This window comes from Amycolatopsis sp. NPDC024027, assembly GCF_040638975.1.
Classification (GTDB): domain Bacteria; phylum Actinomycetota; class Actinomycetes; order Mycobacteriales; family Pseudonocardiaceae; genus Amycolatopsis.
In genome coordinates this window covers 7,135-64,805 of sequence record NZ_JBEZYY010000014.1, presented here as the reverse complement: position 1 = coordinate 64,805, position 57,671 = coordinate 7,135, and the positions used below count along the sequence as shown (strand labels likewise).

At 66.2% G+C, this 57,671-nt stretch carries 51 protein-coding genes, 1 tRNA gene and 2 pseudogenes (1 of these 54 running past the window's edge); 34 read left to right on the top strand and 20 right to left on the bottom strand.

Annotation, left to right across the window (positions count from 1 at the left end):
* From AB0F52_RS30315 to AB0F52_RS30305, 3 genes are all read left to right on the top strand, one after another.
* Window positions 1-345 carry the final stretch of an MFS transporter gene (locus AB0F52_RS30315; RefSeq protein ID WP_360178415.1) on the top strand. 1,014 nt of this gene lie to the left of the window's left edge, so the window shows 345 of its 1,359 coding nt (coding positions 1,015-1,359); its start codon lies beyond the left edge, outside the window; its stop codon occupies window positions 343-345.
* A 22-nt stretch (window positions 346-367) separates the two neighbouring features.
* Window positions 368-934, top strand: coding sequence for a carboxymuconolactone decarboxylase family protein (locus AB0F52_RS30310; protein ID WP_360178412.1), 567 nt, complete (start codon window positions 368-370; stop codon window positions 932-934).
* Window positions 935-997: 63 nt separating this feature from the next.
* Window positions 998-1,768, top strand: a complete 771-nt coding sequence (locus tag AB0F52_RS30305) for a hypothetical protein (protein WP_360178409.1) — start codon at window positions 998-1,000, stop codon at window positions 1,766-1,768.
* On the opposite strand, the gene AB0F52_RS30300 is transcribed toward AB0F52_RS30305, so the two are convergent.
* Complete coding sequence (locus AB0F52_RS30300) at window positions 1,740-2,693, bottom strand: sigma-70 family RNA polymerase sigma factor (protein WP_360178406.1); 954 nt, start codon at window positions 2,691-2,693, stop codon at window positions 1,740-1,742. The two genes, AB0F52_RS30305 and AB0F52_RS30300, sit on opposite strands and share 29 nt — an antisense overlap.
* 32 nt (window positions 2,694-2,725) lie before the next feature.
* Here AB0F52_RS30300 and dnaG point away from each other — a divergent pair, with 32 nt between their 5' ends.
* Genes dnaG through AB0F52_RS30285 form a run of 3 tightly spaced genes read left to right on the top strand, consistent with a single transcriptional unit; the run spans window position 2,726 to window position 5,978 of the window.
* Entirely contained in the window at window positions 2,726-4,639 is a 1,914-nt protein-coding gene (dnaG, locus tag AB0F52_RS30295; RefSeq protein WP_360178403.1) for a DNA primase, read from the top strand.
* Window position 4,640: 1 nt separating this feature from the next.
* The gene (locus AB0F52_RS30290) at window positions 4,641-5,162 is read left to right on the top strand and encodes a hypothetical protein (protein WP_360178400.1); all 522 of its coding nucleotides are present in this window, start codon (window positions 4,641-4,643) and stop codon (window positions 5,160-5,162) included.
* Window positions 5,163-5,210: 48 nt separating this feature from the next.
* Window positions 5,211-5,978, top strand: a complete 768-nt coding sequence (locus tag AB0F52_RS30285; RefSeq protein ID WP_360178937.1) for a trans-aconitate 2-methyltransferase — start codon at window positions 5,211-5,213, stop codon at window positions 5,976-5,978.
* Here AB0F52_RS30285 and AB0F52_RS30280 read toward each other — a convergent pair.
* Window positions 5,968-6,138: a hypothetical protein gene (locus AB0F52_RS30280; RefSeq protein WP_003097798.1), complete on the bottom strand. Its 171-nt coding sequence runs from the start codon at window positions 6,136-6,138 to the stop codon at window positions 5,968-5,970. The two genes, AB0F52_RS30285 and AB0F52_RS30280, sit on opposite strands and share 11 nt — an antisense overlap.
* Window positions 6,139-6,305: 167 nt before the next feature.
* Between AB0F52_RS30280 and AB0F52_RS30275 the strand changes: the two genes are divergently transcribed.
* Window positions 6,306-6,378: transfer RNA gene (locus AB0F52_RS30275), tRNA-Asn, on the top strand.
* A 94-nt stretch (window positions 6,379-6,472) separates the two neighbouring features.
* Here the strand turns inward: AB0F52_RS30275 and AB0F52_RS30270 are convergent.
* From AB0F52_RS30270 to AB0F52_RS30260, 3 genes are all read right to left on the bottom strand, one after another.
* Window positions 6,473-7,690, bottom strand: a complete 1,218-nt coding sequence (locus tag AB0F52_RS30270; protein WP_360178396.1) for a tyrosine-type recombinase/integrase — start codon at window positions 7,688-7,690, stop codon at window positions 6,473-6,475.
* Between the two features lie 68 nt (window positions 7,691-7,758).
* Entirely contained in the window at window positions 7,759-7,944 is a 186-nt protein-coding gene (locus AB0F52_RS30265) for a helix-turn-helix domain-containing protein (RefSeq protein WP_360178393.1), read from the bottom strand.
* 305 nt (window positions 7,945-8,249) lie between these two features.
* The gene (locus AB0F52_RS30260; RefSeq protein WP_360178390.1) at window positions 8,250-8,486 is read right to left on the bottom strand and encodes a recombinase family protein; all 237 of its coding nucleotides are present in this window, start codon (window positions 8,484-8,486) and stop codon (window positions 8,250-8,252) included.
* Between AB0F52_RS30260 and AB0F52_RS30255 the strand changes: the two genes are divergently transcribed.
* The 6 genes from AB0F52_RS30255 (at window position 8,455) to AB0F52_RS30230 (ending at window position 14,595) form a co-directional block, all read left to right on the top strand.
* On the top strand, window positions 8,455-9,021 hold the full coding sequence (locus AB0F52_RS30255; protein ID WP_360178960.1) for a hypothetical protein: 567 nt from the start codon (window positions 8,455-8,457) through the stop codon (window positions 9,019-9,021). The two genes, AB0F52_RS30260 and AB0F52_RS30255, sit on opposite strands and share 32 nt — an antisense overlap.
* Complete coding sequence (locus AB0F52_RS30250; RefSeq protein WP_360178388.1) at window positions 9,021-9,398, top strand: hypothetical protein; 378 nt, start codon at window positions 9,021-9,023, stop codon at window positions 9,396-9,398. Before AB0F52_RS30255 ends, AB0F52_RS30250 begins: the two co-directional genes overlap by 1 nt.
* An 843-nt stretch (window positions 9,399-10,241) precedes the next feature.
* Window positions 10,242-10,610: a hypothetical protein gene (locus AB0F52_RS30245; protein ID WP_360178385.1), complete on the top strand. Its 369-nt coding sequence runs from the start codon at window positions 10,242-10,244 to the stop codon at window positions 10,608-10,610.
* A 26-nt stretch (window positions 10,611-10,636) separates the two neighbouring features.
* The gene (locus AB0F52_RS30240; protein ID WP_360178383.1) at window positions 10,637-12,412 is read left to right on the top strand and encodes a hypothetical protein; all 1,776 of its coding nucleotides are present in this window, start codon (window positions 10,637-10,639) and stop codon (window positions 12,410-12,412) included.
* A 1,398-nt stretch (window positions 12,413-13,810) separates the two neighbouring features.
* The gene (locus AB0F52_RS30235) at window positions 13,811-13,981 is read left to right on the top strand and encodes a hypothetical protein (RefSeq protein ID WP_360178380.1); all 171 of its coding nucleotides are present in this window, start codon (window positions 13,811-13,813) and stop codon (window positions 13,979-13,981) included.
* A 149-nt stretch (window positions 13,982-14,130) separates the two neighbouring features.
* Window positions 14,131-14,595: a hypothetical protein gene (locus AB0F52_RS30230; protein ID WP_360178377.1), complete on the top strand. Its 465-nt coding sequence runs from the start codon at window positions 14,131-14,133 to the stop codon at window positions 14,593-14,595.
* 49 nt (window positions 14,596-14,644) lie between these two features.
* Here AB0F52_RS30230 and AB0F52_RS30225 read toward each other — a convergent pair whose 3' ends face one another.
* Window positions 14,645-15,697 (bottom strand): S8/S53 family peptidase, encoded by a 1,053-nt coding sequence (locus AB0F52_RS30225; protein WP_360178374.1) that lies wholly within the window; start codon window positions 15,695-15,697, stop codon window positions 14,645-14,647.
* A 1-nt stretch (window position 15,698) separates the two neighbouring features.
* Window positions 15,699-16,655, bottom strand: coding sequence for a hypothetical protein (locus AB0F52_RS30220; RefSeq protein ID WP_360178371.1), 957 nt, complete (start codon window positions 16,653-16,655; stop codon window positions 15,699-15,701).
* 1,117 nt (window positions 16,656-17,772) lie between these two features.
* On the opposite strand from AB0F52_RS30220, the gene AB0F52_RS30215 reads away from it, so the two are divergent.
* The 11 genes and pseudogenes from AB0F52_RS30215 to AB0F52_RS30165 all read left to right on the top strand — a co-directional run bounded on the left by AB0F52_RS30215 (window position 17,773) and on the right by AB0F52_RS30165 (window position 28,190).
* A complete protein-coding gene (locus AB0F52_RS30215) occupies window positions 17,773-18,606 on the top strand; it encodes a hypothetical protein (protein ID WP_360178368.1) in 834 nt (277 codons plus the stop codon).
* 18 nt (window positions 18,607-18,624) lie between these two features.
* Complete coding sequence (locus AB0F52_RS30210; RefSeq protein WP_360178365.1) at window positions 18,625-18,951, top strand: hypothetical protein; 327 nt, start codon at window positions 18,625-18,627, stop codon at window positions 18,949-18,951.
* Window positions 18,948-19,448, top strand: coding sequence for a hypothetical protein (locus AB0F52_RS30205; RefSeq protein WP_360178362.1), 501 nt, complete (start codon window positions 18,948-18,950; stop codon window positions 19,446-19,448). The genes AB0F52_RS30210 and AB0F52_RS30205 overlap by 4 nt, the downstream gene beginning before the upstream one ends.
* Window positions 19,441-19,992 carry a hypothetical protein gene (locus AB0F52_RS30200; protein ID WP_360178359.1) on the top strand — a complete coding sequence of 184 codons (552 nt, stop codon included), beginning with the start codon at window positions 19,441-19,443 and terminating at the stop codon, window positions 19,990-19,992. Before AB0F52_RS30205 ends, AB0F52_RS30200 begins: the two co-directional genes overlap by 8 nt.
* Before the next feature lie 6 nt (window positions 19,993-19,998).
* Entirely contained in the window at window positions 19,999-20,667 is a 669-nt protein-coding gene (locus AB0F52_RS30195; protein WP_360178356.1) for a hypothetical protein, read from the top strand.
* Between the two features lie 61 nt (window positions 20,668-20,728).
* Window positions 20,729-21,163: a hypothetical protein gene (locus AB0F52_RS30190; RefSeq protein WP_360178354.1), complete on the top strand. Its 435-nt coding sequence runs from the start codon at window positions 20,729-20,731 to the stop codon at window positions 21,161-21,163.
* Complete coding sequence (locus tag AB0F52_RS30185) at window positions 21,160-21,483, top strand: hypothetical protein (RefSeq protein WP_360178351.1); 324 nt, start codon at window positions 21,160-21,162, stop codon at window positions 21,481-21,483. Before AB0F52_RS30190 ends, AB0F52_RS30185 begins: the two co-directional genes overlap by 4 nt.
* Before the next feature lie 482 nt (window positions 21,484-21,965).
* Window positions 21,966-23,592: pseudogene (gene istA / locus AB0F52_RS30180) on the top strand (IS21 family transposase).
* A gap of 103 nt (window positions 23,593-23,695) precedes the next feature.
* Window positions 23,696-24,214, top strand: a complete 519-nt coding sequence (locus AB0F52_RS30175) for an ATP-binding protein (RefSeq protein WP_360178348.1) — start codon at window positions 23,696-23,698, stop codon at window positions 24,212-24,214.
* Window positions 24,211-24,474: an alpha/beta hydrolase gene (locus tag AB0F52_RS30170; protein ID WP_360178345.1), complete on the top strand. Its 264-nt coding sequence runs from the start codon at window positions 24,211-24,213 to the stop codon at window positions 24,472-24,474. Before AB0F52_RS30175 ends, AB0F52_RS30170 begins: the two co-directional genes overlap by 4 nt.
* A gap of 1,067 nt (window positions 24,475-25,541) precedes the next feature.
* Window positions 25,542-28,190 (top strand): DNRLRE domain-containing protein, encoded by a 2,649-nt coding sequence (locus tag AB0F52_RS30165; protein WP_360178342.1) that lies wholly within the window; start codon window positions 25,542-25,544, stop codon window positions 28,188-28,190.
* 62 nt (window positions 28,191-28,252) lie between these two features.
* On the opposite strand, the gene AB0F52_RS30160 is transcribed toward AB0F52_RS30165, so the two are convergent.
* From AB0F52_RS30160 to AB0F52_RS30145, 4 genes are all read right to left on the bottom strand, one after another.
* Window positions 28,253-28,615, bottom strand: a complete 363-nt coding sequence (locus AB0F52_RS30160; RefSeq protein ID WP_360178339.1) for a peptidoglycan-binding domain-containing protein — start codon at window positions 28,613-28,615, stop codon at window positions 28,253-28,255.
* A 347-nt stretch (window positions 28,616-28,962) separates the two neighbouring features.
* A complete protein-coding gene (locus AB0F52_RS30155) occupies window positions 28,963-32,376 on the bottom strand; it encodes a hypothetical protein (protein WP_360178934.1) in 3,414 nt (1,137 codons plus the stop codon).
* A 223-nt stretch (window positions 32,377-32,599) separates the two neighbouring features.
* Window positions 32,600-33,358, bottom strand: a complete 759-nt coding sequence (locus AB0F52_RS30150) for a hypothetical protein (protein WP_360178336.1) — start codon at window positions 33,356-33,358, stop codon at window positions 32,600-32,602.
* A 113-nt stretch (window positions 33,359-33,471) separates the two neighbouring features.
* Entirely contained in the window at window positions 33,472-33,606 is a 135-nt protein-coding gene (locus AB0F52_RS30145) for a hypothetical protein (protein ID WP_360178333.1), read from the bottom strand.
* Between the two features lie 298 nt (window positions 33,607-33,904).
* Between AB0F52_RS30145 and AB0F52_RS30140 the strand changes: the two genes are divergently transcribed.
* Together AB0F52_RS30140 and AB0F52_RS30135 are read left to right on the top strand one after the other, a co-directional pair.
* Window positions 33,905-34,225, top strand: a complete 321-nt coding sequence (locus tag AB0F52_RS30140) for a hypothetical protein (protein ID WP_360178330.1) — start codon at window positions 33,905-33,907, stop codon at window positions 34,223-34,225.
* Window positions 34,131-34,484 (top strand): hypothetical protein, encoded by a 354-nt coding sequence (locus tag AB0F52_RS30135; protein WP_360178327.1) that lies wholly within the window; start codon window positions 34,131-34,133, stop codon window positions 34,482-34,484. Before AB0F52_RS30140 ends, AB0F52_RS30135 begins: the two co-directional genes overlap by 95 nt.
* 638 nt (window positions 34,485-35,122) lie before the next feature.
* On the opposite strand, the gene AB0F52_RS30130 is transcribed toward AB0F52_RS30135, so the two are convergent.
* The gene (locus AB0F52_RS30130) at window positions 35,123-35,488 is read right to left on the bottom strand and encodes a hypothetical protein (protein WP_360178324.1); all 366 of its coding nucleotides are present in this window, start codon (window positions 35,486-35,488) and stop codon (window positions 35,123-35,125) included.
* A gap of 214 nt (window positions 35,489-35,702) precedes the next feature.
* Between AB0F52_RS30130 and AB0F52_RS30125 the strand changes: the two genes are divergently transcribed.
* Together AB0F52_RS30125 and AB0F52_RS30120 are read left to right on the top strand one after the other, a co-directional pair.
* A complete protein-coding gene (locus tag AB0F52_RS30125; protein WP_360178321.1) occupies window positions 35,703-36,704 on the top strand; it encodes an XRE family transcriptional regulator in 1,002 nt (333 codons plus the stop codon).
* Window positions 36,701-36,886, top strand: coding sequence for a hypothetical protein (locus AB0F52_RS30120; RefSeq protein ID WP_360178318.1), 186 nt, complete (start codon window positions 36,701-36,703; stop codon window positions 36,884-36,886). Before AB0F52_RS30125 ends, AB0F52_RS30120 begins: the two co-directional genes overlap by 4 nt.
* Before the next feature lie 1,856 nt (window positions 36,887-38,742).
* On the opposite strand, the gene AB0F52_RS30115 is transcribed toward AB0F52_RS30120, so the two are convergent.
* Both AB0F52_RS30115 and AB0F52_RS30110 read right to left on the bottom strand, forming a co-directional pair.
* Complete coding sequence (locus AB0F52_RS30115; protein WP_360178315.1) at window positions 38,743-38,955, bottom strand: DUF4913 domain-containing protein; 213 nt, start codon at window positions 38,953-38,955, stop codon at window positions 38,743-38,745.
* Window positions 38,945-39,079, bottom strand: a pseudogene (locus tag AB0F52_RS30110) (DUF4913 domain-containing protein); the annotation flags it as partial. The pseudogene AB0F52_RS30110 and the gene AB0F52_RS30115, both read right to left, overlap by 11 nt.
* Before the next feature lie 612 nt (window positions 39,080-39,691).
* Here AB0F52_RS30110 and AB0F52_RS30105 point away from each other — a divergent pair.
* Complete coding sequence (locus AB0F52_RS30105; RefSeq protein WP_360178312.1) at window positions 39,692-41,068, top strand: pentapeptide repeat-containing protein; 1,377 nt, start codon at window positions 39,692-39,694, stop codon at window positions 41,066-41,068.
* 87 nt (window positions 41,069-41,155) lie between these two features.
* On the opposite strand, the gene AB0F52_RS30100 is transcribed toward AB0F52_RS30105, so the two are convergent.
* The 4 genes from AB0F52_RS30100 to AB0F52_RS30085 all read right to left on the bottom strand — a co-directional run bounded on the left by AB0F52_RS30100 (window position 41,156) and on the right by AB0F52_RS30085 (window position 44,555).
* Window positions 41,156-41,605, bottom strand: a complete 450-nt coding sequence (locus AB0F52_RS30100) for an Lrp/AsnC family transcriptional regulator (RefSeq protein WP_360178931.1) — start codon at window positions 41,603-41,605, stop codon at window positions 41,156-41,158.
* Between the two features lie 329 nt (window positions 41,606-41,934).
* Window positions 41,935-42,498, bottom strand: a complete 564-nt coding sequence (locus AB0F52_RS30095) for a sigma-70 family RNA polymerase sigma factor (RefSeq protein ID WP_360178309.1) — start codon at window positions 42,496-42,498, stop codon at window positions 41,935-41,937.
* Entirely contained in the window at window positions 42,495-42,776 is a 282-nt protein-coding gene (locus tag AB0F52_RS30090) for a hypothetical protein (protein ID WP_360178306.1), read from the bottom strand. The genes AB0F52_RS30095 and AB0F52_RS30090 overlap by 4 nt, the downstream gene beginning before the upstream one ends.
* Before the next feature lie 657 nt (window positions 42,777-43,433).
* Window positions 43,434-44,555 carry a hypothetical protein gene (locus tag AB0F52_RS30085; RefSeq protein WP_360178303.1) on the bottom strand — a complete coding sequence of 374 codons (1,122 nt, stop codon included), beginning with the start codon at window positions 44,553-44,555 and terminating at the stop codon, window positions 43,434-43,436.
* Between the two features lie 233 nt (window positions 44,556-44,788).
* Here AB0F52_RS30085 and AB0F52_RS30080 point away from each other — a divergent pair, with 233 nt between their 5' ends.
* The 5 genes from AB0F52_RS30080 (at window position 44,789) to AB0F52_RS30060 (ending at window position 54,960) form a co-directional block, all read left to right on the top strand.
* On the top strand, window positions 44,789-45,229 hold the full coding sequence (locus AB0F52_RS30080) for a hypothetical protein (protein ID WP_360178300.1): 441 nt from the start codon (window positions 44,789-44,791) through the stop codon (window positions 45,227-45,229).
* A gap of 62 nt (window positions 45,230-45,291) precedes the next feature.
* Window positions 45,292-46,974, top strand: coding sequence for a ThiF family adenylyltransferase (locus AB0F52_RS30075; protein WP_360178297.1), 1,683 nt, complete (start codon window positions 45,292-45,294; stop codon window positions 46,972-46,974).
* Window positions 46,975-47,076: 102 nt separating this feature from the next.
* A complete protein-coding gene (locus AB0F52_RS30070) occupies window positions 47,077-49,605 on the top strand; it encodes an SAVED domain-containing protein (protein ID WP_360178294.1) in 2,529 nt (842 codons plus the stop codon).
* A gap of 722 nt (window positions 49,606-50,327) precedes the next feature.
* Window positions 50,328-50,816, top strand: a complete 489-nt coding sequence (locus AB0F52_RS30065) for a DUF5662 family protein (protein ID WP_360178291.1) — start codon at window positions 50,328-50,330, stop codon at window positions 50,814-50,816.
* Window positions 50,817-51,447: 631 nt separating this feature from the next.
* Window positions 51,448-54,960, top strand: coding sequence for a hypothetical protein (locus AB0F52_RS30060; RefSeq protein ID WP_360178288.1), 3,513 nt, complete (start codon window positions 51,448-51,450; stop codon window positions 54,958-54,960).
* Between the two features lie 556 nt (window positions 54,961-55,516).
* Here the strand turns inward: AB0F52_RS30060 and AB0F52_RS30055 are convergent.
* Both AB0F52_RS30055 and AB0F52_RS30050 read right to left on the bottom strand, forming a co-directional pair.
* Window positions 55,517-56,329 (bottom strand): hypothetical protein, encoded by an 813-nt coding sequence (locus AB0F52_RS30055; protein ID WP_360178285.1) that lies wholly within the window; start codon window positions 56,327-56,329, stop codon window positions 55,517-55,519.
* On the bottom strand, window positions 56,326-57,671 hold a 1,346-nt coding region (locus AB0F52_RS30050; protein ID WP_360178282.1), incomplete at its 5' end, for a tetratricopeptide repeat protein. The genes AB0F52_RS30050 and AB0F52_RS30055, both read right to left, overlap by 4 nt.

Below are 57,671 nucleotides of genomic sequence, written 5' to 3'. Positions count from 1 at the left end.
ATCGCCGTGGCGGCCGCCTCCGACGGCGCACCCTGGCTCCTCGCCCCGGGCTTGTTCGCGATCGGCGCGGCCTTCGCCGTCTGCACCGCCGCCTACACGGTCCTCGGTCAGACGCGGGCCGACCGGGCGCTGCTGGGCGTCACGCTGGGGTCGCTGACCTTCGCCCGGCAGGCCGGTGGCCTCGCCGGGGCCGCGGTGTTCGGCTGGCTCGCGCTGGCCACGACCGGTGGGCTGGGCGCACCTGGCCTCACGGTCGTGTTCGCCGCGGCGGCCGTGACGATGCTGGTGGCGTGGCTCACCTCGCCGGTCGTCACATCCGCGGACGCCGTCTCGTCCAGCTCGTAGACACCGGACGAAGGAGACCGAAATGCCGCGCATCCCCGCCAAGAAGACGTCCGAGGCCGGGCTCTTCCTCAAGCTCGTCTACCGGATCGCCGGCCGCCGCTTCGGCGCGGTGCCCGAGCCGATGGCCGTCACCGCGCACCACCCCGCCCTGCTGCGGACGTCCGTGGTGCACGAGCTGCTGGCCGAGCGCGCGTCGAAGAAGATCCCGGCGAACGTGCGGGAACTCGCCGTCTACCGGGTCGCGACGCGGATCGGCTGCTCGTGGTGCGTCGACTTCGGCACCATGCTGCAGAAGCACGACGGCCTCGACATCGAGCGGCTGAAGCAGATCGACGGCTACGCGACCTCGCCCGCCTTCAGCCACCAGGAGCGGCTGGCGCTCGCCTACGCCGACGCGATGTCCTCGGACCGGGTGACGGTGACCGACGAGCAGGTCGCCGAGCTCGAGCGCGAGTTCGGCCGCGAGGGCGTCCTCGAGCTGACCTACCAGATCGCGCTGGAGAACTCCCGGGCCCGGATGAACAGCGCGCTGGGCATCGCCGACCAGGGCTTCACCTCCGGCGACGCGTGCCGGGTCCCGCTCCCGTAGGAGGCCGGGGACCCGACCCAGGTGGGACGCGCCACCGGGGTCCGCCGCGGGACCGTTCTGCGCATGCACCTCGTCGCCAGTGAACGGATCAAGCTCTTCAGCATCGCCACGCCCTGGGTGTGCGGCGTCTTCAGCCTGGTCGCGCTGGGCTTCCCGGCCGCGATCGCCGCGCTCAGCGCCGGGGAGGCCCATCTGCCGCCCACGGTCGCGAGCACCCAGTTCGGCTACCAGCTCGCCATGGTCGCCGTGCTGGTGCTGGCCGCGCTCGCGGTGACGAGCGAGTACCACTCCGGCACGATCCACGGCACCTTCCAGGCCGTGCCGAGCCGGACACCGGTGCTGCTGGCCAAGGCCGCGCTCGTCGCCGGGTACGCCTTCCTGCTCGGCGAAGCCGCCGCGTTCACGGCCTGGCTGGTGGCCCGGGTCCTCGCCCCGGAGGCCGACCTCGCCCTCGACAGCGCCGCGGACTGGCGGATCGTCGCCGGGACCGGCCCGGTGTTCGCGCTGGCCGCCGTCTGCGGGGTCGGGGTCGGCCTGCTCGTGCGGTACACGGCCGGCGCCGTGGCCGTGCTCGTCGCCTACCCGCTCATGGCCGAGAACGTCGTCCAGCTGATCCCGCGGGCCGGCCGGGCCATCCACCGGTGGCTGCCGTTGAACGCCGTCACGAAGTTCCTCAGCGGGAACGGGGAGGCCAACATGGGCCGGGACGGCGGCAATGCCACGGTCCTGTCCGACTCGCCGCTGAGCCCGGGCTGGGCGCTGGCCTACTTCGGCGTCTTCGCCGCTGTCCTGCTCGCGGCCGGGATCACGAAGGCGTGTCGCCGGGACGCGTGATCCGGGCCAGCTTGTCCGGGTTCACGACGTCGTAGATCGCCACGATCCTCCCGTCGCGGACGGTCATCGCCTGCACGTGCTCGTCGAGAGCGAAGAAGCCGTCCTGGCCCGGCTGCGGAGCCAGGTACACCCCCAGGTCGCCGTTGACGAGCACCGGCGTGCCGCCGGTGAGCACGCCGGGCGGGTACTTGCTCGCGAGGCCCACGAAGAACCGGGCGATCTTGTCGGCGCCGACGATGAGCTGGCGCGTGGTCCGGCCCTTGCCGTTCGAGTCGCCGATGAGCACGACGTCGGGGGCCAGCAGCTCGGTGATCGCCCGGATGTCGCCGGCCTGCAGGGCGATGACGAACTTCTCGAGGATCTTTGCCTGATCCTCCAGCGGGGCGCGCGGCGCGGGGTCGGCGTCGGCGAGGGCCTTGCGGCCGCGGGAGGCGTACTGGCGCGCGGCGTCGACCGAGACACCGAGGGCGTCCGCGATCTCCGCGAACGGCACCGAAAAGGCGTCGTGCAGCACGAACGCGACGCGCTGCTCCGGCGTCAGCTTGTCGAGGACGACCAGCGCGGCCATCCGCAATCCGTCGTCGCGCACCGCGACGTCCAGGGGATCTTCGCTCACCGGCCGCCCGAACGGCGTGACCACCGGCTCCGGCAGCCAGTTGCCGACGTAGCGCTCCCGCTGCGCGGCCGCCGACTTGAGCCGGTCGAGGCAGATCCGGCCGACGACCGTGGTCAGCCAGCCCCGCAGGTCGCGGATCGCCGCGCGGCCGGCGTCGTCCAGGCCGGCCAGCCGCAGCCAGGACTCCTGCACCGCGTCCTCGGCGTCGGCGCGCGTGCCGGTCAGCCGGTAGGCCACCCCGATCAGGTGACTGCGGTGCGCGGCGAACTCCGCGGCGAGGGTGTCCTGGGCGGTGGGCGTGGAGGCCATGCCCCGAGTGTGCCGCAAGTGGCAAGACTAGAGTGGATGACGTGGCAGGACGGATTCGGGAGAGCGACATCGCGGAGGTGCGCGAGCGGAACCGGATCGACGAGGTCGTCGGGGAGTACGTGGCCCTGCGCCGCGCCGGTGGGGGCAGCCTGAAGGGGCTCTGCCCGTTCCACAACGAGAAGACCCCGTCGTTCAACGTCCGCCCGGCGCACGGCACCTTCCACTGCTTCGGCTGTGGCGAGGGCGGCGACGTGATCAAGTTCGTCCAGAAGATCGACCTGATCACGTTCGTGGAGGCCGTCGAGCGGCTGGCCGACCGGGTCGGCATCCGGCTCACCTACGAGGGTGGCGGCGCGACGATCCAGCGCGACCGCGGCAGCCGCAGCCGGCTGATCGAGGCGCACCGCGCGGCCCAGGAGTTCTACGCCGAGCAGCTGTCCACCGATGAGGCTCGCGCGGCGCGCGACTTCCTGTCCGAGCGCGGGTTCGACGCCGCCATGGCGAAGACGTTCGGCTGCGGGTACGCACCCGGCGGCTGGGACAAGCTGACGAAGTTCCTGCTCAACCGCGGTTTCGAGGTCAAGGAACTGCTCACGGCGGGGCTGTCCAAGGAGGGCCAGCGCGGCCCGATGGACCGGTTCCACCGGCGGCTGGTCTGGCCGATCCGCGACGTCGGCAACGAGGTCGTCGGCTTCGGCGCGCGGCGGCTGTTCGACGACGACCGGATCTCGGCGAAGTACCTCAACACCGCCGAGTCGCCGATCTACAAGAAGTCCCAGGTCATGTTCGGCCTCGACCTGGCCAAGCGCGAGATCGCCAAGCGGCACCAGGTGGTCGTGGTCGAGGGCTACACCGACGTCATGGCGATGCACGCGTCGGGCGTGCCGACGGCGGTCGCGTCGTCGGGCACGGCGTTCGGCGAAGACCACATGAAGGTGCTTCGCCGGCTGATGATGGACGACGACGCCTTCCGCGGCGAAGTCATCTTCACCTTCGACGGCGACGAAGCAGGCCAAAAGGCGGCGTTGAAAGCCTTCGAAGGCGACCAGACGTTCGCCGGTCAGACGTACATCGCGGTGGCGCCGGACGGCATGGACCCCTGCGAGCTGCGGCTGGCCAAGGGCGACAGCGCGGTGAAGGACCTGGTCGCGCGGCGGACGCCGCTGTTCGAGTTCGTCATCCGCAGCACGCTCAAGAACTACGACCTCGACTCGGTCGACGGGCAGGTCGCGGCGCTGCAGAAGACGGTGCCGATGGTGGCGTCGATCAAGGACCGCGCGGCCCGCGACGGGTACGCGTCGAAGCTCGCCTGGTGGGTGGGCTGGCAGGACGTGGCACAGGTGGTCAACCGCGTCCGCGGCAGCGCGGGCGCGACGGACAAGCGTGGCGGAGCGCCCCTGCGTCAGCCCGCGCGCGTCGGTGCTCCCGAGGCTCCGGCGGCCCAGGACGTCGCGCGCCCGGCCCCGAAGGACCCGCGGTTCGCCGTGCAGCGAGAGGCGCTGAAGGCCGCGCTGCAGCAGCCCGCGATCGCCGGGCCGGAGTACGACGCCCTGCCGCTGGAGGCGTTCACGCACCCGGTGTACGTCGCGGTGCACGAGGCGGTCTTGAAGGCCGGCGGCGCGGGTTCGGGCCTGACCGGCCCGGCGCTGCTGGACGCGGCCGCCCCGCACTGTCCGGAAGGGACGGTCCGGCGCGTGCTCTCGGAGCTGGCCGTGGAACCGTTGCAGGCCAAGGACGAAGTCGACTCCCGGTACATCTCGTCGATCCTCGCACGGCTGCAGGAGGGCCTCGTCGGGCGGCAGATCGCGGAGATCAAGGGCAAGCTGCAGCGGCTGTCGCCGGTGGAGGCGCCGGACGACTACCGCGCGCTGTTCGGCGACCTCGTCGCGCTGGAGCAGTACAAGAAGTCGCTGGGCGAGCAGGCGGCGGCCGGCGCGTGGGGCTGAGATGAGTTTGTTGCGCCGGCTGCTGGGCGACCGCACACCGCCGGACTTCGCGGGTTCACTGGACCCGGGTGAGGACGTCGTGGACAGCGCCCCGGTCGAGGGCGGCGGCCACGTGGTGGTGACGGCCCTGGGCCTGTGGATCCCTGCCGAGGACGGCGCTCGCCGCGTCGGCTGGCACCTCGTCGGCAAGGCGACCTGGGCGGACGGCGTCTTCACGTTGACGGAGTCGTCCGAGGTGGGCAAGGCGGGTGCGGCGGTCGTGCTGGCCGACCTCCCGCCGGTGCGCTTCCGGCTCCCGGCGCCGGGAAAGCTGCCGCGCGAGGCCTACCAGCGCGTCGAGGGCTCGATCCGCTCGCGGCACCGGCAGCAGATCGGCGCCGGGGGAGCGTGGTTCGTCCAGCGCAAGGTGCCCGGCCGCGACGGCACCGTGCTGCAGGTCCGGCCGGACCCCGGCACCGACGTCGCCCTGGTGGAGGCCATCGCCGAGCAGGCGGCCGCGAAGCTGGTCAACCCGGCGGAGTAGCAGTACGCTCGTACTCAGTACAGGCGTACTGTTATGCGGGAGGCTCTCGTGTGGGATCCGGGCAAGTACCTCGACTACGCCGACCTGCGGGCCCGGCCGTTCTACGACTTGATCTCGCGCATCGGGGCTTCGGCACCACGGCGCGTCGTCGACCTGGGCTGCGGCCCGGGCAACCTGACGGTGTCGCTGCGGGACCGCTGGCCCTCGGCGACGCTGGAGTGCGGCGACAGTTCACCCGAAATGGTGACGGCGGCCCGCGCTCGCGGCCTCGACGCGGCGTTGCTCGACGTCCGCGACTGGACGCCGGCGCCGGACACCGACGTCGTCGTGTCGAACGCCGTCCTGCAGTGGGTGCCCGACCACTTCTCGCTCCTCGGCCGATGGGCTGCCTCGCTGCCTTCGGGCGCTTACCTGGCAGTGCAGGTGCCGGGCAACTTCAACGCGCCGTCACACGTGCTGACGCGCGAACTGGCGGCGTCCCCGGCCTGGGCGTCCCGCCTGGCGGAGGTGGTCCTGCGCGAGGACGACGCGGTGTCGACCCCCCTGGGGTACGCGAACCTCCTGGCCGACGCGGGCTGCACGGTGGATGCCTGGGAGACGACGTACGTCCAGCCGTTGCACGGCCCTGCACCCGTGCTGGAGTGGATCACGGGCACAGCGCTGCGCCCGATCCGCGCGGCCCTGACCGACGCGGAGTGGGAGCGGTTCCGCGCATCGTTGGCGCCCCGCTTGGCGGCTGCCTACCCCACCCGCGCCGACGGCACCACGTGGTTCGAGTTCCGCCGGGTCTTCTTCGTGGCCCGGATCAGCGCTTGAGCTTCTCTCCGATCTTGGCCCGCGCCACCCCGGCGGCGCCTTGGACCATCGGGTGGTCGACGACCCGGCGGTAGGTGCGCACGAGCTGCTCGTACCGCCCCCGGCCTGCCTTGGCGCCCAGTACGTACCCCAGGCCTGCCCCCAGCAGGAACTTCTTCATCCGCGTCCACGCCTTCCGTCGTTAGGTCGTCCGACTGTCCATTGTCCAGGAAAACCGGCCCCGCGGGGGTGGTTGCGCTAAGTGGGGGGTGGTGTCGGAGGCGGTACGGGCATGGGCTAAAGTTCTTCTTGTCGGTCGGAGAGGCTGGCACCGGAAGTGAGCCACATTCCCCTGTAGCTCAACTGGCAGAGCATTCGGCTGTTAACCGGAGGGTTCTTGGTTCGAGTCCAAGCGGGGGAGCTTACAGACGAGAAAGCCCAGGCCAGCGGCCTGGGCTTCTCTGCGTTGTGGGGTGGTGGCGCCTGGAGGGAGGATTTAGTGATTAAAAACTTCGTCACGGCGCCGCCGCTGCGGGCATCATCGCCTCCAGTGCTTCGGCGTTCCCCCGGTTGGCTACTCGCTGCTTCCGGTAGTGGCGCTCCGCGACCGCTGGGGTGTTGCCGAGTTGGTCAGCGATCGCCGTGATCGGTAGGTCGGCTTCGTCGAGCACGGTGCCGACCGTCTTCCTGAACACGTGGCTGGTGACCCACTCGTAGCCGACCGCGGTCACTGCCTCGGTCAGGCGGTTGATCACGTTCGAGGGGTCGAGGAGTTCCCCGGTGAACGAGGCGAACAGGGCGTTGTTGCCTGCGGCTTCCTTGCGTCGTTGCCACATGGGCACCGACCACTGCGGTACCGCGAGCAGCAGGCCGCCGACGTTCCCCTTGCGGAGCTCGCGCCTCTCAAGCCCGGAGCCGGGAACACGGACGACGTGGTGAGTCACCGCGACCGTAGGCACCGTCGGCTCGACGTCAGGCCCGAGGATGGCGAGTACCTCCCCGATCCGCGCTCCGCTCGACAGCATGGCCTCCATGAGATCCGGCAGGTCCAGCCAGATCCGGCTGCGTGCCCCCAGCGACCGTCCGCGGGCGTCGACCTGCCGCGTCGGCGCGTAGGCGCGCAGCTTCGCCAGGAGGTCGGCGCGTTGCGGGGCGGACAACGTCACGACTTCCTTCTGCTTGCCCCGTGACATGCGCCCGACTGAACGAATGGGGTTCGCATCCATGCCGCCGTTGCGCACGGCATAGTCGCAGGCGCCCGACAGGGCTGCCTTGACGGTCTTGGCGGTGTCGTAGCTCGCCTTGGCGCGTGCCTTCTTGACGACCTTGTCGCATCGGGTGACGAGGACTTCGCGGCATCGAAGTTGTCCGAGCGAGGGGAGCGCCCAGTTCTTGAGGGCTCGCCGGTACAGACTCACGGTAGTGGGGGACAGGTTGCCCAGTTCCGCCTCTTGGGCAATCTCTTCGAGCCACAGTTCGACCACATGGTAAAAACGTGTGTCTTTGCTGATGTCGCCGTCTCGGGTTTCGGTTTCCAGTTCGCGCAGCGCTTCTTTCAGGCGGGTCGTTGCCTGCCCTTTCGTGGACGCCTGCCGGCGAACAAGGCGAAGCGTTCCATCCGCCATCCTGAAGTACGAGCTAGCGCGATAGCGCACCTTGCCAGCCCTGGTCGGAGGCAACTTCTCGACGTTGATGACGCCGTATGTGCCAACCGGTGTTGCTGGTCGCCCCATGATGTCGACTCCGCTGCAGGAAGGATGAGGTGATTGCGAACGATCCGCATTCGATTGCGTAATCGATGTTAGGGCAACTCTTGTGTGCGCAGAAAACGTTCTATTTCGAAATCGGGAACCAGGTAGTAGCGTCCGGCTGTAACTGCGCCGAGCTTCTTCTTGTGAATCAGGTCAAGAACGGTCTCGTAAGGAATTCCCAGCTGTGTGGCTACTTCCTTGGGTGTCCATGCTCGTCGTGGCAATGACTCGGCCATCTTCGTTGTCCCTTACGAGTTGGAATGGAGCTTCGCCGTTGGATGCCCGGCTCGCTCTTGGTGCGCCGCTGTCGACGTTTCCGGTTGCGGCGATAGGCGGTCCCGTGTGGCCGCGGCGGGCGCGCTGGCGCGGCCCCTGCGGGCCGCAGAACCCCACGCGTGCGACGGCTGCGGCGATGCCGGCGCACGACACCGATCAGCTGGTCGTTCCGATGAGGAGCATCCCCACGGTGCGCAGCAGTGTGGCGCTGGTTACAGGCACTAATCGCCTCGGGGCACGTCATCTGAGAAGTGGTTCGCGCTCGTCAGAGGCCTTGCCTTCGGTCGGATCGTGCAGCGTCGCCACCGGCGCTCCCCGCGTGCGGCATGCCGGCCCATTCAGAAGACGGGTTCGCCGCCACGAACTCCTCGTCGGTAATCAGTGGCAGATGCACCCATGCCGGTGACCACACCCAGCGTTCTGGAGACACAAGGCGACCGCGGTGGCGGCGACCCCAGACCTGGCGGCCCGTGTACTTCGGGTTGCGCAGGATCGCCCGCACCGCCGCCTCCGTCCACTGCGCCGTCACTGCCCAGACGACGTTGCATGCCGACCGGGCAAGCAGTCTCAGGACGGGTTTTGTCCTCGCTATCGCTGCCGGGGTCGCGGTGTGGACGGCGTCACCAGGCAATCCGGTGGCCGCGGTCGCGTCGGCGGTTTTGGTGTTCTTTCTGCGCTGGCTCGCCCTCCTGACAGCGTTCGTCTACGTCGCTGGCTTCCAGTTGGCGCGGCAAGTCTGGCTGGCGTTCGGTACCGAGGCCGCGGTCGTGGTGTCGCTGGGGATCGCCGGTGGCGTCGCAGCGTTGGTGTGGCTGATGTCCTCGCGCCCCAACTCGCTGGCAATGACCGCGTGGACGCAGTGGCTCGTGCTGACCCGCGTCTGGTACCCGATTACCCGTCGGCTCCCCTGGGCGCTGCTGGCGTTCCTCGCCGACGCGCACAGACGTGGCGTGCTGCACCAGGTCGGCTCCCGCTACCGGTTTCGACACCTCGAACTGCTCAACCACCTGACCCACGATGCGGAGCGGAAGAACTGATGAGAGCCCTTCTGGTTACCGGCGTGCTGTCGATCGTCATCGGCATCGCCGCCGCCGTGTTTAGTACCAACTACTACTCCATGGCTGCCGACGGCATGGAGAATTCCGATCGGAACTTGACCATTGCGAAAGAAGCACTCGACGCGGCTGGGCGCTATCCGGAGTCCGACCCCAAGCAGAACGCGGAGGTGCAGAAAGCGGCGGACTTCAAGGGCTTTGCCGAGAGTGACCTGAACTGGCACGACGAGAACATCGACGTGGCGGCTGTGCTGACCGTCGTGTCGGTCGTCGCCGTCCTGGCCGGTGCGATCGTCCTCGTGGTGCGTCGACGACGCCGGACCCGCGATCAGCGGACCGACATTCAGACAACTCCTTGATTCCCGCACAACAGCAGTGCGCGTTGTCGTAGCCCGCCGGCGCGCGGGGGCACGACGCCGATGAGGTGGCGGGCGGGTCGGTCGCGGGGGCCGCCTGCGGCGTGGGAGCGCGCCGGAGTCGGAGGGCGGTAGACCCGCTCGGGCTCGGCGTGGTCGCCGTCCCTGGACGACGGTGGCGGAGCGGGTGTGGGCGAGTCCGGAGCAGGTGCTGCGGATCGCAAACCAGGCCGGCACGCTCAGCGGATCGGTGGCACGGTTGCTGGTGTTCACTGCGGCCTGGACGGGGTGTCGGTGGGGTGAACTCGCGCCCTGCAACGGGATAACTTCGACCTCAATGCAGGCCGCTGGTCGTCGACGCCGAAGTTGGCTCTTTGCACGAGTCGCGAGGCCGGCGGTGGCTGGGTCCGCCGAAGACGCCGTCCTCGGCCCGCACCATCGTGTTGCCGCCGTTCCTGGTCCGGCTGCTGCGTCGGAACCTGAAGACACATCCGTTCGAGTTCGTGTTCACCAACGGGTGTGGCAGCGAGCTGGATCGCGACGTCGGCTGGCTGGGGGTGTCGCTAAGCCCGCCGAGACTGGTCAGGTCGGTGTCCTCGCCGAGTTCGGCGACCACAGTGGCGGTAAGCCCGGCAAGCTCGAGACGGTCGTGGAGCAACGTGACCGCTCCGCCCTGTCCACTTCGGTAGCGCAGAGTAATGGTCTGATGCGCGCGGTTACGCAGCCAGAGACCTGATCGCGTCAGACTGTGCGGACAGGACTACAGAGCCCAGCCTGACCAGGTGAGCCTGGCCAGCGGTCGCCGGTCGACCTGCCGCCTGGCTCGCGCTGCTGCTGGAGGACAGCGTGGACGGCCCGCGCCATGCCCACGGGCTGCTCGCCCAAGCGATCGAGAAGCCCACTGAACGGGCGGTTGCGAGCCTGGGCGATGGTCTTCCCTGGGGGGCCTCGTCCGGCGGTCCGCAGACGTCGCTAGACATCCACCTGCGGTGGATGTACCGGTCGCTGAAGCAGCTGCCCGAACTGGCGGATCCGGCTCAGCCGGTATTGATCGTCGGTAATGTCGCCATGGTTCTGGCCACTGTGGACGATCGGAACCGGTGCAAGCTTCTCGAGCGGATGAGCGAGACCGGCGGGACACGCGCCGGCGCCCTGGACTACGCAGGTCAGACTGGCGTCGGGAAATCCCTTCGGCCGGAAGTAACCAGACGCTAAACTGTTGCCTTCGCGGAGGAGGTAGGTTGGACGAACTGGTATCTGACGATGAACGTCCGGATGGCCGCGCATCGTCTCCCGAGACACGCCAGCTCCGCGAAGCCACACGCGCACTCCGCCTCCATCTCGACTATCTCCCTGCGGTCTTTCACTGGGGCGGCGCGGCTGACCTCTTCTTCGCTGAGCTGGCGTGGCCCTTCGCCCGGCAACGGTACGGGTGCTGCGACTCGTTGCTCGGTGCCGGATTCGGTGGCACGGTGCTCGGCGCCATAGCCCGCAGCTTGTTGATCGATGCGCTCCGTTGGCAATGGATCGGCGCAGCTCCCCGCAGGCGGCTACCATCACTCGTCGGCTGGATGCTTGAAGAACGCAGCCGAATCTGCCGGACCCTGGAGGAGCGCGACGCGAGTTGCCCCATCTTGCCACGCTGGTTTGCCCCGCTTATCGGAGTGACCGACCTGACCGGAAGTGCGCCGGAATGGCTTCATGCTCCGACAGTGCCCAGTGACGATGAGCTGCTCGATCTGTTCCTCGCCGAGCCAGCCACGCAGCCAGTTGACCCAAAGATCGGCGACACAACGCCTCAAGGTCTCCTCGCTACAGCGCGAAGCATGCTGCATGTGGCTGGCTTGCGCGGCGCGGTCCTGATGCTCGGTCACGCCGGTCACGGAAACCTGCTCGGCGCTCTCAGCAGCTTTGCCGAGGACGGCGCCCCTGACCATGACCTCCGGGCTGACCATGAAGCGTTGTTCATGCACGTCGCCGCGGTCGGTGTCACCACGACGCTGCTCGGCGTGTGGGCCACAGCCCCTGAGAGTTGGCCCCCGGAGATCGGCCAGACGTACCTCATACGCACTGTGGAGCTAACGAAGGCTGTTGTTCAGGCGGCTACCACTATTCACAAGCTCGGTACCCCCAAGCCGGTTGCAGCCGGGAGCAAGAAGCGGCGCCCACGGTCAGACGATGCGGTCCTCCACCAAGGCGCGATTCTACGGGCCGAAGACCTACTGCCCGATGTCAACCCTCTGCTGGGCCGCGTGATCAGTGCAGCAGAGTTGTACGCCCAGTATGTCCAGAGCTGGTCTCCATCACTCGGACCTTCCGACACTCAACCGCGGTTAGCGGCCATCCTGACACATGGGTTGGCCATGTCGAACTTGATAGCCGTCATGTCGACATATGACCAGGTTGGCGGCAACATCATAGCCGTATTCGCGGCCCGGATGCTCCTCGAGGAGGCCGCTCGCTACGCGTGGATGACGTCCATAACCACCGAAGAAGAGTTCATGGAGCGATCCAAGCGCTACTTCGACGAGTTTCGATTTCGCCGCAAGAAGGCCATCGACGCGTTCACAGGCAACGGTGTGGACCGAGTAAACGCCGAGAAACTCTTCGAGCTTCCTAAAAACATCAAGATCACGACCCCCATGGATATCATCGCGAAAGGCCGACAGCCACTCCCGCCGATGGCGACACTACTCCGCGAGATGGGCGCCGAATACCCGGAAACCGCGTGGCTCGATGTCGCGTACTCGCTGCTGAGCCAGGTAACGCACAGCAGTCCGATCGGCCACCTCCACACGGTGGCGCTAGAAAAAGACAATTTGCGAGCTGGAGTGATCTCGAAGGAGCTCCTCGGTTTGACACTCGATGCCGCATGCCTCGGAAGTGCTCACCTCCTCGGATGGTCGTCGCTGCTACTCACCGGCAGGCGTGAGGATGCGCGCATCTACAAGCGAACGCTTTTGCAGAAGGCCTACCACGTGCACGACGCAGCCCGGATGCTGCACGGTCTCGACTAGTGCATGTCGCGCCGAAGGCGGTGCTTGGCGAAGATGTGCTCGCCCAGCCGTAGTTGCCACCCGATCCGAGAACGTGGCCGATGACCTCCGTGGCAGGGCGGTTGCTGGCGGTGCGCCGCTCGAGCGGATACATCGTCCACAAAGTGTGTCGTTCGGGCTCGCTCTGTGGCTGCTCCCGGACTCGGGTAGGCAACTGACGGGCACATCCTTGACCAGCGAAAACAGTGCTGGTGACCCCCTCACTGCCAGTATGGGTCGGTTATGGCCCTGACCTGCGGTTATGGAGAACCTGCTGGTCGTGTGGCGCAGCTGGCTGCAGTTGAGGGCGGTCCTGTGCAGTTGGATGCGGTTGGCATCGTGGCTGTGCTCCAGGTTTGCTCCACGTTAATTAGTGAGAGATCGTCGCCGGCGGGCCTGCGCGGGCTTGTTCTGAGACTCTGCGCGTGCACTCAGCTCGGTTCGCATGTGCAGCAGGTTCATGCTCGGGAGCGTTACCCTCCCGGTGGGTTACCGCGATCATGGTGTCCATCGTGTCCCTCGGCGCTGCCGTCAGAACGTCTGTGATGCCCGCAGCTTGGCTCCCTTCCGGCTGTCGCGCCCGGCGTTCAGACAGGTGGCGTCGGGCAAGCCGGAACGTGCCAAGGTCGGGAGTCTACGGCGAGCTCCTGCTGCTGGAACGAGGCCCAGGACACCTTCGCCGGCACAACGAAGGGAGAAGGCCCGTTCAGACCGCGGTTTGCTGACGGTGCTTCGGCTGAAGCGTCAGTGTCTTGAAACCATGTCTTCGAGACCGCGCGCGGTCGTAGCAGCAGGTTGGCGTCGGCGGCCAGTTGCAGGAGCCGCGTAATGCGGCGCCGGCGTGATCACCACGGACAACGAGCTTCGAGGCCATCCGGTGTACCCCGCCGCGGATGTCCTGCATACGGAGAGTAATCACTCGGTGCACTTCGGACCGCGTGCTGACCCAAGTGCGGGACATTCCTCCCGCTCGGGCCAGAGTCGTTCTACCGTGCGGCTATGACGCCAGCGGGTTAACGCGGAAGAGGGAACGACATGCGATCGCCGGGCGGCAGAAGACCTCCGCAGGTTTAGTGCGGACGGCCGGGGATTAGGCCCCGGCCGTCCAAGCGCTCCGCTACCCGGATGGTGTGGACACCCGCCTGGCCAGGCGGTTCAGCAAGGGCTCGCAACTCTCGCTGCCTGGCCAGGCGGTCCGACCATGCCTTGGAAGGGCGCACGATGGAAACGATAGGCCCCGACGGCATGCCGTCGCCAGACATTCCACCCACCAGCCGTAATCAGTCATCACATTCCGTCACGGATCCTGCTTCTAAGCGACAGGTGACACGCCAAGTTTGGCTTCGTGTCGTCTTCCTTGGGCTAATGGTCTGCTTTGCGGTGCTGATCACCATCCTCGTGCGCGAGGGTGCCCCGCTTGCGCTGGCTCTGGCGGTGCCGCCCGCGATCATCGGTGCGGCTGCATCGGCGGTGGTCTTCCTGAGGAACCTGTCCGAAAGCCGGCAACTGAACGAGGAGAGTCGACAGGCGCCGGACGAGCCGCGCGCGTAGTCCCCGCGTTCCGGCGTCTCAAAACCATGGGTCAGGTGCGCAAGGTCGAGCAGTGTCGCTGCCGTCGACCACGGGCAGTGGCCCCCGGTCCGCATTTGCCCTGGGTCCTGGGTCATGAGCGGGCACGGAGATTGCCCCGGAGGGACTACGTGCTCACCCGCAGCACCGCGCACCGCATCGAGAACGCCCCACGGACGCCGACGAATGAAACGCGCGGTCCCTCCTCATGGATGATGAACGCCCCGAAGACGATTGTCTTCGGGGCGTTCGTGACGTCAGCCGCGGCCGACCGCAAGGATCTTGTGGAAGTGGGGCACGTCAACGGCTGGGCCGTGGCAGGCAAAAATCGCGAACCATGGGTATCGATTGACCACTTGGTCGGGCTATTGGCGTTGTCAACGTTGTCGGCGCTTACGGGTGGCCAGCCCTCGTTCGGTCATCCGTCAATGCGCGGAGACGTCGTTCTGTCCACGGACGCGGACGGCCATCAGGCCGGGGAGTTGCGCACTTTCGATCCCTACGGTCAGCCGCTCGGGCCGGACGGCGCGGTCGACGCGCAGAACATGCCGGACAACTCGCCGGGGTCGCTGGACTACGGGTGGCGTCTGACTTGAGCGGTAGCTGTGGTCGCCGGAGTCGGGGTTCCTCCGGCGTGTGCGACGGTCAAAGGAGGCTTGCGGTGACGACGGCGGCCGCGAACGAGGTGCCGAAGATGTCGTGTTGGGCTTGGTCGTGTGTGGTGATGTGGCCGAATGGCTGACCGGGCTCACCGCCGGATGCGTAGACCGAGCTTGCTGTGTCCGGGACGCTGACGTTGTATCCGGACGGGTTGCCGGACCAGTCCCAGGCCTGGACTACCAGGGCTCCGGGGAGTTTGGCGGGGTACCCAAAGCTTTGACCGGTCAGGGTGTTCCCAGCGGCGGCGACCATTGCGGGAAGCCGCACGCCATTTTGCCGACACAACCGCAAGATCATCTCGAGGCTGGTGCCCAGCATGGTGGCGCAGCCGCCGGGAGTATGCGCCGACAGGCTGACGTTCACGATGTCGAATTGTTCGGACCACAGCGCATACGCAAGCCCGCAGAGTAGCTGGTAGCTGGTGGCCAGGTCCGCGTCTACGACACGCACTGGCCAGACGTCGGCCTTCGGCGCGATGGCTCTGATCAAGGACGCGATCGCGGTTCCGTGACCGTTGAGGTCGTCGGCGTCAGCGTCGGGGATCAGTTGGCCGCCTGTGAGGTCCACCATTGTCGGCTTGTTGCCGCCGATGTCGCCGGTGTCGAGTAGCGCCACTCGGTTCCCCGTCGCCGGCGCCGGGAGCTCGCCTGTGGTGGCTGCTGCGACCATCTGCGGGTCGATCCACACCGTGGGTGCCTCGGCGCTGGCTGTGCTTCCTCCGCCTAGTGCGAAGTGGTATCCGGCTTCGCAGATGACCGGGAGGCCGCGTAGGAGCAGTTCGGCTTGTAGCTGATTGCCCACGCCTGGAGGACTGCCGTTTTCGTGGCGTATCAGGGCAACTCGCGGTGCGTGCGGGTGGCCTAATGACCGGTGCAGTCTCTCCAGCGTGGCGACCCGCAGGGTCAGCTTGGGCTTGTTGTGATATGGCCAAGCCGGGTTGAACCGGACGCTGTCCAGACTCGTCCATTGGTGTTCGACCTCGTCCAGGACTTCTTTTGTCCCGGTCAAGGTGCTGAATCCCTCGGCGACGGTGCACATCTCATGACCCCTTGCAGGTGGTGGTCGGTTGAAACTTTGTGACCTGGGCCAGCGGGAGAGTGAGGACCTCGGTGGGGCCACCCTGGATGGCCTTGATCTTGAGCTGACCGCTCACGACATCGGTGATCTCGACGCAGCGCCGCTGAACGGCTGGGCCTGTTTGTAGCGTCGTGTACTCCAGCCACGCCATCGGCGTCGGTGTTGTGGGCTGCAGCCAGAGGATGCCCAGGGAGCCCAGCAGCGTTCCAGCTGATATGGCTGCCAGCGCCACCGAGGTTCGGAGCTTTTTGCCGGCGTGTTCGGCGTGGTTCGAGGTCTCGGCAGCGAGGGCCAAGACGTCGTCGTTCGTCGTGAGATTGACCTTTCTGGGCCAGCCGTAGGCCGCACGATAAATGAGGATGGTCGCGGTCGCGGCGCATGCCAGCGCCGCGCAGACCAGCACGAATGTCACCAATCGCAGCCACCACGGCAGGGCAGTCACGGCGTCTCGCGCCACGATGATCGTGGTCAATCCAAAGAGCCCCAGCAGCGCGCTGACCCCTGGCACCCACTTCTCGGCCGCGACCGTGATGCCGGATCGGGATTCCTCGAGCTTGCTCGAGACGACGCGGGCGGCCCTGCGCAGGTCAGGATCTGTGACCTGCCGGAGGGAGAACGTCTGGCCGTTCGTCGATTGGGCTCGGACCACCCACCAGGCGCCACAGCCCGTGCGCTCGGAGGGCGGATGGCCGGAATGCGGCTCGCTACAGTTGCATTTCATTGCCTGTGGAAGGCCAATCGGGCGCGCCGGGGTCGCCATCGAGAGGGTCACCGTCGCACTCAGCGTGATCTGACCGTTTGCCTGATCCCCGCAGCGGAAGCATTTGCCCGTTGCCAGGAGGCTCGGGCCGACCTGCCAGCCTTCCAACTGCTCGGCGGTCGGGAGGACCTCAGCGTCCCGCCATGCGACCTTGGCCATGGCAACCTCCTGTGATCGGTGTCTATAAGTCGTCTTGCGACCTCCGTCGTTACAGGGCGTGCTGATCAACTCGTGGCGCTGTGGGCCGTGACGTCATGGCGTCATGCCCGTAGCCTGCTGGAATGTCGGCAGCCCTGCCTGAACTGTGGGTCCGGGGTGGCGGCGAGGCCGCCAGTCCCATCACTTATAGTGACCTTTCGCTCGGGCCAATCGGGGTCTGGGACATTGGCTGGCCACTGATCTGCGAGATGGGATCGTCGGCTGCGGTGTCATGGTGTCTGCCCGCGCGCTGCTACATCGGCGCCCCCGAGACTGGTGTACCCCCGCGAATGATCTTGTGTGCCACGGTCGAAGCGTGATCAAATCCGATGGCGAGCGCAGCAAGTTCCGATCCATTGCTTCTCGGCTGACGTGGCGGGTCGTCAAGTCTCGTTCTACATCGCCGCCGTCGCGGGTGAGAAAGCTGGGGAACATTCCGAGTTGTCTTTCCGTCGATTGGGTTGCGGCTTTGCGCGGTCAGGAACTTCTAGACTTGACATCGTTGGTTCAGTCACGAGCCACTTGCCCGGTTCCTCGCGTTGCGGAGGTGCGTGTTGGTGGTCTGGACGGACGGAGCCGGGCCGGCTGACGGTGTCCCGTGCACACGGCGATCGGCACATCGTCGTGCTCGGGTTGGTCGGTGAGCTGTCCGTCGGGATCAGCCGGTATTCCCATGGGGTCGCCCTGGCGATGTGGCCGTGTGATGAAGAGCTGGCCCTGTGGGAAAGGGTGTCGGCGCTGGCCCGCCGGCCGGCTGGGGAGGTCCTGCCGACCGGGTCTGAACGCGGGTGTGGCGAGTGTCGTGAACCCAGCCGCAGTGGCAGCGACCGTCGCGTGCTCCCTGGAACGTGAGGCGGCGGCATCACGCGTGGGCTACTGCCCAATTTCGCGTCTGCGACGTCACGATGACGCAAGATCAATCTCTGAACTACGACGAGCGATGCCATCCAACTGAACGCCAGGAGAATCTGTCGGGGCTCGCTGTGCCGCCGCCGAGGCTTGGAGTTCGCCTCTTTAGTGACTACGATTCAGCTGAGAGTGATCATTATGGGTCGATGGGGTCGAAGTAGGGGGCAGTGTGGAGCAGGGCGAGGACTATGAGGTCCTTCTTGCCGAGCAGAGGGAACGGTTAGCCCGGATACGGGCAGAAGGCACGTCGGATTCAGTGCCGGACATCGACAGCCAGGAGGTGGTGGGAACTTCCGGTAACGGCGCGGTACGTGTGACTATGCGAGATCGACGAGTCACCTTGGCCGCTGTCGGCGCAGGCGTGACCGGACGGCCTCGTCGTGAGGTAGCGGAGCTGCTGCGGGAAGCGGTCAACAACGCTGTGGCGCAATCTTTGGCAGAGGCCCCGAGGGCGGGTGATCCGGGGCCGAACCTTGCCGCGTTGGGTGACCAGCTTGCGGAGTTCGCGCACGACAGTGCCCGGGCATTGCGCCAGGTCCAAGGCGCGGTGGAACAGTCTATGGACAAGCTCGCCGGAAAAGTCCGGCTCCAGGGTGACGCGTCGCCTCAGCACATCGACTTCCTGTTCGAGGACGCGCTGGCAGTCGTGCGGTCCGTGCAGGCCGCACTCGGGAAGGACACTTCGGCGCCGGTTGTCGGAGAAGGGTGGGACGAGTCGGATACGGTCGCAGTCACCGTGTCCCAGGGTGAGCTGATCGAATTGACCTTGCCGGGCTTCGCGCCGCGGATTCCGCCGAGGGAGCTGGAACAGGCGGTGCAGCAGGCGGTGAACGCCGCGCTGGCGGATTGGGAGCGCCGCAAAGCCGCGGCGGACCGGCAGGCAGTGGATCCGGAGGCACTGCGACGGCTGGCGGCGCGAGCCGGCGCGGTCCGTCAGCAGAGCATGGAACACTTGCGCACCTACACGGACAGCATGACGGCGGTCATGCGCAGCGTGGATTGACGAGGGGGAGAGCACGCGATGACCGGAGGATTTGAGGTTTTCCCCGAAGAAATCGGCGGGGCGGCCAAGAAAATGGTGAGCACCGGGCAGTCCCTGAGCGGCGACATCGCGGCGTTCCAGTCGCAGACCGCCGCACTCGGCGACGCCTTCGGCGACGACGACCTCGGCTCAGCGCTCGGGATGATCTACCAGGTCGCCTCCGAAGCGGCTTTCGAGTCCTTCCACGACAACGCCGAGGGCATCAGCGACATCGGCCAGAACCTGCAAGTCATGGCCGACAGCTACGCCGAGTACGAGTCGAGGACCAGAGATTCCCTGCGGCAGTTCTCGGGAGGCCCGGCATGACGAGCGGGATCATGCTGCCGCCCGAACTCTCCGGACTGCTCAACACCCTCGGCTTCAACTGGCCGCTCAGCAACGAGGGGAAGCTCTTCGACCTCGGTGGTCAGTGGTCGTCCTTCGGCGATCGCCTGGGGCCCGCCGCGGCCGAGGCGGATGGTCACGCCCAGCAGGTGCTGAGCACGAACTCCGGCAAGGCCGTCGATCGGTTCGGGACGTTCTGGTCCGACGGCGAGGCGCCGAAACAGAACCTCGACGACGGAGCCACCGCGTCCTCGTTGATCGGCGCTGGTCTCTACGTGTGCGCCGGCGTGGTGATCGCGCTCAAGACCGCCGTCGTGGTGCAGCTGGCGATGCTTGCGGTCGAAATCGCCCAGGCCATCGCCACCGCGGTGCCGACCCTCGGCGCCTCGCTCCTGGAGATCCCCGTTTTCCGGGAAATCACCAAACTGCTGCTGGACCAGGCGCTCAACCTGGCGATCACCGCGGTCCTCAATGGCTAAGGGCAAAGCAGCGGGCAAGGCGGCCGCGGCCGGGGCCGGGGTCCTGAAGCCTGCCTTGTCGAAGCTCCGCAAAGGCCGGCGTCCGGCTGGCGCCGGCGGGAAGTCGAGCGTCGTCGGCAAAACGCCGGGATCGTGGCGCAGCAAGCTCAGCGCGAAGGACAGGGCCAGTTACGACAAACTCCAGAACGCGATGAACGCATCCGCCGGCCGGCCAGCGAGCCGGATTCGCAGCAACCTCTCCGACGCACAAGTGCGCAACGGCCAGAAGCGCCCTTGGTTGCAAAGCATGTACGTGGGCACGGAGATCGAGAAAGACACCGCCCGCCGCGTGGTTCGAGACAAGAACATCACGCACCTGGGGGCAAGCACTCCAGGCAAGGCCGTCCCGGACTTCCAGATCGGCGGTAAGCACAACGTCGACGTCACGGGAAGTAGTGCATCCTCGATAAGGACGCACGAGAGCAGACCGTACTACGACCACCCTGACCAGATCTTGTCCTATCCCAGTATTCCCAAGAACACCCTCAAAGAAATCTTCCGGTAGGACTCCATGGCACAGAAGTACGTCAAAGAAAAATTCGAGTATTGCAAGATTATCGAGCCCTCGGCGACGTTCGCAGGCCTCGCCTTCGAACAGTGCACCTTCGCCGGTGGCGCGCTCATGCAGGAGCAGGATGATCCCGCCTACGGGCTGTTGGTCAGGGATGTCTCCTTGCAGAAGTGCAAGGTGGGGAACGTCGTGCTCTACGGCATCCGGTGTGACGGCGTCACCGTGGACACTCTCGGTCACAGCAAGCCCATCGAGTTCGAAGCGTGCGTGTTCGAGCACGTGGTACTGCGCGGGAATCTCGGTGCTGTCCGCTTTTCCCCGGCCATCGACGACGAGTCGCGGAAAGTGCTCGCACCGGCGGCAGTGAAACTCTATGAAGAGATCGACTGGGCTTTGGACATCACCGAAGCAAAATTCAGCGGCATCGAGATGTGGGATGTTCCCGGGCATCTTGTGAAACGTGACCCAGAAACCCAGTTCCTTGTTCGCCGCGACGCTGCCGCCGCGGCGAATATCGATGCGTTGCCGTTCTATGCGCAAATCTTGATCGAACGCGCCGCCGAGGCGCCGTACGAAACCAGCGTCCTAGCCGCGCCGGCCCGCTCCAAGGACTTCGAAGAGGCTCTCGACGCTTTCCGGAAGCTGCGTGACCTGGGTATCGCTGAATGACCCGCGCGTGGACCGTCCTGTATAGTCCAACTATGCTCGCAAAGCGCCACGCAGGAGTGCGATGATCACCGACGTGTTCAGCGCCGACCCCGCGTCACTGTCCGGTTACCGTGCCGCGGGTTTCCCCGATCCGACGACGTTCGGCTACCTCGCGGTGCGAGCCAGAGGGCTGGACCCCGTGGCCCTCGCGTCACTGGACGTGCTGCTCTCGGACGTCTCCTTCGAGGCCGCGCTGGATACCGCCAATGCGACCCCTTCAGAGAACCCCGACCTGTACGTCTCGCCGGTGATCACGACCCTGAGCGAACGAGTCGTGCGTCTTCTGCCTGCGGTCGGAGACGAGTCTCTCGGTCAACTGACGGCAGACTGGGGACGCACCCCGGAACTGGTCAATCGTGATCCGTTCGCTTTGCGTTCGTGGCTCCAGCGAGTGCGCGAGTTGTGCCGGGACACCGCGCCCGCAGGAAACATGTTATTCGTCTGGAACTGTCTATGAACATCACCGCGCGCCAATTCAAAGCCGCCCAACAGTACCCATGGCTGCAGGCCGCCTACTACCACGAGGATGTCGTCGAGACCACTCTCGGCGCCGCTGCGATCGCCGAAGACCCGAACATCATCACTCCCGGTATCGGTGACGCGATTCCCCTGGATTACCCCGACGCGCTCATGGGCGGAGTCCACTCGGTCCATGTGTCGCCGGAAACCGAGGCCAGCAAGCGCGCACATCTCAGCCGGCCAGGTGTGACCGATCCCGATCAGCTGATCACCTACGCTCCGGCCACGGACGAATTTCTCGCGGAGATCTTCCATTGATGGTGTGAAAAGACGGGCACGGCAACGAGTGGTGGTGCGTCAATGCTCGCGAGTTCGTGGTCCCAGCGAACCGCAGGTGTGGACTGACCTCGGAGCGCTGTGACCAACTGTGGGCCACGATGACGTCGCGGCCCGCAGTTGGTCACAGCGCTGAGAACCTACTGGTACCGGCTCGGCAGCAGCTGCCGGTCACTGTCGGAACAGTACCTCGACCTCATCGGACGTGGGGATGTTGAGCCTGGGACCGTCCACGGCTGCGGTCAACTCGGACGTCGAAGAAGTGACTACCTGGCTACATATCCGTGTACGGGCGTTGAAGACTTCATGAAGTGACTTTGTTCGTTATCTCTGACGTCAGGTATCGCTGAAGATGGACGGCACCCCGCCTCGGTGAAGGTCGGTGTTCGTGGATTTGACGTCAGGGGTTGCTTGCGGTGGGAGCATGGTCGTGCTTCAGGTGTTGAGGAGCGCTCATGCCCTCGATGTCGAAGGTGGAGCTCTACGCCGCGATCCGCCGGGACTCCCGTGCCGGGGTGTCGGGGCGTGCGATCGAGCGCAAGTACAACGTCGGCTGGCGGACGGTGCAGAAGGCGCTGACCTCGGCGTGGCCGCCGGAACGCAAGGGGCTATCCGCAGCGGTCCTCGAAGCTGGATCCGTTCAAGCCGGTGATCGACGCGATGCTGCGGGAGGATCTGCGGGCACCGCGCAAGCAGCGGCACACGGTGACGCGGATCTACGGCCGGTTGATCGACGAACACGGCATGACCGACGTGTCCTATCCGGTGGTGCGGGCCTACGTCGCTGCCCGCAGACCGGAGATCGCCCAGGCCGCGGGCATGGGGGTCGCGGAGCTGTTCGTGCCGCAGACGCACCGCCCCGGCGAGGAGGCCGAGGTCGACTTCGGTGAGGTCGCGGTGCGTCTGCGCGGGGAGCAGGTCACGGTGATGCTGTTCGCGTTGCGGATGTCGTTCTCCGGGAGGGCGGTGCACCGGGTGTTCGCCTCCGGCGGTCAGGAGGCGTTCTTCGAGGGCCACGTCCACGCGTTCAGGGTCCTCGGCGGGGTTCCGACCGGCAAGATCCGCTACGACAACCTCAAAGCCGCGGTCGCCCAGGTGCTGGGCTTCACCCGCAACCGGGTGGAGACCGAACGCTGGACGGCGTTTCGCTCGCACTGGTCTGTCGAGCCGTTCTATTGCCAGCCGGGTGAGCGGGGCGCCCATGAGAGGGGCGGGGTCGAGGGCCAGATCGGTTGGTTCCGTCGCAACCACCTGGTCCCCGTTCCCGAGGTCGAGTCGCTGGCCCAGCTCAACGACATGATCGACGGCTGGGACCAGGAGGATCTGGACCGCCGGATCGGGACCCGACCGCGCACGGTCGGGGAGATGTTCGCCGCGGAGGCTCCGCTACTGGCGCCGTTGCCGGACGAGCCGTTCGAGACCGGCCGCTGGTTCACCCCGCGGGTCGACCGCTACGCGCAGATCACCGTCCGCACCAACCGTTACTCGGTGCCGGCGTGGTTGATCGGCCGACAGGTCAGGGTCCTGTTGCACGCCTCCGAACTGGTCGTCTTCGACAGCCGCACCGAGGTCGCCCGACACGAACGGTTGCTGGCCAAGGGCGAGACCCGCCTGGGTCTGGATCACTACCTGGAAGGGTTGCTGCGCAAACCCGGTGCGCTGCCCGGCGCGACCGCGTTGGAGCAGGCACGGGCAGCGGGCAAGTTCACCCCGGTCCACGACGCCTGGTGGTCCGCGGCGCGCAAGGCCCATGGCGAACGCGACGGCACCCGAGCCCTCATCGAAGTCCTGCTGCTGCACCGGCACATGAGCCACGACCACGTCGTCGCCGGCTTGGCCGCGGCGCTGCGGGTCGGGGCGTTGACCGCCGACGCGGTCGCGTTGGAAGCCCGCAAGGCCGCCGAACTCGACGAGCCCGTCACCGACACGTATGCCACGCCACACCGGTCCGAGCCACCGGTGAAGGTGACCTCGCTGACGCAGCGGCGGTTGGCTCAGCTGCCTCATGACACCAGACCGTTGCCGTCGGTCGCCGCCTATGACGACCTGCTGCCCAGCCGTCGCGCTCGACAGGGAGGAACCGACTCGTGACCATCCATCGCCATCGGGGCCTGACCGAGCAGGCCGCCGACGCCGCCGTCGACCAGGCCTGCCGGATGCTGCGGCTGCCGACCATCCGCGCCAGTTTCCCGAGTTGGCCGATGCCGCGGCTCGCGACCAGATGTCTTATCGGGGTTTCCTGGCCGAGTTGCTCATGGCCGAGTGCGACGACCGCGCCCGTCGCCGTTCCGAGCGTCGGATCAAGGCCGCCGCGTTCCCTCGTGAGAAGTCGTTGCGGGCCTTCGAGTTCGAGGCCAACCCGAACGTCGACCCGGCGGTGATCCACACCTTGGCCACCTCCGACAGGGTCAAGAAGGGCTTGCCGCTCTGCTTGATCGGCGACTCCGGCACCGGCAAGTCGCACCTGCTGATCGCGTTGGGCACCGAAGCGGCGATGGCCGGGTTCCGAGTCCGCTACACCTTGGCCACGAAGCTGGTCAACGAGCTGGTCGAGGCCGCCGACGACAAGGTTCTCACCAAGACCATCGCCCGCTACGGACGAGTGGATCTTCTTTGCATTGATGAAACGTCGTGGACCTGCCGGGTGGGACGCCGGTGGCGCGGTGGCTTTCGCTCTACGTCGGGGATCACCCGCACACCGATCCGTTGTTGAACGTCTTCGAGGCCGATCTCTCCGGCCTGCCCCCACTGCTCGTGCAGTCCGGCACCGGCGACATAGTGTTGCAGGAGACGCGCCGCTTCGTCGACCGTGCCGCCGAGTACGGCGTGGACGTCCGGCTCGACCTTTACCCGGTGGGCACGCACGTGTTCCACCTGTTCTGGTCGTTTCTGCCGGAGGCCGCGACCGCGCTCGAGCAGATCGCCGAGTTCTTGCGCTCACCCGTCATCGACACTGCAGCCGAGGCCGGCTGACAGCCGAAGCTATGAGGACACCACCACGGACTGACAACAATGTCCGGTCATCGGCATGAGCGCGCCTGCCCGCTCGCCGTCGACCGACTCACGGCACGAGAGTGCGTTGGCAGTGCACGTGATGCGTCGTTGGTCGCCACAGCTCGCTCGGCAGGGCCGACGCTGGCGATCAACGGTCCCGGTCAGTGACGGGTTCACCTGCAGCGCCCACGGGCGGCCGGCAATGGTCACTGTCTCGACATGGTGGTGCGGTGTGGCGTCGGGAGGCAACTCGTCGGGGGTGATGACCCATTCGTTGGCCGACGACGCGACAGCCAGTCGCCGGTGTCGAATCTGAGGACTGCTCGATCGCGGTGAGCGCTGGTAGTCCGGCGTGGGCGCTGGGCGACGGCGAGCCCGGCCTGCTTGGCGACGGCGCTGTCTGCCGCCGGTACCCGGCTGCTGCGAGGTTGCTGGGGAGTGTCCCGAGCGCGGTGCCGTCAGCGTCGCACCTAGCACGGCTGAGCCGAGCGGCACCGCCGAACCGGCGGAGCGCGTTGGCCGCGGCCAACCCGACCTGATGCGGCCGGCATCACCCTCACCCATCCACGTGGGTCAATCGCGTCGGGACCAGCATCGCGTGGCACGGGCCGCGAGTGTCGGTCGAGCCGGATTCACCCAGGCGCCTCGGTTATCGGCGCAGTTGTTTAGTGCACCTGCCCGCTACTAAACAACGCCGTGGCCTGCTGTGATGAGGGTAGCTAAACCGTCGATACATCGCTGATCTCAGGCACGGCAACCAAATCAATGCTGTGTCGTTTAGTGGTGCCGTTGGGCAGGTAGAGGCACCAGTATTGAATTCGATCATAGGGAGAGCAATGTCGGTTCGAAGACGTTCGTACGTATTGACCCGGCTCGGTTCGGGACGGAGGGGAAGACTCTCGAAAGGGACCGCAGTCGCCGTCCTGCTGCTTACCTTGACAAATCCGGTAGTGCTGCCCGCCGGGGCGGCGGCCAGACCCGCCTGCCCAGCGCAGCGGCCGGACCCGCAGTCCGCCGGGATGGCGGCGCGGGCGTGTGGGAGCCGGGTGGAGGTGCTGTCCCAGCGGACGGAGACCACCCAAGTGTGGGCCCGGCCGGAGGGCGGCCTCAGCACCGAGATCTACGCCGGCCCAGTCCGCTTCAAGAAGGACGGCGCCTGGCGGACGGTGGACCTGACGCTGCAACCGACCGCCGACGGCGCGGTCGAGCCGATCGGGCACCCGCGCGGTCTGCGCTTCTCCGGTGCCGCGACCGGCTCCGGCGAGCAGCTGCTGGCACGGGTCGAGACCGGTGACGACTCGGTCGGCATGCTGTGGACCGGTCCGCTGCCCGCCCCGGTGCTCGCCGCGAACACGGCGACCTACCGCGAGGTCCGGCCGGGCGTCGACCTGGTGCTGACGGCAACCCGGCTCGGGTTCGAGCAGTCGCTCGTGGTCAAGAACCGGGCGGCGGCCGCCCAGGTGGCGACCACGACCGTGCCGCTGCGCAGCGGCGGCCTGCGGTTCGTCGCCGACGGCCCGGCCTCGTTCGCGATCCGCGACGCCGCCGGGACCACCGTCGGCCGGGTGCCGGCGCCGACGATGTGGGACTCGTCGGTCGGCGCGAGCGGCGAGCGGGCCCGGGAGAACGGCCTCGCCGTTCAGGTCAGGCCGCGCGGATCGGCGAAGCCTGCGGCGACACCGGCCAAAGGAGCCGACGCCGCGGGCGGCACCGGCGCGGTCGACCTGCGGCTCACCGCCGACCAGGCCTGGCTGCAGGACCCGAAGACGAAGTACCCGGTCGTGCTGGACCCGCAGATCGAGCTGGACCCGGCCTCCGACACCATCGTCCGCAACGACGAGCTCTCCACCAGCGGCAAACCCGACCACTCCGGCGCCGACTACCTCGCCTACGGCAAGGCCACCAGCTACCTCGCGCGGTCCTTCATGCAGTGGCCCGCGGCGCAGTTCGCCGGCGCCCGGATCACCAACGCCACGCTGAGCCTGTGGAACTGGTACTCCGGCAGTTGCGCGCAGACCGGCTGGCTGGTCTGGGACACCGCCCCGTACACCAACCCGATCTGGTGGGACACCGCCCCCGCGTTGCTGACCAACGACGGCTACTCCACCCAGACGGCCGGCTTCAACTCCTCCTGCAACGACGCCTGGGTGAACGCGGGTGTCGCGCCGCTCTTCCAGCGCGCGGCCGACGCCGGCAAGCCGACCGTCTACATGGGACTCACCTCCTACAACGAGACCAATCCGAGCCTGAGCTGGAAACAGGTCCGGTCGCGGCAGGCCCCGAACACGGCGCAGATCCCGGTCGTGCGGCTCGACTACGAATACCCGCCCCAGTCCGGCCTCTACCGCTACGGCGTGAACTACCCGTACGGCCTGGCCGCCGTCGACTATGCCTACTCGGCCCAGGGCATGTGGAAGGACCTGAACGGCCTCCGGTACCTGCTCAACCGGTACAAGGAGTTCTGGAGCCCGATCAAGTACACCGCGGAGTACCCGCCCCCGCACGAATGGAACGAGGCCGGGCTCATCGGTCAGGTGGCGCCGCTGGACGTCCGGCAGACGGCCCTGGACGTCAACAACCACCTGCTGTTCGACTACGACTACAACGACGACGTCGATCCGGTCCCGGCCGGTTTCGCGTTCCACGAGCACTTCGGCAAGGGCGTGGGCGGGTCCGATCAGGGACGGCCGTACCACCTGTTCTGGTTCGACGACAACTGGCTGGCGCGCCACATGGCGCAGGCCTACAGCCGGCCGCAGCCCAACGGCCTGAGTGACAACGGCAGTCAGATCCGGTGGCAGATCATCTCCGGCGATCAGACCTGGACGCCGTACGATCAGCTTCCGATCGAGGAGAAGGAGAAGAACCAACTCGACCGGCTCGTGCTGGACGGCCTCTACTACCTGTCCGCCGGATCGCAGCAGAAGACCCTGGACAAGTGGAACTTGGTTCTGGGCAAGGCCAGGCCTGCGATGAACCCCGTCTGGAACATCTACGACTACCCGGGCCTGTTCGAGAACTACCACATCGGGCTGATGAAACTGTTCGCCGACCTGCTTCTCGTCCACCACACCGGCCTGACCGACCTCCAGCGGCGTGACCTGGAAATGCACTCGGCGTCCCTGCGCAGCCAAATCGTCTTCAGGCAGCAGCGGGTAGGCGGCACCGGGGCGTTGCTCGGGTGGACGACGGACACGGACCTGGAGGAGAAACCCGCGTCGCTGATGAACATCGAGACCCTCGCGGTGAACGCGCTGGCGCTCGGCGCGGGCGCCAAGCTGACCTACAGCCCGGGCCAGGCGCCGCTGCAGACGCCTGCGGAGGGCAACTACCGCCGGACCGCCACCGGTCTGCTCGAGGCGGTTCCGGGCACCAGCGCCCCGGGCCACATGACCTTCGGGCCGAACCACACCCTCGCCCCGGGTTCGTACAACGTGGAGTTCGTGATGCGCTCGGTCACCCCGGCCGCCGGCACCCAGGTGGCCAACATCGAGGTCTACGACGCCCGGGGCAACAATTCGGTGCCCCCGCCGGAGATCCTGAGGGCGGAGCGCTTCGCCACGGACGGCAGCTACGACCGGTTCATCCGGTTCACCGTCCCGTTCACGGTGACCTCGGCCGACAACAGCCTGGAATTCCGGGTCTGGTGGTACGGCGGGAACCCGCTCGAGATCGCCGAGATCCGGGTCCGCTGACCGCGTGAACACGGACCGCTGCCGGCCCCGGTCCGTACGGACCGGGGCCGGCAGCGGTGTGACTAGACGCAATCCCAATAGAACTTCAGAACGCTTCGCGTTTGCGGGCCATAGCCACCGTCGGCCTTGATGCCGTGGGCTCTCTGGACGTTCACCAGCGCGTTGAACGTGTTGCCGCCGAAATCGCTGTCCGGGCCGTTCGGGCCGACGTACTGGTGGTAGCAGTTGACCAGGGCCATCTGCAAAGCCCAGACGCCCCAGCTGTAGTTGCCCCGGAGCATCCAGCAGTTCGTCTCCCCGGAGCTGGTCGAGGGTACATACCCTTCGCCGGAGATGGTGGTCCAAGTGGTGCACTGCGGAGTCGCGGCACCGGCTGGGGCCGCGGTGACGAGCAACCCGGCGAGCACCACGGCGACCGCCAGCACCGTTGCCTTCCAACGCCTGCTGAACCCACGTCGTGACGGACGATTCATTTCTTCCTCCCTCTTTTTTGACCGGTTTGTCGTGCGATCCGAGCAGGGCGCCCCGGGATCAGCTTGACGCTGTCTGGAGGTAACCGCTCGAGGCGGAGTAGTTGACCGGACACGCCGTGATCGACACCGGGTAAGGGATAGAGGTGACCCAGGGGCCTCTCCTTCGACGTCCAGACGGGCGGCAACCCGGAGATCGCCGCGAATCCGCGCTCACACCGGTCTTCCTGTGCCAGCAGAGCAGAACACCGGGTTGTCCAGTAGGGGTGTCCGGCGCTAAACAACCCCGGTGAAAGCCGAGGTCAGGACGCTTCGCCCAGGTATGTTCCGCGTTCTTCCGCGGTCAGGGAGCGGGTGACGCGGGTGTCGGCCATGGTTCGGACCTCGTCGATGGGTCCGCAGACCTCGCAACGGACGAAGCGCACCGTGCCGTCCCCGTGCGCGGTGAGCAGGCCGACGCCGTCGGGTTGAAACACGACCTGCTCGACGGACGCGCCATGGCCGCGCAGCGCCACCAATTCCTTCCCGTCGGGCAGGTCCCGGATTCGCAGGGTGCCGTCGTTGCCGGCGGTGGCCATCCGCCGTCCGTCAGGGCTGATGGCCATGGCCCACACCGGGCCGCGGTGACCGCGCAGGATACGAGGCTGCCCTTGGCCGTCGCCGCGCCAGATCCGGATCGAACCGTCGTCGCCGCAAGTGAGCAGGTGCTGCCCGTCCGGGGTGAAGGCGACGCACCACACGAGGCCGGGACCACCGCGGATGACCCGTGGTGTGCTGGAGCCGTCGATGCGCTGGATCCGCACGGTGCTGTCCTGGCCGGTGCTGGCCACGCTCTGCCCGTCCGGGCTGAACGTGACGGACCAGACCTCGGAATGATCGTGGCCCTGCAGTTTGTTCGGGGCCCCGCGGCCGTCGGCCGGCCAGACCGTCACCACGCCGTCACGGCCACCGCTGGCCACGCGCCGCCCGTCGGGGCTGAACGCCACGGATCTGACCGGTTGATCATGATCCAGGACTGCGACGGCTTTGCCTTCGACGGCATCCCAGATCTTGACCGTGCCATCCTTCCCCGCGCTCGCCACCCGCCGGCCGTCGGCGCTGACGGCGACCAGCCGGACGGAGCCCTCGTGGCCCGGCAGCACCAGCGGGTCACGTCGGTTCGGAGCCCGCCAGAGGCGGACGGTTCCGTCCAGGCCACCGCTCGCGATCGTCCGCCCGTCGCGGCTGACGGCCACCGACCACACCGGGCCGTCATGGCCGTACATCACCTGGGGAGCACCCGGGTAGGCGGGATCCCAGAGCCGGATCGTGCCGTCGCCGCTGCCGCTGGCCACCCGCTGACCGTCAGGGCTGAACGAGACACTCCACACCGGGCCGTCATGGCCGTGGAGTTCCAGGGGGTTCGGGAGTTCGCCGGCGGTCGTGTTCCACACGCGGACGGTGTCGCTGCCGCTGTGCCCGCTGGCGATCCGTCGTCCGTCCGGGCTGAAGGCCACGGTCTCGACCGTGCCGTCGCTGGCGCGCAGCACGAGCGGCTCACCTTCACCGGAGGTGTTCCAGATCCGTACGGTGGTGTCGTAGCTGCCGCTGGCCAGCCGCTTTCCGTCGGGGCTGAAGGCGATCTGCTCGATCTCGCCCTCGTGCCCGCGCAGCACCACGGGCGGGCCCGCGCCGTCGCCGCGCCACACCCGCACCTCGCCGTCGACGCCGCCGGCGGCCAGGTGCGCCCCGTCGGCACTGAACGCCACCGCGAGCCCGGTTCCCCCGCCCAGCGGCAGGAGCGCCGGCCGTTGTGGGGCCGCCCGATCCCAGAGTTGAACGAGACCGTCATCGCCTGCCGCGGCCACCCGTTCACCCGACGGGCTGACCGCAACGCCCGATACGCCGCCGCCGTGTCCCTTCAGCACGATCGGTGCGCCACCACCCACGAGGTCCCACACGGTCACCGCGTCGTCCTCGCCGCCGGCCGCCAGCCAGCGGCCGTCACGGCTGAACACCGGGCTCCACACGTGTCCGGTGTGCCCCGGCAGCACTTGTGGTGACTCGCCGAACCTGTCCGGCCCCTCCACCCGCCAGACCCGGACAGTGCCGTCGGCGCCGCTGCTCGCCAGCTGTCGGCCGTCCGAGCTGTACGCCACCCCGAAAACCTGGGTCTGCCCCGACGGGTGCACGGCTCGGATCCGCGAGTCGGCCACCGCCTGCCGCAACACCGCTGCGGCCTCGTCGATCGGTTTGGTGTCGTAGGCCTCCCGCGCCAGCAGCACCGCCAGTTCCTGGTCGATCTGCAGCTGGTCGCGGGCGTTGGCCACCAGTTGCCGTGCGAGCGCCCGGTCCCGCTCGTCGCGGGCCCGATTCGCCTGTGCCGCCGCGACCAAGGCCAGCACGCTTGTCACCACCAGGCCCATGACCAGGCCGGTGACCGCCAGCCGCAGCCGGCGGCGACGTAGCCGGGCCTCTCGCGCGGCTCGTTGCCGGCTTTCTGCCAGGAAATCGCGCTCCTGCTCGTTCAGTCCCGCCATTGCGCGGCCGTCCCAGGCGCCCAGCCGCACGCCCCGGTACAACAGGTCCGGATCGCGGCCGTGGGTGTCCCAGGTGTCACTGTCGTGCGTCAGTTGCCGGTGCAGCCGCAACGTCTCCCGATCCCGGTGCAGCCAGCCGTGCAGCCGCGGCCACGCGCCGATCATCGCCTCGTGCGCGATCTCGACCGTGTCCTGACCCACGACGACCAGGCGAGCGGCGGCCAACTCGCGGAGCACGACGTCCACCCCCGGAAAATCCAGCTCGTCCCGAGCGACCCGGCGGCGGGTGTCCGACATCCCGCCCTCGCCCAGGACGACCAGCCGTACGAGGATCTCGCGGGCGGTGGCCGCCTGGTCTTCGGTGAATCGCTGGTACACGGCCTCGGCCGTCCGGGCGACGGCGGACGCGACCCCGCCCGCTGCCTCGTACCCGGTGACCGTGAGCGTGTCGCTGCGTCGCTGCTGCCAGGTCTCCAGCAAAGCGTGTGACACCAGCGGCAACGCGCCCGGCTGCCCGGCCACCTCGGCGAGGATCTTGGTCACCAACGCCCGCTCCACCGTGACACCAGCCAGGTGCGCCGGTTTCGTGATCACCTCCCGCACGTCGTCGTCGGTCAGCGAGTCGACCGGCACGCTCGCTTCGGCCAGCAGCGAAGCCAAGCCCGGCAGCTGAATGCACCGGGCGTAGAAGTCCGCACGTACCCCGATCACGGTCGCGCCGCACGGTCGGGCGGCACGGGCGGTCAGCGCGTCGACGAACTCGCTCCTCTCCAGCGCATCCGTGCACAAGGTGAACAACTCCTCGAACTGGTCGACGACCAGAACGACATCGTCCGCCGGCACCTCGCGCAACGCCATCGCCGGCCGAGCTCCAGGAGTGATCACCACCGTGTGCCGGTCGCGCCCGCACAGCACCGGTACGAGCCCGGCCCGCAACAGCGAGGACTTCCCGCAACCGGAAACGCCGAACACCGCCACGAACCGCTGCCGGTCCAGCAGGTCCACCAACCGGGCGGTCATGCGCCTGCGCCCGAAGAATCGTTCGGCGTCGTCGATGCCGTACGAGGCCAACCCCAGATACGGAGTGACACGATCATCCTCGACCGGCGCACCTGGCGACTCGCCGGCTACGCGCCGCCAACGCTGCTCCCACTTCCCCGGATCGCCGTTACACGCACGGACGAACGCCAACGTCACCGCGAGGCTCGGCAGCCGCCGCCCGCCAGCGGCATTCGCCAACGAGGCAGCCGAATACCCGGCCCGCTCAGCCAACTCGCGATAACCGGGACCACCGGCCCGCGCACGCAACTCCCGCAGCTCCGCAGCGAACGCCGCGACCGATCCGGCGGAAGGGTCCAAGGGACGCTCAGGACGTGGCACTCACATCACTCCCGGAACTTGAAGCAGGGATCGTTACCGATCAAACGAGCACGACAGTCGATCTCGGCGCAGACGTGGGCCTTATGCCATCTGCGCGAGACGGCGTCGTCGATTTTCTGGGGAATACGTTGCCGACCCGTCGGATCAGCGGCTGTTTCGACCAGATGCCATTCCTGACGGTGAACGTCGCGACCTCGGCGCGGAGTGAAGCAGCCAGCGCACAATGGGGACGCAGCGGCTGCCGTGGTGTGCTGCGTACGCCCCGGGACACCGGTGGCGGGAGGTGCTCGGCGAACCCTTCGGTGAGCCGGTCTGTGCGGCGGGACACGAGGTCGGTCACAGCAAGCACCGCAGGCGGCCAGGACAGCGTCGACGGCCCAGACCGACTGCAGCTCGATCGCACCGGTCGACGACCAGGCCACGGATGAATCCGTCGTTGCCAGGAAGCCCGATGAACGCGCTCTTGGCCTTGACCTGCTTGCCGGGTTCGGCAGTGCCGGCGAGCGCGTGGATCGCCGGCGGCTCGCAACGGACCGTTCGGCGGGATCACCGGCAACCCGGAGTGCGGGGTGGTGAAGCCCTTGACCTCGAGCACGGCCGGCCTGGCCGGTAGGAACAGCAGCCAGTCGACCTGCCGTGTCCGGGTCTTGCCGGGGATGTTCACGTTCAGCAGCCTCAGGCTGCCGATCGTGTGCGGCATGCCGTAGACCCGGCCGGCAGACAGGTCGTGGACCTTCGCTTCGGCGCCGGAGAGGCTGTGCGCGGTTGCCCCGGTGCCCGGCTGCACCCGCACCAGCATCTTCGCCGCTCCTTGCGCGCACGTCGCGCACCGCCCGCTGTCCGCTCGTGACCGACAGTACGAGCAGGCGACCCTGTCGGGCTGCCTCCGTTCGAGTGCGACAGGGGGCTATTTCAGCGGCGGAATGCCGCGGCGAAGAACGGGCTGCCGACGTGGCGGCTGAAGCTGATCGTGGGGAAGGTCTTGCTGAGCCGGTGCATCTCCCACGCTGTTTCGGCGATCGTGGTGGCTGTGCCGGGTGTGGCCATCGCGGGCCGCTCGCAGGCCCCGGGCCACGGGAGGAAACCACGTGTTCGGCGCACCCGGCCTGATCTCGGCAGTGCAACTGTTCGCCTGTCGGTATGGTGACTGCGACACGCAGTAATTCGAACTAGGTGTTCACACCTTGAACTTCGACCCATTACCAGATCCAACGAGACCAGACGCAACAGCCAATGACGTCCGCTCATCGGCATGGGGGCGCGTTTGGCCGGACGCCGACGGGGGCACGACAAGGGCGAGCGGAAGTCATGCGACAAACGGTGCGCCGTTTGCGACAGTGCACCGGTGATCATCGTGCTGAACGGCACCTCCAGCGTCGGCAAGACCACGCTGGGCAAGGCGTTGCAGGACGTCCTGGCCACGCCATACCTGCTAATCGGCATCGACACGGTGGTGTTCGCATTGCCGCGCCGGTACGTCAACGAACTGTGGACGCAGGAGCTGTGCCGGTATGAGTACGACGGCGACCGGATTGCGAGGATCACGCCGCTGCCCCGGTACCACGCAATTGGTGCGCGGCCTGCACGCATCGGTCGCCTCGCTGGCCGGGACCGGGCTCGATGTGATCATGGATCACTGCCTGGTCGAACCGGCCTGGGCCGATGAACTCACGGCTGCCTTCGCCGGACTGGACGTGCTGCGGGTCGGTGTGACCTGCCCGCTGGCGGTGGTGGAGGAGCGGGAACGGTCCCGGGGCGACCGAACCCTCGGCTGGGCTTCCGCCCGCTTCGACGTGATCCACCGGTACCTGCCCTACGACCTGACCGTGGACACGTCCCGGGACGATCCGTCCGGGTGTGCCGAGGCGGTAGCCGCCGAGCTGGCAAGGAGGTTCCGATCGTCGAACGGACCCACCGTCGAGTAAGCCGACTATCGATCTTCCCGTCTTTTCGCGGCACCGGCCGCGACGGCCCGCGCTGCCGGCGAAGGGACTCGACCGCTCATCGGCAGAAGAGTACGTACGAGCGGTCGCGGTAGAGGACGCACGATCGCGTCCTGTAGCTCGGGCAACCGTGCCTGGTCGGCTCGCCGGTGAAGCCGCAGCGGGCTTGCTCCGCTCCGGGGCGGGCGTCGGATGTGGGCTGGTCCGCGCAGCGTCGGGGCGTCCGAACTTGGCGTGCACGATTCCACCAATTGTCGAGCCCGTTCCTTCTCGTGCCATCCGTGCAGCTCACAGTGCATGTACGGGTGGTGGCCGTGCAAACCGCCGTTGGCGCAGTCTCATCGACGACGGCTTCGGGCACCTGGAGTTCCGTGACGTCGTCGCAACCAGCCGCGGCTCGCCTGCGGGCCGTCGCGCTACAACTTCCGGGCCCCGGCGGTGCTGTCGTCGTCGAGACATCAGTCCTTCCTCGGGGTCCTGACGTGTCGCCCGAGGATGGGACGTGTGCCGGCCGGATCGTTCCTCGAGAAGAACTGGGCATGAGGAACGACCCGGCCGACCCCCCTTCGCGTGCTCGACGCCGGTCGGTCAGGTGATCATCGTCGTCGAGCCAGGCCTTCTCAGGTGTTGTCGATGTCTCCGCGAGCCGACACGGAGCAGCCCCTGAGCTCGAGCTGGTACACGCTGAACAAGCCGCCGATCCGTTCGGCATGGCTGCTCGACGTGCCGACGGTGCCGGACCGGACTACGACGCCATTGTTGACGTCCCGGACCCGCCAAGTGCACGGCGACGGCCGCAGGCGGTTGTTGATGCCGATGTCCACGAAATGTCCACCGGCGTTCGCGGTCACCGCAGCGGTCGTGCAGTTGCCGCTGCTGCCGACGAAGCAGGTGGAGCTGGCGAACAGCTTGATGGCCTCGGACGAGGTAGCCCGGGTTTCCGCGCTGGCGACGGGAAAACGGGCCAGTCCGCTGGTCAGGATCATGCCCGCGACCAGGACCCCTGCGCGAACCCCGGTCGAGCCGAGAGATCGATTCCTCGAAGGCATTGTGTCCTCTCCTCAAGTGTTGATGATCGCTGAATTGTGTTCGGTATCGAAACTGTCCGATGTTTGTGCGGACAGTGGCTTGCCATGCCTGTGTATGTCGTGTGGGTTGTTCAGTGTCCGGTGCTGGACTCTGGACAACGGTCGCTGAACAATGGCGTCGGAGGTGGTGGCGGTGCCGCGTGGCGAGCGACCGCTGGAGGGCGGGGACGGTGTGGTGGTGCGGTTCGCCCATGACCTGCGAATACTGCGCGAAAATGCCGGGCGCCCAACGTATCGGGAGCTCGGTGCACGCGCGCACTACTCTGCGGCGGCGCTGTCGGAGGCGGCCGGCGGCCGTAAACTGCCCACCCTGTCGGTCACGGTGGCTTATGTTGCTGCCTGCGGCGGTGATACCGCTGAATGGACGACGCGGTGGCGGGCGATCGCGGCCGAATTGGCCGCAGCCAACGCCGAACCGTCTGACACGAATGACCAGGCCAAGGCGCCGTATCTGGGGTTGGCCGCGTTCGAACCGGAGGACGCCGACCGGTTCTTCGGTCGGGATCAACTGGTCGCCGACCTAGTGAACCGGGTGAACCAGCACCGGTTTCTCGGAGTTTTCGGCTCCTCCGGCTGTGGCAAGTCCTCGGTGCTTCGTGCGGGACTGGCCGCATACCTGACCGCTGAGCGGGAACAGGACGATGCTCCGGTCGTGGTGTTCACTCCCGGGGAACGGCCGTTTGAGGAGTGCGCGGTCCATTTGGCTCGGTTCCTCGGCGAAGCGCCGGGAACCCTTCGGGAAGAGTTTTTCGAAGACCCGCGCAATCTTCACCTGCGTATTCGTCAGGCTGTGGCCGGCGACGCTGCCGATACCGATGTCGTGCTGATCGTCGACCAGTTCGAGGAACTGTTCACCCTGTGCGGTGACGAGTCGCAGCGGGCGCGATTCATCGACGCGTTGGTGACCGCCGCGGCCGACCCGGCCAGCCGGGCAAGAGTGGTCCTCGGTGTCCGAGCGGACTTTCTCGAGCACTGCGGGCGCCATCACCGTCTGGTGTCGGCCCTGTACGACGCGCAGGTGCTAGTCGGCCCGATGAACGTCGACGAGCTGCGTCAAGCGATCGTCGGGCCTGCCGTAACACAAGATCTGCTCGTCGAGACATACCGGCGTTGACCAGCATCACGCTGGAGGGGTTCGTGATCATCCGCCGTACAGTCCTTGCCGTCCCCGTCGCGCTGGCCGCGCTTTCCTTGGCCGCGTGCAGCAGCGGCGGCGGCTCGTCGACGTCGACCAATTCCGCCGGCGTCGTCGTTCCGGCCGAGAGCAGCAGCGCGCCGTCTCGTCACGGACGGTGAATCGCTATGGCGCGGCTTGCTGCTACGACCGCGCCCGGCATCGCACGAGCAGCCCCGCAGTCGGCGCCGGTACTGATCTGGAGGGTGATGCATCTCGTCGAGCTCGTGCTTGAGCCGGTCGTAGGCATCCTGTGTCAGCCGGGTCATCTCAGTGTCGTGCTGGGCCGGCGTCCAGCGGGCAGACGCTGATCTGCAGGTCAGAACGGCACCTTGGTGCACAGCGCCGAGTTGACTTTCACGAGTCCTCGCGAGATCGTCGCGAAGAACGAGGCTAGACGAGGGGCTGACAATTGCCCACGGACCGTCGTCATCGCCTTCCTCCCGGCCGTGAGGCAGAGGTTTGACCGGCGCCTCCGGGGGCAGCCGGGCTGTAGTGGCGGGGTCAGGATCTGGGCGGGCCGCTGTGATCGTGATTGCCGCATAGCAGCGCGCACGCCGATGACAGAACGTTACCAAGGGTTAGGGGCCTGCTGTAGTGCAGCGTCCTGCATCGTCGCTGTGAATGACGTCCGTTGTTCTGTTGACGGTCATCGTGGTCAGAGACGTCTTAAGCTGCGTCGACGGGGGACACTATGGTCGATAACCGGCCTCATCGCGTTGCTGATCGGCTACACCGCCCTGCCTTCGGGCAGTGCTCGGCTGGGCTGGTGCTCACCCTAGGAGAGCGGACCCGCGACGTGCTGGGAGGCGCCGCCGACGTGCAGGCCGAACGCTGTGGCGGGCAGGTCGAGCAGCGCTGACTCTTAGTGGCGAACGACGCGTGTACGAACGACGTGCGGTGACGAGGCAGTGGTTCGACTTGCCGAATTCACTCGAACGGCGGAACGCCTATCGGCATCGCATGGACATGCGATGCCGATAGCGCAATGTCTATTTTGGACGGTCGATTGACGCTTTGCCACCTGCGCTTACTGTATTCAAACGGGCATGGTCGCAATCGTGCGCCATCTACTCGTTGATATACATGGAAAATATCAAATATTGATCTTCCACTCTTGCGAAAGTTGTTGCGAAGCAACAACTTTGAGTGGCCATACCGATGAGTTGAGCTATGCTAAGTTCACGTTTCCGCAGGTAGGCAATCTGAGCCGGGCCTGCCGGGCATGTGCCAAAGCGGCTTGAAGGTGTCATACTTGTGTTGCAGGCTATCTCTGCAACAGGCGAAAGGCGGGCCCGGCCGTAGTCGGACCCGCCCACCGCTAGCACGCTGGGATAGCTAGGTCAAGAGTTTCAGGAGCTCGTCGACCAAGTTCGCCAGGGCTACGAGGGGCGGGGTAGCAGCCACTACTACGTCCCTCACCTGGCGACATCTTCGTTCCCAGCGGGATCGATCACCTTCGTGATCATCCTGATCGCTCTCGCGATCTTCGTGCTCGTCATCCAACGAGTCACGCTCCTTCGGTGGTCTCCTTTCATCTTCGTTGGTCAGTGCACTGGCCCACCTGCAGCTCGGTGGATCGCACCGCAGCGTGCCGGTGCAACTCCAGGATAGGGGCTATGAGCCCGGGTTGGCGTACCCAAACGGCCTTAGCGCCCTCTTTTGCTCGGAATGCGCGAGTACTGGTCTAGCCACCCGCCGCTACGGCCAGTCCTCGGCGGCGAGCCAGGGCCGGCTCGGAGGCCCATCGCAGCTGGTCAGCACCACGAGCCAGACAGACTGCGGCGCACGAGGACACCCGGTCGGGCTTCCTCCGGTGAGCACCGAACCCACGAGCACGACGCGGCCGCATTGAATGCACCCCACCTCCCCACGTCCCTCGCTCACTGTCACAGACCCATGCACGCACATTCGTCGACGTGGACAAGACGATCATCGCGTTATCCAGCATGTTGGCGGTCCGAGTCGGACCGGTCGGTCAGCTTCGGGGCGATGCCTGCGGAATATCCTCCACGTCGTATCCCGGCTGCTGCACGTGCCGAGCCCGCGCGAGGTCGGCGTGTGACCGCGGCGCGCACGCGGCGAACGGCCCGTTCTCCCCCAGCAACTCCTTCAGTATCGGGTCGAGGTGGTCGCGGTGCCAGACCGAAAGGCTGATGCCGGGGTTCGGCGGGGAGTTCCTGCCACGCACGGTGGCAGCCGGCGAAGCTGGGCCAGGCCTCCGCGTGGGCCCACCAGCGGCTGCACCAGCGCATCCCGGGACGGCCGAGCGGCCGCAAGTACACCGGGAACAGCGTGGTCTCCAGCCACTTCACCAGTTCGGCGGGCTACCACTCCGGTGGCGGCGGGTTCCGCTTGCGCGATCCGGCCTGCATCACGGCCCCGCGAGGCGGAGTCGCTCGGCGAGCCAGAGGGCTCTGTGACGCGGGGCGAGAGCCGCGGGGAAGGACCAGGAAGCACACCAACCCTAACCATCGCTGATTGGTATGTGTAGTCCAGAGACCATGGGGTCATTGGCGATGAGCGGAGTTAGCCGTGCTCATCTGGATTCTTGCCCCCTATGTCGTACTGTTGTTCATCCACTTCGCGTGCTCTGGACTCGTCGCAATCTTCGCGGACGATAGCAAACGGCGGCGGGACGCCCGAGAGCTCTTCAAGCTGGTCACGAGACTCATCGCTGGTTCGAGCGGGGCCGGCGGACTTCTCGCGCTCCTGCACGAAATGGGAGTCTTCTGAGCGATATCGGAGAATCATGCTTGCGGGGCGCGCACGGTGGCTGTTGGCCTCCGGTCTCCTCGCCCTGCTGCTTCTAGCGCCGGGTCGGGCGGGCCGGCGCTAGACGCTGAGAAGTTGGTCATGACCAGAGCTGGCTTGTGGTCCATTCGGAGCCTGCAACATCGTGGTCGTCCTTGACGACGTAGGTGAACATGACCGAAGACGCCACGCCATCACAGCGGGGAACTGGCGCGCCCTCTCCGCCCTCAACCGCTTCCACCGTGCCACGGGAGCGGTTGCGGGAGCTGTCGCCGAAGACGATGTGGCTGACCGCGGTCGTGATCGCGGTGCTGACTGCGGGCGCGGTCGTGTTGCTGTGGTGGCCGGCGACCGCCGGACTTAATGGCGCCGACCTGGTATCCGCCCGGCTGGACGCGTTGAAGGTCGGGCTGAGCGTCGCGGTCGGCAGCGGCGGTGTCGTCGCGCTGTACCTGGCTTGGCGGCGCCAGCACTCCACCGAAGCTGACCTGGACAATCGCGAACGCGTCTTCGCTCACCAACAGCAGTCCCACGACGCTGACTTGGCGCAGCGGGACCGTGTCGCACAAGCCACCGAGCACGATGCGCGCGAGCGACGGCTGAACGAGCTGTACCTCAAAGCAGTCGAGCAGCTCGGTTCGCCGCAGGCGGCGGTCCGTCACGGCGGCCTCTACGCCCTCGAACGCGTCGCCCAGGACAACCCACACCAGCGGCAGACGGTGGTCAACGTCATCTGCGCCTACCTCCGCAACCCCTACGCCCCACCCCTTGAGACCGGCCAGCCCCGCCCACTGGGCATCCGACGCCCCCTGCTGAGATCCGCCACCGCCACCCGCTCCACGCCTACGCCATCCCGCGATGGCGGCCGCGAGGCTCTGCTGCAGGAGCGCGAGGTCCGTCTCACCGCCCAACGCATCTTGCAGCTGCATCTACACCCCGGACCGGACCCCGACCAGCCACAAGCCGACTTCTGGCACGACCTCGACCTCGACCTCACCGGCGCCACCCTCATCAACTTCTCCCTCCGCGGCTGCGCAGTCGCCACAGCAATCTTCGTCAGGGCGACCTTCGTCCACAACGCCTGGTTCGACCAGGCGACCTTCACCGGCCACGCCGAGTTCCGCGGAGCGACCTTCACCGGCGACGCCGGGTTCCGCGAGGCGACCTTCACCGGCCTCGCCGGGTTCCGCTGGGCGACCTTCACCGGCGACACCTGGTTCGGCGGGGCGACATTCACCGGCAGTGCCTGGTTCGGCGAGGCGACCTTCGCCGGCAACGCCTGGTTCACCGAGGCGACCTTCACTGACGGCGCCGTGTTCCGCGAGGCGACATTCACCGGCAGTGCCTGGTTCGACGGGGTGACCTTCACCGGCCTCGCCGAATTCCGCAAGGCGACCTTCGCCGGCGGCGTCGAGTTCGGCGAGGCGACCTTCGCCGGCAACGCCTGGTTCAGCGGGGCAACCTGGGCGGGGTACGCCTTCAACCCGACCACGGATGGCGCATCGCAACCTGACGACTCGCCCTCCGATCCGGAAGGAGGCGCACCCTAGGGTCGCGCCGTCCATGCGACAGACCGCACGAACCCGGCGCGGGCACAGGGGGCCCGTCACCATTTCGGCCACCGGGCCCCGGCCAAGTCAGGCTGTGAGTTTTCCCCACGCGAAGTTGTGTTTGGCTTGCGTCAGGTAAACGAACAGCTCAGTCCTGGACACGCCCGGAATGGACCGGACGTCCTCGCTGAGCACCTCGCGCAGGTGCTCATCGTCCCGGCAGACCAGCTCGGCCAGCACGTCGTAGCGGCCGGCACACCGCGCGACGTAGTGCACGTTCGGTAGCGCGGACAGCCGTCCGGCCACCTCATGCGGGTCGCCGCCGTCGACGCTGATTCCGACCATCGCCCGCCGCCTCAAGCCGACGTTCGCAGGGTCGGTCACGGCGACGATCTGCATGAGTTCCTCGCGCAGCAGCCGCTGCACGCGCTGCCGCACCGCGTTCTCAGAAATTCCAACCGCCTTCGCGAGCGAAGTAAAGGACGCGCGGCCGTCCTGCTGCATGAGTACGAGCAGGGCTATGTCCGTATTGTCCATACCGCTCGTCCGGGTTTCGTCGCCGAGCGCGTCGCGGCTGGTCGAGGCACGCTGCAACGCCTCCCGGCAGATCTGCAGCATGGGCGTTGCCTCGGCGACGCCCAGCTCGACAGCTGTACTCAACCACCGACGGGCCTCGACGTGATTGTCCTGGTCGAAGTGCCGCACCCCGATCTTGAAGGCCTGATAGGCGATCTCCGCTTCGTCGAGCAGCGTGGGCTGATAGGCACCGTGCTCAGCAAGCTCGGCGGCGTTCTCCTCCGCGGCTCGGGCCATCAGGTCGTGGACGTTGAGCCAGCTGCCCGCACGATCGCCGAGTTCCCTGTTGATCACTGACGCACCTCCGGCATCACCTTGCGCTCGGCCAGCCACCGAGACCTTTTCATCGTGTCCAAGCCGACGCGCTGCGCATAGTTCACGTCGTTGCGGGAACAGCCCAGCAACTCGGCCACAACCGTGATCTCCAAGTCGAGGAGGAACCGAAGTACCAGGACCCCGCGCTGACGGTGCGGCAATTCCCGCAGCGCGTTCGCGATATCCACCTTGTCGATCAACCTCTCGGCGAAATGGGTGTGCCATAGGGCGTCAGCCGTGGCGGTGATGCCTTCGTTGTTGTCGACCAGGTCGACTGGCTTGCGGTCCTGCCGCCGGAACTCGTTGGCCATCCGCTGCTTGACCGTCGTGAACAAGAGGCGCTCAGGCCCGATAAGCCGCCTCCGCTGCTGCCAACTCTTGATCACCGCCTTGAAGGCATCCTGGACGATCGCCTCAGCGTCCGGGCGCGACAAGCCATGCTTCATCACCATGGCCAACGCACGGTCGCCATGCAGGGCGGCCAGCCTTTCGACCGCGTCGTCTCTGTAGGCAACAGCGTCCGGGTCACCCTCGCTCACCGAACCTCCGCCTGTATTCCCGTCGGCAGGTCCGTGACCAGGATGGGGACGGTAACCGACCAGCGGTCGCCGTCCGGGGAATGGCTCGTCACCCGTCCGCCGTAGCCGGACTCAGACAAGACCTGGGCGACCTCAGTAATCGTTGCGCCGCGATCGCCAGCTTTCAGCCGGTCGCTGCGCAGACGGACGAGACCGAGCAGCAGCCGCAGAATGCTCCGCGGCCGCGGAATCCGGACGACGTCGATCTCTGAATCGATCATCTCGATGGGATCCGCCAAGGTGGGACCTCCCTCCAGCTTGTTTCCTGATACTCCACCGAGTGGGCCCGTCACGATGAAACTTGGCAAGACGGAGAACGTCCTGCTTCCTGGCGCGGCGATCGGCGTCCCGGTGCGCGAGTGCATGCGACGATCCGCAATCGTTGTCTTAACGCCTCCGCTAACTCCGTGATTCGCTGAGTGCATCGTCGCCGCGAAGTCCTCCGGTCACACCAGTGCTGCTCGAGATGGATCGTCGCCAGACTCGTGGAGATAGATCGTCCAGACCGCCAGGTCGGCGTACACGGGTGTTGTCTTCAGCGCGCTGCGCCGCGAGCTGAGGGTGGGGGGCGAGACGGCCTGGTTTCGGCGCGCTTGCTTGCGGCTCATCTCGCCGAGGCCGGTCAGTGGTCGCAGGCAGTGGTATGTGCGACGACCTCGCCCGGTGCGTTGGCGCTCACGTAGATCGAGTGCACATCCATCGGTTAGGTGCCATCTGCAGGCCACAGATGCCAAGCGTCTGATCATCTGTTGGACGTATCTGCTGTACCTCCGACGAAGCGTCCAGCTTTCCGAACTGGAGTTGTTCGGTCTCAGGCGTCAAGGCCGGCTGGGACGCGTCCGGGTCGGTGTCCGGTGGCCGGTTACCTGCGCCGGACGCGTCCCGTCGAACCATGATCAGTCCCTCGAGGACTTCGCGTGTTTGGGCTGGCAGGTGTGGCGAGCGGCCGTCGCGGGGGTGTCGATCCAGGTGGTGCCGTCCCATGGCGACCGGGTTGGCATGGTCAGCAACGCGTCGGTGGCTCGTTCCGCGGCGAGCGCTCGGAGTAGGTCTTCCGTCGCCGTGTCGGATCGGCCGGCGCCACATGCTCGTGTCGCTCGGGCCAGGCGGTACCGGTTCCAGCGGGTCAGTTTCGGTTTGGATGCGAGTCGGGCGGCGCGGGTGAGGGCTCGTTCGCGCCGGATGACGATCCAGGTCTGGTCGCCGGTGCCCGCGCCGACGTAGGACAGCAGGTGCTGACCGATCGACCGCAGGATCTGGCCGAATCGGCTGAACCGTTCGCGAGCACCATCCGCTCGAAGCTCGAGTCCAAGCGCCAGGTGCAATGCCAGTACCGACGCAATGGGTCCACCGAGCGCTCGCCACAGGCTGCCGGGCCACGCCGACACGAGCAGGGCGGCGACCACGCCGAAGCCGGAGAGCAGCCACACGACCGACCCGTACATGCCAGGACGGCCGGTCCGCTTCATGTTCGAGCGCATCGCGAGGCCGGAGCCGAGCAGCAGCACTTCGACGACGGTGAAGAACGCGACTGCTTCCCACAAGTGGACCTGGAGCACGTCGTGCCAGACACGGAACGATGCGTCCGCGGACGCGGCCAGGGCCCCGGCGAACCCGAAGTAGAACACCCGGGCCTCCACCGACAACGGCTGCAGGGCCACCTGCCGTCGCGGAGCGTTCCTCCAGATGAGGCCAGCGATGGCGACGACCAGCATCCCGGCGATTCCCACGGCTCCGGCAATCCGCCAGTCGGCCAGCGGCAGCAGGCGACGAGCGAGCAGCCGGTCGGCAACCACTCCGGCCCCACCGGCCAGCACTAGCGCGCACCCGATCAGGCCCAGCACCGGTCCAGCCCACGTTTGCCAACCGAAGCGAACCATCCGCTTCACCGGCGGTGTCCAGTCGAGCGCCGGACGCGTGTCCTCTGACGTCGGCTTCGCGGTAGCCGTCGTCCGGTTGAGGACGTCGTCAGCCGATGTGATCAGGTCTGGTCGCTCCGCCCGAGCGATCGCGACCATAGGTCGCGGCGGGACGGGGCCGGACGCGTCCTCGGCACGCTGACCGGCGGGTTCCGGTGTCCGGTCAGCGACATGGTTTCCCGATGTTGCCTCGGTCGCCGTGGTGTTCGCCCAGGCGTCGGACGCGTCTCGTCCGGTGTCCGGTCGCGTCGAGAACGCGTCCGCTCCGGGGCCCGAGGCCGCATTGTGAGGGGACACTTGAGCTGCGGAGGGGCGTTCGGTCAAATGCATCCTTGGCGTCTCGACCGAGCACCACCCTGCTCGGCGAGCGAGTCGAGGAGTGGAAGAAGCTCGGCGATCCCGGCTACTACTCGGACGTGCCCACGGCACTACTCCACCTCATGTCCGACCTGGACGAGTGGCTCCAAGCTCGCCCGTACAAGCCGTCGGTCTCTGATCCCTCCGGATCCGGAGTCACCTTCGACCACAGGTGGTCCCAGGAGACCTACGCCTACTTCCGAGATCGTGTCCACGTCCACGCTGCGGAGATCAAAGAGGCGTATGACGAGACCGACGAGGAGTCGAGTGTCGCCAAGTGGCAGGCGCTCTTCGGCGACAAGTTCCAGGCACCCGCCGTGTCCTCCTTCAGCAGCAAGTTCGGCGCAGCCGGTGCTGCCGCTACTGGCGCGGGCGAAGTGTCCTGGTCGTCCGGCCGCTCGGGTCGCGCCGGTTGAACCGCCAGCGAGGGCCGCGACGCTCCCGATGGCAACGGGCCGCAGTTGAGGAACTGCGCAAGGTGAGCTCGGCGCTGCCTGACGACTTCGCTGTCAGCGGACGCCCCATGCTTCACTGGTCCGGCAATCTCCTCGTGCCGATCAGGCTCAGAACATCGAGCCTCGTTCACCATCCGGGTGGGCTGAGGTTGGACGACCACGAGGATTTCGTTCTGTGGATTGGGGAGACCGACTTCTCGCCGCCGCTGGTGGAAGTCCAACACGACAGGTTCGTCGGATTTCCGCACGTACTGCATGGCCGCCAGCTGTGCATCTACCTTGACGTGGCACGAGAGTGGAACCCTCGGCTCGGCGTGAGCAGCGCTGTGGACCGCCTCTACGACTGGCTGAAGGACGCGGCAGCCAACCGCTTCGATCCGGACACGTCATTGTTCCACGCGGTCGGGGGAGTTCCCTATGGCTCCCGCAGGCTGCCGACGGTTGTCGTCCGAGACGACTGCCCAATGGTTCGGGCGCAGTCGGGTTACCTAGTCAAGCGCACCGACCACCGGCTAGATCTCCACTTCGCGCGCACGCAGTCTGAGCAGGTGCAGATACCGGTCGTCGGCTTGACGATGCCGCTCCCCCTGGGGATCGGGCATACGTTCATCGAGGTGCTCGCTCGGCTCGACGATCCGTTCGCCGACTCCTGGCTAGGCACCTATCCGAAGCACCCGCCGCAGTCGCCGGTCTTCCTCACCGCGCTCGCCGCCAGTGCATCTCGAATGCCTGAAAGCAGCCCGCAGATGTTCGCGCTCACCGTCCCACATCCAGCCGGCGGGCCGCCGCACCTGCTGGTCGGAATGATTCCCGGCGACGCTGCGGACCGGCTGCGACGGCACGTGCGGAACCGCCGGACGCCTCTGATCTCCGTGAACGCAAGAACATTCGACCTCGAGACCCTTGTGGAGTGGTGCCCCGTGTCCGATGAACGAGGCAGTGTCACCACGCGCCGCGACAGCGCAAGTCCCGTGAACGCGTTCCACGGCAAGACGGTGCACGTATGGGGCTGCGGCGGTCTCGGCTCGTGGATCGCCGAGTTCCTCACTCGCGCCGGAGCAAGGCGACTGGTGTTATGCGATCCGGGCACGATCACGGGTGGCCTGCTGGTCCGCCAGAACTTCACCGAACTCGACATCGGTAACGGGAAGGCGGAGGCCCTACGGGAACGCATTCTCGCGATCCGCGACGACATCGAGGTGGTTGCCCACTCCGGGATCATCCCCGAAGACTTGCTGGCGAAGTTCTCCACCGCTCACATCGTGATCGATGCGACGGTCTCCCTCCGGATTGGTCAACTCCTCGACCAGATGGCGTCGCCAGCAGCTCGACCGTTGATCGCTCAAGTTGCCACCGACGTCAAAACCGGCACGCTAGGCATCCTCAGCGTCAGCGCGCCTGGAACCTCGCTGGGCGCCAACGAGATCGACCGTCGAGTCGGGACGGCGGTCAAAGTGGATGGCGAGTTGGAACCTTTCCACACGTTCTGGACCGAGATGCGAGACGTCGACGAACTAGTCCCGACCCGTGGCTGCTCCGTGCCAACGTTCCACGGATCGGCGGCAGACATGGCTGCGGTCGCTGCGACCCTCACGAGCCTGCTGGGAAGCCACGTTCCGGCGACGGCGCCGGTCTCGGGGACACATCTGATCGCCCTCCCGCATTCCCCGGTCGGCCCTTTCCATAGGTTTATCCAGCCCGACTGAACGCGGCAGGTGCGGACTGCCGATGCCCCGGTGAACTCAGCCACGGCGAGCTGGACAACGTCAGATGACGCGAAGAGCACTACTGATCCATGGAAGGACGAGATGGCGGTCAACGAGAGCGAGAAGCGCAAACTGTGGGTGCGCGCCGGCGGCCGATGCACGCTGTGCAAGACGTACTTGCTCGAGGGAAGCCTCACCTACAAGGAGGTCTTCGTCGGCGAAGCCGCGCACATCGTCGGGCAGAAAGAATCGGCGACTTCTGCCCGCGGCCTTGATCCGCTTCCCGGTAATGATCGTGACCTGGCCGAAAACCTTGCGCTCGCCTGCTCGTCCTGCCACACCGAGATTGATAAACTTTTGGTCGCGGAGCTTATCGACAAAGAGTTTCTCCGACGGCGCAAACAGGAACATGAAGACGAGATCCGCCACCAGACCTCACTGACAACGTCCCGCCGCACCGTCATCCTCCGGATGGCCAGCGACATCCGGGGCGATCGGATGGAGCTACCGAAGGACACCGCAGTGGAGACGGTCATCAGGTCCGGCGGTCGATTTCCGGTTTTCCCCGAAGCTTACGATCAGAAGAGCGTCGAGATCGAACTGCGCGGCATCGACGGTGAGCAGGACGCCAGCAGAACCTACTACGAGGCGGCCGTCGCCAAGATCAACAACGCCATCGATCGGCGCGTCCACCCTGGGGTCCTGTCCGGGGACATTCAGCACATGAGCGTTCTCGCCCTCGCGCGACTACCGCTGCTGGTGTACTTGGGCACGAAACTCGACGACGGCGTCCCGACTGACGTGTACCAGCGCCAACGCTCCACCCAGAACTGGGTCTGGTCTGAAGAGGATCCCGGCACGACCTTCGACCTCACCCAAGCCCGCGACGGTGCCAGCATTGATGACGCGGTGCTCGTCACGAATCTCTCTGGGACCACCCCACTCAACGAACTGCCCCAAAGACTCGATACGGCAGCGGTCTTCCAGATGGACCCACAACCTGGGCCGGCCGAGGACCTTTTCGCGCACCCAGCCCTGCTCGCCAGGTTCGAGGCGGTCGTCCGGGAGTTTTTCACCGGGCTCGAACGCACCCACAAGCACCTCAAGCGCGTCCACCTCATCGGCGCGATGCCTGTTTCTCCCGCAGTGTCGCTCGGGCGGTCCTCAAGAGCGCGGGCCTGCGCCCGACGGTGGTCACCTACGACCGGACAGGCAGCGGCTACGTCCAGGCACTGGAGGTCTGAAATGGACTTTGACGCGCACTTTCAAGGCTTCCTGGTTACCACCGTCAACCTCAAACCCTGGAAGCTCGACCTGCTCGACACCCGGGTCGGCGCGATCACGAATGCGTTCCAAGCTGACGCCGAAGTCGGGTCGATGTACAAGGAGCACAGTCCACAAGGATCCTGGGCACAGCAGACCATCATCAACCCCGTCGGGGCCTTCGACGAGTTCGACGCCGACATCCTCCTCCACCTCGAGCAGGACGACGACTGCAACGACAATCCCAAGAAGTACCTGCAGCGGGTTCGAGCCGCCTACAAGCGGCACACCACCTACCAGTCAATGGTCCGGCGCAAAAACCGATGCGTCCGCATTGGATACGCCAACGACTGCCACGTGGACGTAGTTCCCTCCATCACCCTGGACGACGGTCGACAGGTGATCATCAACTACGCCGAGAATGCCTTTGAGGAGACGAACCCGGTCGGCTTCGCGGACTGGATGAAGGAACGCGACGACATCACCGGCGGCAATCTACGCAGGGTCATCCGTCTGTTCAAGTGGTTGCGCGACTACAAGAACACCTTCAGTTGCCCCTCAATCATCCTGACGGTGATGCTCGGCAACCGGGTCAGGTACTGGGACAGCGACACCTGCTACGCCGACGTCCCCACTACCTTGGTGCATCTGCTTGAAGACCTCGTTACATGGCTCAACGAGCACATCGCCATGCCGCTGCTCGATGACCCCAGCTGTCCAGGCACCAGCTTTAACCACCGGTGGGATGACACCAAGTTCGAGACGTTCAAGAAGAAAGCCGCAGACTACGCGACGTGGGCACGCGAAGCGTACGACCTACAGGACGACGATGACCAGGCCGCGCTTGTGGCGTGGCAGAAGATGTTCGGGCCCGAATTCGCCGCCGATGAGGTTAAGGACGCTCGCTCCCAGGTCCTCGCGAGCAAGGCCCTGCGCGCATCGGCCTCGCTAAGTGAAGCTTCAAGCATCATCCAGGTCAAAGATGTGGCTCCGCACGAGGAGTTCATCCAACACAAGTACAGTTCGGTGACGTTGCGCTACGACGCGCGGATCGACGCCGTGGTCCTAGGGACCTATCCCAGGAACCTACGGCGACTGCGTGTCGTCCCCAAGCATCGTGATCTCCGGTTCCGCCTCGTCACCAACACTCCTGAGCCGTATGAGGTGCTGTGGAAGGTTCGCAACCACGGCGTCGAGGCTGCACGGGTGTCTGGGCAGTTGCGCGGACAGATCCGTTATGGAGGCAACGAGGGCCGTAACGTGCACCGCGAGTCGACTGCCTACCGGGGAACTCACTATGTCGAGGCATACGTGGTGAAGAACGGTATCGTTGTCGCGAGCGACCATCACGACGTGAAGATCATCTGACGTCAGCGTGAACCTCGAAGCCGCTGGCGCGCGGCGAGGTTGACGGGCACCTGGCTCACCGCTACCCCTGGTGTCGGCAGTCCGGCAAGCCGTGTCCTCACGCGGTCAACTCTGACCTGGTTTTGTCTGTCGGATGCGACCGCGTTTCTCCGTGACAACCGACCGCGCCCTGTTCGGTGGGGAGGCTGGTGTTCGTGAGGTCCGACCGCACCCGGTCCCCGGCTCGCGAGGCCGGCACACTCCGCCCTTTCTCGATCCCACTGCCGCCCTTGGGGTGTAGCGAAGGCGTAGATCCAAGTGGCGCCGTTTGTCGCCTGTTGCGGGATCACCACGTTGCCACTCGGTGGACACCAACGGCAGGTGATCCACCGAGAGAACGTGTTCCAGATCTGCCGTGCGGATCGATCACGGCGATGGCGACCGAATGTCCTGTATGCCGATGTGCGGTTTGCGAGCCTTGCCGCATGCTCAGGAACGCGGGGTGCCCCCCGCCAGACCGGAGCGGAGGCACCTACGGCCCAAGGCCCGCTAGCCGCGGGTCGCGCGGTCCCGACTGGGCGTGGCGGGCCACGGTGGAGACGCGCTGGGCCGTGGTGAGATTGCCCACGTGGGCACGCCGGATCAGGTGCAGACTGCACACTTGATCCTGCGCGTGGGGAATCGCATCACGCGCGTCCTGGCTGATGGCCTGAGGAGGCCCACATCAGGGGGGGTACATAACCATGTCGTACGACTCCACGCCGGACACTCTTCGGCATAGCCTGCGAGTCGCCGAGCTGATGGGCGAGCTGATCAAGGAGTTGCTTGACCGGTCGGTCCGACACGACCTGAGCAAGACCCGCGCGCCGGAGCGGGCAGTCTACGACGAGGTCGTGCCGCAACTGCGCGCCGCGACCTACGGCAGCGCGGAGTACCGGACCCTGGTCGACGCGATGGGCGAGGGGCTGCGACACCACTACGCGCACAACCGTCATCACCCAGAGCACTTTGCCGACGGGATCAACGGCATGACCCTGGTCGACCTGCTCGAGATGCTGGCGGACTGGAAGGCGGCCACCGAACGCACCACCTCGCATGGTGACCTCGCGGACAGCCTGACGATCAACCGCGAACGATTCGGTATCGCACCACAGCTGATGGACATCCTGGCGAACACCGCTCGCCACTTCGGGTGGCTGGCCGCGGAGCCGGACCACAACGCAGCGCCCTGACACGCCGTGGCCACCGAGATCGACAGTAGCCACATCATCGACGAGGCGTCCGAACACCCTCTATGCCGCTTGTCGGGTGTTCGAGAACGCAGCCCTCGCTCATCGACAGCGCGATAACTTGTTCCGCTTCTGCGCCGCTGTCGGTGCCCCACCACTGGCAACGTGGTGGTCCCGCAACGGAGCAAGCGACAGGTGGAGCGCCCAGCACGAAGCGGAGAACGAACGACCTGAAGGGTGCGTCGAGTAGCGGCCAGACGGTAACCGCTGGGGCTGTCGGCCAGCAACAGCGCGGGGTCGCTATCGTTCACGTCGCCGATCAGCACGGGGCGGTGGTGGCGTTGACGAGTACGGCGGCTCAGCCTGGTGTGTCCGGAGCGTGCCCGGTGGCGATGGCGGCGAGCTGCCAGTGGTCGGCGCGGCGGCCGACGAGTTCGACATCGAGCCCGGCGAGCGGGTCCAGTTCGGTCACTGGCAGCGGGGTGCGGGCGAGGATGAGCGATTCGCTACGACGAAGCGGAACTTCAGGTGATCGCGGACTACCTCGACCGAATGATCGATATCCTCCGTGAGTAGGCCGGGAGGCTGACCAATCGCTGAATGACCGGCTGAATGGCGTGGGGAGGGGGAAGAGGTGTCGAATCCCTATTCGACAGGTGGGGGCGGCGTCGTTCTGGAGCACCAATATGGCGCGGTCCTGCTCGGACATCTTCTGCTCGGCGACCCCCTACCCGAGTTGGGCGATGACGTGGTTCCGACAACGGTGCAATATCAGGGTTCCGCGTTCAGTGCCGTTGACGACCTGATCGTGACCGGCGAAACGCCGGATGGTCGAAGCCGGCAGGTATCGATAGGCGTGCGACGCGCGCCGTTCTTCCGGCCAAGCCACAAGGCCACCAGCGTATTGCTCGTACCGTATCTCCAGGTGGTGACCGACCACTGGGACGAGGTCCGTACCGGCCGTTGGCGCCTTGCGCTGGCGGTGGCCAGCCCGAACAAGCATGTGCAGGAGATCCGCGAACTGGCGACCGTCGCGCACGGTCAGCCAGACCAGTCCGCGTTCCGTGCGGCTGCCTCGGGGCCGGGGCGGGTGGCCAAGCAAGTCCGCGACAGGCTGCGTTCTCTCGAAGTGCTAGTCGCGAATGCCGCCGCCAGCGCGAACGTGGACCTTGAGAAATGTTCCGAGCAGGAACTAACGTGGCGTGTTCTCCACAATCTCTGGTTACGAGAGCTACGGCTGGAAGGAGTCGACCAGACCGACCGGACCGGCATGGTCGCCCGCCTTCGGACCATCGTCTCCGCGGTGCCAGCCGCGGACCGTCTCTTCACTAAATTGGAGACGTTGTCCCGCGAATACGCTCCCGCGGGAGCGACGGTGACCCGGTCCATGGTGCAACAACGTCTGGCCGGCACCGTGATTGACATCGGCTGGTCGGACGGGACGCCGGTCGGACACGGGTCCGGTTCGCCTCTACGCACTCGGTACCGCAAGCAGGTCGAACGCATCGCTCCAGCTGAGCTGCTCGACCGCGAAACCGAACTAGCCGAACTGGCGAATTTCTGCACGGATGGCCACGAAGGACGCTACGTCTGGTGGCGGGCGGACGCATGGGCGGGCAAGTCGGCACTGATGTCGTGGTTCGTCCTGCACCCGCCGCCAGGGGTACGGCTCGTGTCGTTCTTCGTCACCGCGCGGCTGGCGGGACAGAACCATCGCATCGCGTTCATCGACGCGGTGCTGGAGCAGTTGGCCGCCATTCTGGGACGGTCGCTCCCGCATACCGATTCCACCCGTGAATACCACTTGCTCAGCATGCTGGACGAGGCGGCGGAAACGTGCCTCCGGCACAACGAGCACCTGGTGTTGCTCGTGGACGGTGTGGATGAGGATCGAGGTGTCACGACCGACCCTGACGACTACAGCATCGCAGGCCTGCTCCCGGTCGTGCCGAACCACGGCCTGCGAGTGGTGGTGGCGGGACGGTACAACCCGCCGATACCCGACGATGTGCCGGACAACCACCCGCTGCGGGATCCGTCGATCGTCCGGCCGTTGGCGGCGTCGCCGGCCGCCACCGTGGTCAAAGCGGAGGCGGAACGGGATCTGCGTCGCCTGCTCGCCGGACGTGGGCGGGACCTCGTCGGCTTGCTTGTTGCCGCGCGGGGTGGACTGACCGCCGGTGACCTCGCCGAACTGACCGAGCGGCACGTCCGTGAGATCCAGGACGAACTCGACACCGTTGCCGGCCGAAGTTTCTCCTGGCGGCCCGGAAGATGGCGCGACACACCCAGCTACCTGCTCGCGCACGAAGAGCTGTACGAAATCGCCCTGGACTTCCTCGCCCCGTCGATCGCCGAGTTCCGGGCGAGGCTGCACACGTGGTTCGACGACTACCAGAGAAGGCGCTGGCCAGCGGACACGCCGGAATACCTGCTACGGAGCTACTTCGACATGCTGGCCGACGGCGGCGACATGGTCAGGGCTATCGCCTGCGCGCCGGACCACGCCCGCACGGACCGCATGCGTGACCTGTCCGGCGGAGACCAGGCGGGCCTGGCCGAGATCGACCGTGCGCAGGACCTCGTCCTTCGCCGCCAACCTCCCGATGTCGGGATGCTGGCACGACTCGCGGTACACCGCGATCGGCTCACCACACGCAACTCGAAGGTTCCGGTCATGCTGCCGGCAGCCTGGGCACTGCTGGGCCAGCCGGCGCAAGCTGAAGAGCTGGCCGGCTCGATTCCCGGACCGTGGGCGAGTTCCGCGGCCATCGCGTTCCTCGCGGAGGCGATGGCTGACGTCGGCGCTCTTGATCGCGCTCGTGAACTGGCGGAACACGTGGCCAGGCTGGCGGTGGACGCACCGCCGCCATGGCCAGTCGAGGGAGACGTGCTCGCCGCTGTGGTCCGTTCGATGGTGGTTGTTGGCGACCTCAGTCGCGCCATCAGTCTCTTCGAGTCGCTCAGAGACAGCAGTGGCGCCAACAACTCGCGGATAGAAATAATGCCCGCACTGATCTCGACGATGTTCGATCAACTGGACATCACCAATGTCGACCGGTTTGTGACATCAATTCCAGATGCTGTCGTAAGAGCCCAAGCATTGCTGCACCTCGCCGACACTTCCTCTTCCGCTGACTATCTCGCACAAGCCGTCGATCTCGCACAAGCCGTGGCGCTCACGCCACTCGGCCACCGTTCTTCATTCCTGGTGATGCTCGCCGTTACCGCCGCGAAGCTGCTCGGACGCGAACGGGCCGAGGAACTCGTGCGTTCGGTGGTAGACGACCCGTCCACATCGGACGCCACCACGATCCCGGTCGCGGCGATTGCCGCTCAGACAGGCCACCTCGACGAGGCCATCACCACGATCGTCAACCTGAGTGGCGGCGATTTCGACCGCGCGATGTTTTCCCTTGTGCCGTTTCTACCATGGAGCGATCCACGCACGAGCCAACTCCTCGAGCGGGCGCGTCAAAACGGAGCCGAGAGATACCTGGTTAAAGAGCTGACCGCAGTCGGCGCTTTGGATCAGGCACTGGAGTTGGCGTCTGAGCCGGAGGGGCCCGATCTGCTTGCTTCGCTCGCGCATTGTGCGGCCCGGCAGGGACGAATCGACCAAGCGAGACAGTTGATCGCTGACCTTTGGGCGAGAATTGGGGTCGATCAGGGCTCGTCCTGGTGCACGAGCGGGTGGAGCAAGCTCAGCGAAGCGGCTGCGAACGCGGGAGACCTGCCTCTGGCCGAGCACTTCGTCGTACTAGCGCGACAACTCGTGAAATACAAACCCGAAGCAATCCGGTCGGATGCCATAGCGGACCTCGTCTACGCGCTCGACCGACTCGAACACATCGACGAGGCCACCGAACTGGCCGAGATGATCATGGACGACAACCCGGACCTCCACATGGCACTCACCGCCGAAGTGGAAATTACCGGCTGGGAGTCGGACGAAGAAGTCGAGGAGTTGCTGAACCAGGGGTCAAGTCGACTGCCGCACCCGACCCGGATCCCGGAAGGATCCGCCGTGGACCTGCTGACGACCACGTCCTGGACAGAAGCCCTGCCAGTCCTGGCCCGAGATCACCCCGATCTACTACGGGTCATAGCCGCCGAACTGGACCCGGGATCGACACCGACGGCCTGAGACTTGTCGCATCCTGGCCAAACACCACGCCCGGCCGTCCGGGTCTCGGGCGGCCAGGCGAGCCGTTCGTTTGAGACCCGGAGCGCACTCGGCGGCATCGACGCCGACCGAGCCTGCGCCTGCACGGCCTCCAAGGCCATCGTCGTTCGTCTGGTTCTTAGGCCATCCTGGCGGATGGATGCTGACCAACCGCGTCGCCGCCTCTTGGCGTTGATCCAGCCGCCTCCCCCGGGATAGGGCAGAGGTGATCGAGCCGACCGATGTCAACGTCGGAGCTACCGCGACAGTGGCGCGTGACCTGGCGAGCGCACCGGCTTAGAAGAGCTCGAGGGCTCTCGTTTGCCGCGGTTACGATGGGACTGGCTGGTACTTCAACCTGTCGAACGAACGGCAGCGCCCGCCGTGCGCGGCGAGCGAGGATCGCAACCTCGCTGGCGGGACCGAGGCGGGCGGCGTCATGCCAGCGCTGGCCGTCCGCGGTTACCTCAGAGGGCCCGCCGATCGGGTTCCCGATCACAGTGGCTCGGGCCAAGCCGGCTTACGTGGCTCCGTAAGCTCACTCGAACTTTCTCTCAAATTCACTTAGGCGGGATATCTGGAGGCTGCTAGGGCTGATGATATTGTAAGATGCCATTGAAACGTCGAGAGTTTCATCCTGTGCAGACTGTTGCTGGACAGTTAAGAGCTCGCGTAATTTAGTTGGGTCGAAATGCACATCCGACTCAACAAGAGGGTCCTTTCCGGAATGGGTTCCTTCAAGCAATCGTCCTGCAATTTGGATTGCATGGGCTAGGAAGGTTGCGGGTATCACCCATGCCGTGTCGCGATTTTGATGTCCGGCTGCACTGTATCGTGATGTGATCATTCCAACTACTACGACCCCGATGCCGCAATAGTGAAGAACGGGCGCGCCTGAAAATCCTCTTGTCACATGCTGACTCTCTAATTTGAATCGTCGCCCGTTCCCTTTTTCTCCGTTTGAACCGAGAATTTTTCCGGAGCCTAGATCGCGTACCCAGTGCGACACGCCCTCCTCTTCAAACTGCCCAAGTCCATGAAAGTATACGTCGAGCCCATGACCGGCGGGATCGTATGGCTGGCGAGCAAGTGTGGTGCGCGGATGAAGTGGATGGTCATTTGCTATAATTGCGATGTCTCTATCCGCATCGCGCACAAGGACCCTGTATCTTTCCAATAAAACTGTCTCATTGCTGGAAAATCTTTCCCATTCGAGTTTTGTTGGATTACCCTTGAGATTGTGTTCACAAGTAATCAGCAAGCGGGTATCTAGGCATCCAAAAGCTGTGCCAAGTTTGCAGTCGTCGCCCCATAGGGTCCCAACAAAAGGCGGCACCTCCTGGTCTGTCAATGTCGCCCTCCGGTATCGAGGGTATAATCATCGAGCAGCTGCAAGAGTGACACTTGAGCATCCGAGCCGACTCGCTCGGCAATTATCTGCTCAAAGGAATGTTTGCCAAGATCTCGACGTAGAATATCGAGGGCGCGTACGTTCTTAACTACTTGCGGTACGTCCAGTTCGATGCGGAGAAGGAGGGCCGACAGGTGCCAGCCGGCTGCTGATCGGTAGTGGTCCTGCGCTGATGCGAGATTGCCTAGTCGACTGTAACTACTCGCAACACCAACACGATTTCCCAATTCTTCGCTTACGACAAGGGACTGCTGATAGCAACGCTCAGCTTCATTGTAATTACCGCGTTGCTGGTTGAGTTCGCCAATTCGTTCATAGCACGTGGCTATGCCGCTACGATTGCCGAGTTCCTCGTTAATGGCTAAGGCTTGTCGATAGTAACGTTCTGCATCATCATCTCGGCCATTAAGTTGTGCGACAATACCGAGCTGGTTGTAGCTGATGGCGACGCCGTTGTGATCATGTAGCCTCTGACTAAGATTGAGTGACTCGTTATAGCGTCGCTCTGCCTCTCGATAGTCCCCTCTACTATGAGCTATTACCCCAAGTTGTCCGTAGCTGCTGGCCATTGCAGCCCGATTGCCGAACTCGTCAAAAATTGACAGCGCCTGCAGGTAGAGGCGCTCGGCTTCAGTATTGTCACCGCGAAGCTGAGAAAGCATTCCAAGCTGGTGATAGCTATTGGCCGCTCCTGGGCGGTCCCCTATCTCTTCGGCGGTAATTAGCGAATGAATGTAGCAACGTTCGGCCTCGGCGTAGTCACCCTGATCCTGGGCGAGTGTGCCAAGTTGGTGGTAGGTACTGGCCATGCTGGCGCGGTCGCCGAGTTGTTCGGTGATGGTGAGGGAGTCGGTGTAGCGGCGTTCGGCCTCGGCGTACTCGCCCCGGTTTTGGGCGAGGATGCCGAGCTGATGGTAAACGCTAGCCATCCCGGCGCGGTCGCCGAGTTCCTCGGTGATGGTGAGGGAGTCGGTGTAGCGGCGTTCGGCCTCGGCGTAGTCACCGCGAGCCTGGGCGAGCCAACCGAGCTGGTGGTAGCTACTGGCCGTGCCAGCGCGGTCGCCGAGTTGCTCGGTGATGGTGTCGGTGAAGCGGCGTTCGGCCTCGGCGTAGTCACCTCGCAGGTACGCGAGGTTGCCGAGCTGGTGATACGTGCCTGCCATGCCGGCGCGGTCGCCGAGTTGTTCGGTGATGGTGAGGGAGTCGGTGTAGCGGCGTTCGGCCTCGGCGTAGTCACCGCGAGCCTGGGCAAGGATGCCGAGCTGGTGGTAGCTGCTGGCCA

Coding starts and splice junctions, on each gene's coding strand:
- AB0F52_RS30310 (WP_360178412.1), top strand. CDS start 368: ATGCCGCGCATCCCCGCCAAGAAGACGTCCGAGGCCGGGCTCTTCCTC.
- AB0F52_RS30305 (WP_360178409.1), top strand. CDS start 998: ATGCACCTCGTCGCCAGTGAACGGATCAAGCTCTTCAGCATCGCCACG.
- AB0F52_RS30300 (WP_360178406.1), bottom strand. CDS start 2,693: ATGGCCTCCACGCCCACCGCCCAGGACACCCTCGCCGCGGAGTTCGCC.
- AB0F52_RS30290 (WP_360178400.1), top strand. CDS start 4,641: ATGAGTTTGTTGCGCCGGCTGCTGGGCGACCGCACACCGCCGGACTTC.
- AB0F52_RS30280 (WP_003097798.1), bottom strand. CDS start 6,138: ATGAAGAAGTTCCTGCTGGGGGCAGGCCTGGGGTACGTACTGGGCGCC.
- AB0F52_RS30270 (WP_360178396.1), bottom strand. CDS start 7,690: ATGGGGCGACCAGCAACACCGGTTGGCACATACGGCGTCATCAACGTC.
- AB0F52_RS30265 (WP_360178393.1), bottom strand. CDS start 7,944: ATGGCCGAGTCATTGCCACGACGAGCATGGACACCCAAGGAAGTAGCC.
- AB0F52_RS30250 (WP_360178388.1), top strand. CDS start 9,021: ATGAGAGCCCTTCTGGTTACCGGCGTGCTGTCGATCGTCATCGGCATC.
- AB0F52_RS30225 (WP_360178374.1), bottom strand. CDS start 15,697: ATGTGCACCGTCGCCGAGGGATTCAGCACCTTGACCGGGACAAAAGAA.
- AB0F52_RS30220 (WP_360178371.1), bottom strand. CDS start 16,655: ATGGCCAAGGTCGCATGGCGGGACGCTGAGGTCCTCCCGACCGCCGAG.
- AB0F52_RS30210 (WP_360178365.1), top strand. CDS start 18,625: ATGACCGGAGGATTTGAGGTTTTCCCCGAAGAAATCGGCGGGGCGGCC.
- AB0F52_RS30205 (WP_360178362.1), top strand. CDS start 18,948: ATGACGAGCGGGATCATGCTGCCGCCCGAACTCTCCGGACTGCTCAAC.
- AB0F52_RS30200 (WP_360178359.1), top strand. CDS start 19,441: ATGGCTAAGGGCAAAGCAGCGGGCAAGGCGGCCGCGGCCGGGGCCGGG.
- AB0F52_RS30195 (WP_360178356.1), top strand. CDS start 19,999: ATGGCACAGAAGTACGTCAAAGAAAAATTCGAGTATTGCAAGATTATC.
- AB0F52_RS30190 (WP_360178354.1), top strand. CDS start 20,729: ATGATCACCGACGTGTTCAGCGCCGACCCCGCGTCACTGTCCGGTTAC.
- AB0F52_RS30185 (WP_360178351.1), top strand. CDS start 21,160: ATGAACATCACCGCGCGCCAATTCAAAGCCGCCCAACAGTACCCATGG.
- AB0F52_RS30150 (WP_360178336.1), bottom strand. CDS start 33,358: ATGCTGGTGCGGGTGCAGCCGGGCACCGGGGCAACCGCGCACAGCCTC.
- AB0F52_RS30145 (WP_360178333.1), bottom strand. CDS start 33,606: ATGGCCACACCCGGCACAGCCACCACGATCGCCGAAACAGCGTGGGAG.
- AB0F52_RS30130 (WP_360178324.1), bottom strand. CDS start 35,488: ATGATCCTGACCAGCGGACTGGCCCGTTTTCCCGTCGCCAGCGCGGAA.
- AB0F52_RS30125 (WP_360178321.1), top strand. CDS start 35,703: ATGGCGTCGGAGGTGGTGGCGGTGCCGCGTGGCGAGCGACCGCTGGAG.
- AB0F52_RS30105 (WP_360178312.1), top strand. CDS start 39,692: ATGACCGAAGACGCCACGCCATCACAGCGGGGAACTGGCGCGCCCTCT.
- AB0F52_RS30100 (WP_360178931.1), bottom strand. CDS start 41,605: ATGGACAATACGGACATAGCCCTGCTCGTACTCATGCAGCAGGACGGC.
- AB0F52_RS30085 (WP_360178303.1), bottom strand. CDS start 44,555: ATGGTCGCGATCGCTCGGGCGGAGCGACCAGACCTGATCACATCGGCT.
- AB0F52_RS30070 (WP_360178294.1), top strand. CDS start 47,077: ATGGCGGTCAACGAGAGCGAGAAGCGCAAACTGTGGGTGCGCGCCGGC.
- AB0F52_RS30065 (WP_360178291.1), top strand. CDS start 50,328: ATGTCGTACGACTCCACGCCGGACACTCTTCGGCATAGCCTGCGAGTC.